Source organism: Streptomyces sp. NPDC030165, from assembly GCF_055573595.1.
Map to the genome: position 1 here is coordinate 26,030 of NZ_JBVIBD010000003.1, position 57,671 is coordinate 83,700.

Annotated in this window: 46 protein-coding genes and 1 tRNA gene (1 of these 47 cut by a window edge); 33 read left to right on the plus strand and 14 right to left on the minus strand. The window is 72.5% G+C overall.

What is annotated here, in order from left to right; genetic code table 11:
- Positions 1-129 precede the first annotated feature (129 nt).
- Both ACZ4Z1_RS06565 and ACZ4Z1_RS06570 read right to left on the minus strand, forming a co-directional pair.
- Entirely contained in the window at positions 130-1,626 is a 1,497-nt protein-coding gene (locus ACZ4Z1_RS06565) for an MFS transporter (protein ID WP_468485462.1), read from the minus strand.
- A 75-nt stretch (positions 1,627-1,701) separates the two neighbouring features.
- Positions 1,702-3,219 (minus strand): M1 family metallopeptidase, encoded by a 1,518-nt coding sequence (locus tag ACZ4Z1_RS06570; protein WP_468485463.1) that lies wholly within the window; start codon positions 3,217-3,219, stop codon positions 1,702-1,704.
- A 245-nt stretch (positions 3,220-3,464) separates the two neighbouring features.
- Here ACZ4Z1_RS06570 and ACZ4Z1_RS06575 point away from each other — a divergent pair, with 245 nt between their 5' ends.
- From ACZ4Z1_RS06575 to ACZ4Z1_RS06585, 3 genes are all read left to right on the plus strand, one after another.
- Entirely contained in the window at positions 3,465-5,429 is a 1,965-nt protein-coding gene (locus ACZ4Z1_RS06575) for a Xaa-Pro dipeptidyl-peptidase (RefSeq protein WP_468485464.1), read from the plus strand.
- 103 nt (positions 5,430-5,532) lie between these two features.
- Positions 5,533-6,846: a M14 family metallopeptidase gene (locus ACZ4Z1_RS06580; protein WP_468485465.1), complete on the plus strand. Its 1,314-nt coding sequence runs from the start codon at positions 5,533-5,535 to the stop codon at positions 6,844-6,846.
- Positions 6,847-6,911: 65 nt separating this feature from the next.
- A complete protein-coding gene (locus tag ACZ4Z1_RS06585; protein ID WP_468485466.1) occupies positions 6,912-8,693 on the plus strand; it encodes a BCCT family transporter in 1,782 nt (593 codons plus the stop codon).
- Positions 8,694-8,750: 57 nt separating this feature from the next.
- On the opposite strand, the gene ACZ4Z1_RS06590 is transcribed toward ACZ4Z1_RS06585, so the two are convergent.
- Positions 8,751-9,719, minus strand: a complete 969-nt coding sequence (locus ACZ4Z1_RS06590) for an FAD-dependent oxidoreductase (protein ID WP_468485467.1) — start codon at positions 9,717-9,719, stop codon at positions 8,751-8,753.
- A 237-nt stretch (positions 9,720-9,956) separates the two neighbouring features.
- On the opposite strand from ACZ4Z1_RS06590, the gene ACZ4Z1_RS06595 reads away from it, so the two are divergent.
- From ACZ4Z1_RS06595 to ACZ4Z1_RS06605, 3 genes are all read left to right on the plus strand, one after another.
- Positions 9,957-10,994, plus strand: a complete 1,038-nt coding sequence (locus ACZ4Z1_RS06595) for an oxidoreductase (protein ID WP_468485468.1) — start codon at positions 9,957-9,959, stop codon at positions 10,992-10,994.
- Between the two features lie 322 nt (positions 10,995-11,316).
- The gene (locus ACZ4Z1_RS06600) at positions 11,317-13,581 is read left to right on the plus strand and encodes an FUSC family protein (protein WP_468485469.1); all 2,265 of its coding nucleotides are present in this window, start codon (positions 11,317-11,319) and stop codon (positions 13,579-13,581) included.
- A 191-nt stretch (positions 13,582-13,772) separates the two neighbouring features.
- Positions 13,773-14,009, plus strand: a complete 237-nt coding sequence (locus tag ACZ4Z1_RS06605) for a hypothetical protein (RefSeq protein ID WP_468485470.1) — start codon at positions 13,773-13,775, stop codon at positions 14,007-14,009.
- A 54-nt stretch (positions 14,010-14,063) separates the two neighbouring features.
- On the opposite strand, the gene ACZ4Z1_RS06610 is transcribed toward ACZ4Z1_RS06605, so the two are convergent.
- The 3 genes from ACZ4Z1_RS06610 to ACZ4Z1_RS06620 form a co-directional block, all read right to left on the minus strand.
- Complete coding sequence (locus ACZ4Z1_RS06610; RefSeq protein WP_468485471.1) at positions 14,064-16,499, minus strand: Tex family protein; 2,436 nt, start codon at positions 16,497-16,499, stop codon at positions 14,064-14,066.
- 254 nt (positions 16,500-16,753) lie between these two features.
- Entirely contained in the window at positions 16,754-17,491 is a 738-nt protein-coding gene (locus ACZ4Z1_RS06615) for an SAM-dependent methyltransferase (RefSeq protein ID WP_468485472.1), read from the minus strand.
- 171 nt (positions 17,492-17,662) lie between these two features.
- Positions 17,663-18,535 (minus strand): SCO6745 family protein, encoded by an 873-nt coding sequence (locus tag ACZ4Z1_RS06620; RefSeq protein WP_468485473.1) that lies wholly within the window; start codon positions 18,533-18,535, stop codon positions 17,663-17,665.
- Between the two features lie 192 nt (positions 18,536-18,727).
- On the opposite strand from ACZ4Z1_RS06620, the gene ACZ4Z1_RS06625 reads away from it, so the two are divergent.
- A complete protein-coding gene (locus ACZ4Z1_RS06625) occupies positions 18,728-19,696 on the plus strand; it encodes a GlxA family transcriptional regulator (RefSeq protein ID WP_468485474.1) in 969 nt (322 codons plus the stop codon).
- 50 nt (positions 19,697-19,746) lie between these two features.
- Complete coding sequence (locus ACZ4Z1_RS06630) at positions 19,747-20,385, plus strand: DJ-1/PfpI family protein (protein WP_468485475.1); 639 nt, start codon at positions 19,747-19,749, stop codon at positions 20,383-20,385.
- Between the two features lie 29 nt (positions 20,386-20,414).
- On the opposite strand, the gene ACZ4Z1_RS06635 is transcribed toward ACZ4Z1_RS06630, so the two are convergent.
- Both ACZ4Z1_RS06635 and ACZ4Z1_RS06640 read right to left on the minus strand, forming a co-directional pair.
- Positions 20,415-22,505, minus strand: coding sequence for a hypothetical protein (locus tag ACZ4Z1_RS06635; protein ID WP_468485476.1), 2,091 nt, complete (start codon positions 22,503-22,505; stop codon positions 20,415-20,417).
- A 510-nt stretch (positions 22,506-23,015) separates the two neighbouring features.
- The gene (locus ACZ4Z1_RS06640; protein ID WP_468485477.1) at positions 23,016-23,768 is read right to left on the minus strand and encodes an enoyl-CoA hydratase/isomerase family protein; all 753 of its coding nucleotides are present in this window, start codon (positions 23,766-23,768) and stop codon (positions 23,016-23,018) included.
- A gap of 93 nt (positions 23,769-23,861) precedes the next feature.
- On the opposite strand from ACZ4Z1_RS06640, the gene ACZ4Z1_RS06645 reads away from it, so the two are divergent.
- From ACZ4Z1_RS06645 to ACZ4Z1_RS06660, 4 genes are all read left to right on the plus strand, one after another.
- Complete coding sequence (locus ACZ4Z1_RS06645) at positions 23,862-25,520, plus strand: ABC-F family ATP-binding cassette domain-containing protein (RefSeq protein ID WP_468485478.1); 1,659 nt, start codon at positions 23,862-23,864, stop codon at positions 25,518-25,520.
- A 198-nt stretch (positions 25,521-25,718) separates the two neighbouring features.
- A tRNA-Met gene (locus ACZ4Z1_RS06650) sits at positions 25,719-25,792 on the plus strand.
- 115 nt (positions 25,793-25,907) lie between these two features.
- Positions 25,908-26,576, plus strand: coding sequence for an HdeD family acid-resistance protein (locus tag ACZ4Z1_RS06655; RefSeq protein WP_468485479.1), 669 nt, complete (start codon positions 25,908-25,910; stop codon positions 26,574-26,576).
- Between the two features lie 131 nt (positions 26,577-26,707).
- Positions 26,708-27,214: an ATP-binding protein gene (locus ACZ4Z1_RS06660; protein ID WP_468485480.1), complete on the plus strand. Its 507-nt coding sequence runs from the start codon at positions 26,708-26,710 to the stop codon at positions 27,212-27,214.
- Here ACZ4Z1_RS06660 and idi read toward each other — a convergent pair.
- Entirely contained in the window at positions 27,189-27,800 is a 612-nt protein-coding gene (gene idi / locus ACZ4Z1_RS06665; protein ID WP_468485481.1) for an isopentenyl-diphosphate Delta-isomerase, read from the minus strand. The genes ACZ4Z1_RS06660 and idi overlap by 26 nt on opposite strands.
- A 56-nt stretch (positions 27,801-27,856) precedes the next feature.
- A complete protein-coding gene (locus ACZ4Z1_RS06670) occupies positions 27,857-28,801 on the minus strand; it encodes a cation diffusion facilitator family transporter (RefSeq protein ID WP_468485482.1) in 945 nt (314 codons plus the stop codon).
- 895 nt (positions 28,802-29,696) lie between these two features.
- Here ACZ4Z1_RS06670 and ACZ4Z1_RS06675 point away from each other — a divergent pair.
- The 17 genes from ACZ4Z1_RS06675 (at position 29,697) to ACZ4Z1_RS06755 (ending at position 50,135) form a co-directional block, all read left to right on the plus strand.
- Entirely contained in the window at positions 29,697-31,487 is a 1,791-nt protein-coding gene (locus ACZ4Z1_RS06675) for a DUF5941 domain-containing protein (RefSeq protein ID WP_468485866.1), read from the plus strand.
- Positions 31,484-32,233, plus strand: a complete 750-nt coding sequence (locus ACZ4Z1_RS06680; protein ID WP_468485483.1) for a phosphocholine cytidylyltransferase family protein — start codon at positions 31,484-31,486, stop codon at positions 32,231-32,233. Before ACZ4Z1_RS06675 ends, ACZ4Z1_RS06680 begins: the two co-directional genes overlap by 4 nt.
- Complete coding sequence (locus tag ACZ4Z1_RS06685) at positions 32,221-33,282, plus strand: iron-containing alcohol dehydrogenase family protein (protein ID WP_468485484.1); 1,062 nt, start codon at positions 32,221-32,223, stop codon at positions 33,280-33,282. The genes ACZ4Z1_RS06680 and ACZ4Z1_RS06685 overlap by 13 nt, the downstream gene beginning before the upstream one ends.
- Entirely contained in the window at positions 33,260-34,039 is a 780-nt protein-coding gene (locus tag ACZ4Z1_RS06690; RefSeq protein WP_468485485.1) for a CDP-alcohol phosphatidyltransferase family protein, read from the plus strand. The genes ACZ4Z1_RS06685 and ACZ4Z1_RS06690 overlap by 23 nt, the downstream gene beginning before the upstream one ends.
- A 14-nt stretch (positions 34,040-34,053) precedes the next feature.
- Positions 34,054-34,926, plus strand: a complete 873-nt coding sequence (locus ACZ4Z1_RS06695) for a glycosyltransferase family 2 protein (protein WP_468485486.1) — start codon at positions 34,054-34,056, stop codon at positions 34,924-34,926.
- A gap of 79 nt (positions 34,927-35,005) precedes the next feature.
- Entirely contained in the window at positions 35,006-35,935 is a 930-nt protein-coding gene (locus ACZ4Z1_RS06700) for an ABC transporter permease (RefSeq protein WP_468485487.1), read from the plus strand.
- The gene (locus tag ACZ4Z1_RS06705) at positions 35,928-36,725 is read left to right on the plus strand and encodes an ABC transporter ATP-binding protein (RefSeq protein WP_468485488.1); all 798 of its coding nucleotides are present in this window, start codon (positions 35,928-35,930) and stop codon (positions 36,723-36,725) included. Before ACZ4Z1_RS06700 ends, ACZ4Z1_RS06705 begins: the two co-directional genes overlap by 8 nt.
- A 424-nt stretch (positions 36,726-37,149) precedes the next feature.
- Complete coding sequence (hpnC, locus tag ACZ4Z1_RS06710; RefSeq protein ID WP_468485489.1) at positions 37,150-38,094, plus strand: squalene synthase HpnC; 945 nt, start codon at positions 37,150-37,152, stop codon at positions 38,092-38,094.
- Entirely contained in the window at positions 38,091-39,068 is a 978-nt protein-coding gene (hpnD, locus tag ACZ4Z1_RS06715) for a presqualene diphosphate synthase HpnD (protein ID WP_468485490.1), read from the plus strand. The genes hpnC and hpnD overlap by 4 nt, the downstream gene beginning before the upstream one ends.
- Positions 39,069-39,099: 31 nt before the next feature.
- Positions 39,100-40,647, plus strand: a complete 1,548-nt coding sequence (gene hpnE, locus ACZ4Z1_RS06720; RefSeq protein WP_468485867.1) for a hydroxysqualene dehydroxylase HpnE — start codon at positions 39,100-39,102, stop codon at positions 40,645-40,647.
- Positions 40,648-40,700: 53 nt separating this feature from the next.
- Complete coding sequence (locus tag ACZ4Z1_RS06725; RefSeq protein ID WP_468485491.1) at positions 40,701-41,765, plus strand: polyprenyl synthetase family protein; 1,065 nt, start codon at positions 40,701-40,703, stop codon at positions 41,763-41,765.
- A 126-nt stretch (positions 41,766-41,891) separates the two neighbouring features.
- Positions 41,892-43,907 (plus strand): squalene--hopene cyclase, encoded by a 2,016-nt coding sequence (gene shc / locus ACZ4Z1_RS06730; RefSeq protein ID WP_468485492.1) that lies wholly within the window; start codon positions 41,892-41,894, stop codon positions 43,905-43,907.
- Positions 43,907-44,596, plus strand: a complete 690-nt coding sequence (locus ACZ4Z1_RS06735) for a 5'-methylthioadenosine/S-adenosylhomocysteine nucleosidase family protein (RefSeq protein ID WP_468485493.1) — start codon at positions 43,907-43,909, stop codon at positions 44,594-44,596. Before shc ends, ACZ4Z1_RS06735 begins: the two co-directional genes overlap by 1 nt.
- Positions 44,597-44,601: 5 nt before the next feature.
- On the plus strand, positions 44,602-45,624 hold the full coding sequence (gene hpnH, locus ACZ4Z1_RS06740; RefSeq protein WP_398346405.1) for an adenosyl-hopene transferase HpnH: 1,023 nt from the start codon (positions 44,602-44,604) through the stop codon (positions 45,622-45,624).
- A gap of 4 nt (positions 45,625-45,628) precedes the next feature.
- Positions 45,629-46,822, plus strand: a complete 1,194-nt coding sequence (gene ispG, locus ACZ4Z1_RS06745; protein ID WP_468485868.1) for a flavodoxin-dependent (E)-4-hydroxy-3-methylbut-2-enyl-diphosphate synthase — start codon at positions 45,629-45,631, stop codon at positions 46,820-46,822.
- Between the two features lie 36 nt (positions 46,823-46,858).
- Positions 46,859-48,739, plus strand: a complete 1,881-nt coding sequence (gene dxs, locus ACZ4Z1_RS06750; RefSeq protein WP_468485494.1) for a 1-deoxy-D-xylulose-5-phosphate synthase — start codon at positions 46,859-46,861, stop codon at positions 48,737-48,739.
- Between the two features lie 13 nt (positions 48,740-48,752).
- Positions 48,753-50,135, plus strand: coding sequence for an aspartate aminotransferase family protein (locus ACZ4Z1_RS06755; protein WP_468485495.1), 1,383 nt, complete (start codon positions 48,753-48,755; stop codon positions 50,133-50,135).
- 69 nt (positions 50,136-50,204) lie between these two features.
- On the opposite strand, the gene ACZ4Z1_RS06760 is transcribed toward ACZ4Z1_RS06755, so the two are convergent.
- Complete coding sequence (locus tag ACZ4Z1_RS06760) at positions 50,205-50,996, minus strand: MerR family transcriptional regulator (protein ID WP_468485496.1); 792 nt, start codon at positions 50,994-50,996, stop codon at positions 50,205-50,207.
- Positions 50,997-51,202: 206 nt separating this feature from the next.
- Here ACZ4Z1_RS06760 and ACZ4Z1_RS06765 point away from each other — a divergent pair, with 206 nt between their 5' ends.
- Complete coding sequence (locus tag ACZ4Z1_RS06765) at positions 51,203-52,366, plus strand: serine hydrolase domain-containing protein (protein WP_468485497.1); 1,164 nt, start codon at positions 51,203-51,205, stop codon at positions 52,364-52,366.
- A 387-nt stretch (positions 52,367-52,753) separates the two neighbouring features.
- Here ACZ4Z1_RS06765 and ACZ4Z1_RS06770 read toward each other — a convergent pair whose 3' ends face one another.
- The gene (locus ACZ4Z1_RS06770; protein WP_468485498.1) at positions 52,754-53,428 is read right to left on the minus strand and encodes a helix-turn-helix domain-containing protein; all 675 of its coding nucleotides are present in this window, start codon (positions 53,426-53,428) and stop codon (positions 52,754-52,756) included.
- Positions 53,429-53,612: 184 nt separating this feature from the next.
- Between ACZ4Z1_RS06770 and ACZ4Z1_RS06775 the strand changes: the two genes are divergently transcribed.
- A complete protein-coding gene (locus ACZ4Z1_RS06775) occupies positions 53,613-54,803 on the plus strand; it encodes a cytochrome P450 (RefSeq protein ID WP_468485499.1) in 1,191 nt (396 codons plus the stop codon).
- 85 nt (positions 54,804-54,888) lie between these two features.
- Positions 54,889-56,115: a serine hydrolase domain-containing protein gene (locus tag ACZ4Z1_RS06780; protein ID WP_468485500.1), complete on the plus strand. Its 1,227-nt coding sequence runs from the start codon at positions 54,889-54,891 to the stop codon at positions 56,113-56,115.
- A 70-nt stretch (positions 56,116-56,185) separates the two neighbouring features.
- Here the strand turns inward: ACZ4Z1_RS06780 and ACZ4Z1_RS06785 are convergent, their stop codons facing one another.
- Positions 56,186-56,770, minus strand: a complete 585-nt coding sequence (locus ACZ4Z1_RS06785) for a winged helix-turn-helix domain-containing protein (RefSeq protein ID WP_468485501.1) — start codon at positions 56,768-56,770, stop codon at positions 56,186-56,188.
- A gap of 108 nt (positions 56,771-56,878) precedes the next feature.
- Here ACZ4Z1_RS06785 and def point away from each other — a divergent pair, with 108 nt between their 5' ends.
- Complete coding sequence (gene def / locus ACZ4Z1_RS06790) at positions 56,879-57,541, plus strand: peptide deformylase (RefSeq protein ID WP_468485502.1); 663 nt, start codon at positions 56,879-56,881, stop codon at positions 57,539-57,541.
- Positions 57,542-57,568: 27 nt separating this feature from the next.
- On the opposite strand, the gene ACZ4Z1_RS06795 is transcribed toward def, so the two are convergent.
- Positions 57,569-57,671 carry the 3' end of a class I SAM-dependent methyltransferase gene (locus ACZ4Z1_RS06795; RefSeq protein WP_468485503.1) on the minus strand. It continues 560 nt past the right edge of the window, so 103 of the gene's 663 nt are visible here — the last part of the coding sequence; its start codon lies off the right edge, out of view; it ends in the stop codon at positions 57,569-57,571.

Here is a 57,671-nt window from a genome sequence, read left to right on the forward strand (position 1 = left end):
AGGGGAAGACCCCATAGAAAGACCGACACGCAAGGGGTTGGAGAGGAAGTCACCCCCCCACAACGGACAAAGGACCCCCCCCCCCCCCCCCCACACCCCCTCCCCCCCCCTTCGCCTGCCGGGCGGCCTTCAGGACGCGTCCGCCGGCTCCTTCTCGCGCTCGGCCCGAGCGGTACGGTCCGCCGCGCGCCGGATGACCGTCGTCAGCACCGTCACCACACAGGTCAGGGCGACCGAGACCACGGTGGTCCACATGGCGGCACGCGCGTACCCGGCGGCGCTCGGCACGCTGCCGGCCAGGGCGAAGAAGGCCGCACCGATGACCGCGACACCGGCGGCGCCGCCGAACTGCTGGGCGGTGGTCAGCACCCCGGCGCCGATCCCGGCCCGCTGCGCCGGCACGCGCACCAGCGAAGCGCCGATGAGCTGCGGGAACATCAGCCCGTTGCCCACCCCGGCCACCGCCATGGTCACCACGACCCAGGGCAGCGCCCCACGGTCCGGCTGGAAGTGCAGCACGAGCGCGACCGCTGTCAGGCCGGTCACCGTGACGGCGCTGCCCAGTTGCAGGATGCGCAGCCCGTAGCGCTGGACCAGCGGCCGGCTCAGCAGCGCGAAGCCGGCGTAGCACACACCGGTCGGCGCGAAGGCCAGCCCCGCCTGGAACGGGCCCAGCCCGAAACCGCCCTGGAGCAGCAGCGTCAGGGTGAACATCACGCTCGCCCAGTACGCCATGAAGGCCGCCCCCGTCACCACACCGGCGAGGTAGGACCCCTCGCGGAACAGCGCCAGGTCCAGTACGGGCTCGCCGCCGCGGGCGGCCAGGGTCCGCTGCCAGAACACCGTGGCCGCGCCCACCGGCACCGAGGCGGCCAGACAGATCCAGGTCCAGGCAGGCCAGCCGGCGGTGCGCCCCATGGCGAGCGGTACGAGCACCAGGCCCAGCGTCAGGGCCACACCGCCCGCGCCGGGCAGGTCCAGCCGGGCCCGGCGGCCGGAGCGTACCGAGGGCAGGAAGCGCAGGGCCAGCAGGGCCGCGACCACGCCGATCGGCACGTTGATCAGGAACAGGATCCGCCAGCCCAGCCCGAGGATGTCGGCGTCCAGCATCAGCCCGCCGAGCACCTGTCCGGCGACCGAGGCCGTACCGCCGGCGACGCCGTACCAGGCCAGCGCCCGGCCCCGCGCGTGCGGCGGGAACGAGGCGGTGATCGTGGCGAGCACCTGCGGCACCATGACGGCCCCGGCGAAGCCCTGGAGCAGCCGGGCGCCGACCAGTTGGGCCGGGTTCACCGCGATGCCGCACAGCAGGGAGGTGACGGCGAAGGCGATCAGCCCGACGATGAACGTACGTCGGTAGCCGAAGAGGTCACCGAGCCGGCCGCCGGTGATCATGCCGCTGGCGTACGCGAAGGCATAGCCGCCGACGATCAGTTCGAGGGCGGCGGGCCCGGTGTGCAGGTCCTTCTCGAACGAGGGGGCGGCGACGTTGACGACGAAGAAGTCGAACTGCGCCATGAACCACGCGGACAGCAGGACGGCGAGCAGCGGTCCCGGGCGCGGGGCGGCGAGGGTGGGGGAGGGCCGCGTGGGCGTGGCCCGTGGATCGGCTGATAACTCGGTCACGCCAGCATCCTGGACCCTCCGTGTCCAGGAAAGCAAGCGGGGCCCGGCGTGGTGTGCGCCGGGCCCCGCTCCAGGTCAGTGCTGGTGGTCGTGCTCGTGATCGTGCACGTTGTTCGTGGCCTGGATGGACTTCCAGGACTTCGGCTGGGCCGGTGCCCCGGACGGGGCGGCCGACCGGGCGCCGAACGTGGCCTTGGCCGCGGCGGCCGCGGGCTTGGACGGCTGGAAGAGCCAGGTGTCGAACAGTTCGGCGAGCGGCTTGCCGGTCTTGCGCTCGGCGTACGTCACGAAATCGTGCACCGAGGCGTTGCCGTACTTCTTGTCGGTGGGCCAGGACTTCAGGAGCCCGAAGAACGCCCGGTCGCCGACCTTGTTGCGCAGCGCCTGGAGGGCGAGCGCGCCCCGGTCGTACACCGCGCCGTGGAACTGGTTGTCCGGGCCCGGGTCACCCGGCTTGACCTTCCAGAACGGGTCGTCGGCCGGGTGCTGGGCGTAGACGTAGTCGGCCAGTTCCTGACCGGTGCCCTCACCCTCCTTCTCCGACCACAGCCACTGGCTGTAGCGGGCGAAGCCCTCGTTGACCCAGATGTCCTTCCAGTCCTTGACCGAGACGCTGTCGCCGTACCACTGGTGCGCGATCTCGTGCACCACCACGGAGACGTTGGTGCCGTTGGCGAACGCCTCCTTGCCGTAGAACGGGCGGGTCTGCGTCTCCAGCGCGTAACTGGCCTTCACGTTCGGGACGTAACCGCCCACGGAGTTGAACGGGTACGGGCCGAAGACCGACTCCAGCCACTCCGTGACCTCGGTGGTGCGCTCGATGCTCGCGCGCGCCGACCCCTCGTAGGAGCCGAGGTCCTTGCTGACGGCGTTGATCACTGGAAGGCCGCTGGCCGTGGTGTCCTTGGTGACGTCGAACTTGCCGACCGCGAGCGTGGCCAGGTACGACGCCTGCGGCTTGTCCGAGCGCCAGTTGTAGCGCGTCCAGCCGAGCTTGGAGGACTGCGAGAGCAGGACGCCGTTGCTGAGCGCCTGGTTGCCGTCCGGCACCGAGACCGAGATGTCGTACGTCGCCTTGTCGGTCGGGTGGTCGTTGCTCGGGAACCACCACACGGCGGCGTCCGGCTCCTGCGCGATCACCCCGCCGTCGGGCGTGCGGTGCCAGGCGGAGTAGCCGTCGATCTTCAGCTCGGACGGCTTGCCCGCGTAGCGCACGACCACGCTGATGTCCTTGCCCTTGGGCAGCGGCGTGGCGGGCGTGACCTCCAGCTCGTGCTTGCCGGAGGTGGCGAAGGACGCCTTCTTGCCGTTGACGCGTATCTCGCTGACCTTCAGGCCGAAGTCGAGGTTGAAGCGGCTCAGGTCCTGCGTCGTCTTGGCGAGCAGCGTCGCCGTGCCCTCCAGCAGGTCCGTCTTCGGCTGGTACTTCAGCCGAAGGTCGTAATGGGAGACGTCATACCCGCCGTTGCCGCTCTCGGGGTAGTAGGAGTCGCCCGCGCCCGGAGCGCCGGGTGTGTAACTGGCCGCGGAAGCCGGGATCGCCAGCAGCAGGCTGAGGGCGGCCGCACCCGGAACGATGAGTCTGTGACGCACGAATTCCTCCAGCTTGTAGGGGAGGTGAGCCCGTTCGGCTCATCAGATCCTCAGTTCTTCAGACCCTATGTACTCGGAACCCGCCCGTCATGTCCATGGCCGCACCTGACACATGACCGACATCAGGACGTCACAAGCCCCCCGGCCGCCGCACGGCACAGCACCCCCGCGGACCGCGTTCCGCGCACGTCCGCCACTCCGCGCACTCTTACGCACAGGAGTTCCCCCGCGCTACCGTCCGCCCCGTGACCAAAAGCGCGCGGTTCCCCCGCATCCCCTGGAAAGCGCTCGTGGCGGCGGTCACCGTCGCCCTGTTGACCACGCTCACCGGACCGGCGACCGCCGCTCAGGCCGCCTCCGGTGAGTCCAGACCCGTGTACTCCTACGACCGCGCGATACGCGAATCGGTCTGGGTGGACACGAGGATCGACGGCGACTCGGACGGGCGGACCGACCGGGTCGCCGTCGACATCGTGCGGCCGCGCGAACCCGCGCAGCAGGGCCGCCGGGTCCCCGTGATCATGGATGCCAGTCCCTACTACTCCTGCTGCGGCCGGGGTAACGAGAGCCAGAAGAAGACCTACGACAGCGCGGGCCGGCCCGTGCAGTTCCCGCTCTTCTACGACAATTACTTTGTACCGCGCGGCTATGCGACGGTCCTGGTCGACCTGGCCGGCACCAGCCGCTCGGACGGCTGCGTGGACGTCGGCGGACGCTCCGACATCCAGTCCGCGCGCGCCGTCGTCGACTGGCTCAACGGCCGGGCGCGCGCCTACGACTCCCGTACGGGCGGCAGACGCGTCACCGCCGGCTGGTCCAACGGCGACACCGGCATGATCGGCAAGAGCTGGGACGGCACCATCGCCAACGGTGTCGCCGCCACCGGCGTGGAGGGCCTGAAGACCATCGTGCCCATCGCCGCCATCTCCTCCTGGTACGACTACTACTTCGCCAAGGGCGCCCCGCTGTACAACTCCGGACCCGACCGGCTGGCCGACCGCGTCAACAGCCCCGAGGCGCGCCTGCGGTGCGACGCGGTGCAGAAGAAGCTCGCCGAGGGCGCACCGCGTACCGGCGACTGGACGCGGCTGTGGACCGAGCGCGACTACGTCAAGGACGCGGAGAACGTCACCGCCAGCGTCTTCGCCGTCCACGGGATGCAGGACCTCAACGTCCGTACCAAGCACTTCGGACAGTGGTGGGACGCACTCGCCGACAACGGCGTCGAGCGCAAGGTCTGGCTCTCCCAGACCGGCCACGTCGACCCGTTCGACTTCCGCCGCTCCGACTGGGTACGCACGCTGCACCGCTGGTTCGACCACTACCTGATGGGCTACGACAACGGCATCGACGACGAGCCGATGGCCGACGTCGAGCGTGCCCCCGACCAGTGGGCCACCGACCGCGTCTGGCCCGCGGCCGGCACGTCGGCCACGACCGTACGGCCGCGCAACGGGAGCACCCCGGGCGTCGGCGGACTCGGCACCCGGCGCGCACCGCACGGCGCCACCGAGACCTTCACCGACGACCCGCGCCTGGACGAGTCCGACTGGGCCGCGCAGATCGACACGCCGACTCCCGCCAAGGCCGGTTTCACCACCAAGCCGCTGGACAGGCCGCTGCGCCTGTCGGGTTCCGGCAAGGTGACCGTCACCGCCACCCCCAGCACCACCACCGCCCACCTCTCCGCCGTCCTGGTGGACCTCGGCCCCGACACCATCCGCAACTACGGTGCCGCGGGCGAGGGCGTCACCACCCTCGCCGACCGCACCTGCTGGGGCGCGAGCACCACCGGTGACAGCGCCTGCTACAAGGAGACGAAGGCCGACACGGTGCACGTCGGCCACACCGTCTTCAGCCGCGGCTGGGCCGACCTGGGCACCTGGGCGGACCCGGGCAAGGGCCGCCCGCTGACCCCCGGCAAGTCCTACACGATCGCCCTCGACCTGGCCGCGAGCGACCACGTCGTACCCGCCGGGCACCGCCTCGCCCTCATCATCGCCGGCACGGACGCCGGTCTGATCGACCCGCCGTCCAGCACCCCGCGCCTGACCCTCGACCTCGCCCGCACCGCCGCCCGCCTGCCCGTCGTCGGCGGCGGCAAGGCGCTGGCCGCGGCCACGGCGGGGACCGGCGGGGCGCGGATCGCACCGGCGCCGCCGACCGGCGTCGAGCCGTCCGTACCGAGCCGGATACCGGACGTGCGCTGACGGTACGGCCGGGGGCCGGGGCACCGCGCCCCGGCCCCCGGCCGTACGCCGCTCCGCTTCCTCCACCGTTCGCCCCACCGTCCGACACCGGAGGCACCCCCTCGTGACGACCTTCTACCGCCGCCTAGCCCTCGGGGCGCTGGCCGCCGCACTCACCACGGCCCTGCTGGCCTCGCCGCCCGCCGGGGCGGCCGGACCGGACCTGCCGCGTACCGGCTTCGAGACCAGCGAGGGCGCCCGCTGGACCACTCAGCCGGAGGAGCAGGACTTCCTCGCGGCCGTGGAACGGGCGAGCGACCGCGTCCGTACGGACCGGATCGGCATCACCGCGCAGGGCCGCCCGCTCCAGCTCGTACGCATCGGCGCACCTGCCCCGAAGAGCGCGGCCGACGTGCGACGCGGCAACGCGGTGCTGCTGATCTGCTCACAGCACGGCGACGAGCCGTCCGGGCGCGAGGCGTGCCTGTCCACCGTCCGCGATCTCGCCTTCGCCGGGGACCGGGCCACCCGGCGCTTCCTGGAACGCACGAGCGTGCTGGTCGTGCCGACCGCCAACCCGGACGGCCGGGCCGCCGACACCCGCGGCAACTCCGGCGGCGTGGACATCAACCGCGACCACCTCGCCCTGAAGACCGCCGAAGCCCGGGCGCTGGCCGCCGTGCAGCGCGACTACCGCCCGGACGTCGTCTACGACCTGCACGAGTACGGGCCCACCGTGCCGTATTACATGAAGGACCTGCTGTCCCTGTGGCCCCGCAACCTCAACACCGCCCGCGCGGTACACCGGGAGTCCACCGTCCTGTCCGAGAAGTATGTCCGCCCGGAAGCCGCCGGCGCCGGTTTCAGCACCGGCATCTACGGCATCTGGACCGACCCGGTGACCGGCGACCCGGTCAAGCAGGTGGCCGGCGACGGTCAGGAACGCATTCTGCGCAACACCGCCGGGGTCAAGAATTCCGTCGGGCTGCTCGTGGAGACCCGGACCGACGCGCTGACCGACGCCGAGAAGGCCGACCCCGCGCTGAACAACCGCCGCCGGGTCACCTCGCACCAGGCCGCACTGAACGGCTTGTTCGATTACGTGGGCGAGCGCAGGGGCCGGATCGAGTCCGCCACGACCCGCGCCCGGCTGGCCGGTTACGCCGACCGGGGCCCTGTCTACCTCGGCGGCGCCGACAACGAACCGCCCGCCGCCGAAAAGGTGCTGACCGACCCGCCGTGCGCCTACCGCCTCGACGCACGGCAGTACACCGAGGTCAAGGACGAACTCGCGCTGCACGGTGTGTCGTCGCACCGGACCGCGCGGGGTGGAGCCGTCGTGCCGCTCCGCCAGCCGCTGCGCGCCCTCGTTCCGCTGCTGCTGGACGGCCGGGCCGAATATCACCTTACGGCCGCGACTCCGCTCAAGGGCTGCTGAACGCGTCCCACCGTGTGGTAGGGGGTAACGGGTAGGGAAAAACTGGCCGATTGAAAGGTCGACACGTGTCGGAAACAGACAAGGACACGGGCGGCGGGGGAGGTGCGCCGGTCGAAGCCGAGCTTCCCGGCGCACCACACCGCACCGGCCCTCCGCAGACCGACCGCGTGGTCTTCGGCGTCACGGCGCTGCTCACCCTCGCCTTCATCGTCTGGGGCGCCACCTCCACCGAGTCGCTCAAGAGCGCCTCGACGACGATGCTGGACTGGATCATCAAGAACGGCGGCTGGGCCTTCGTGCTCTCCGCCTCCGGCTTCGTGGTCTTCGCCATCTGGCTGGCCGTGAGCAAGTACGGACGGATCACGCTGGGGAAGGAGGGGGAGCAGCCGGAGTTCCGTACGGTCTCCTGGGTCGCGATGATGTTCAGCGCGGGCATGGGCATCGGCCTGATGTTCTACGGCGTCAGCGAGCCGCTGGGGCACTTCACCGCGCCGCCCCCGGGCACCGACCCCGAGGACGCCGCGCAGGCCATGGACACCGCGCTGGCCACCACGCTGTTCCACTGGACCCTGCACCCGTGGGCGATCTACGCGGTCGTGGGGCTGGCCATCGCGTACAGCTGCTTCCGGCGGGGGAGAAGGCAGACCATAAGCGCGGTGTTCACCCCGCTGATCGGCGAGCGGCGCGCCAACGGCTGGGGCGGGCAGGTCATCGACATCCTCGCCATCTTCGCCACCCTCTTCGGCTCCGCCGCTTCCCTGGGGCTCGGCGCGCTCCAGATCGGCAGCGGGATCAAGGTGCTCGGCTGGATGGACAGCGTCAGCACCACCCTGCTGGTCGTCGTCATCGCCGTACTGACCGTCGCCTTCGTCCTGTCGGCGGTCTCCGGCATCGCCCGCGGCGTCCAGACGCTGTCCAACATCAACATGGTGCTGGCGCTGATCCTGGCCGTCTTCGTGTTCGTCGTCGGACCGACCATCCTCATCCTGAACATGCTGCCGACCTCCATCGGCACCTTCATCGGCGAGCTGCCGCAGCTGGCCGGCCGGACGGAGGCCGGCAGCGGGGACAAGGTCGGTGAATGGCTGCGCGGCTGGACGGTCTTCTACTGGGCGTGGTGGATCTCCTGGACGCCCTTCGTGGGCATGTTCATCGCCCGGATCAGCCGCGGGCGCACCATCCGGCAGTTCATCGGCGGGGTGATCCTGGTGCCGAGCGTGGTGAGCCTGCTGTGGTTCGCGGTGTTCGGCAGCACGGCGATGCACCTCCAGGACGGCAAGAAGCTCTCCGGCGAGACCACGCCCGAGGGGCAGCTCTTCGACGTGCTGCACCAGTACCCGGTGGCCACCGTCACCAGCCTCCTGGTCATGGTCCTCGTCGGTATCTTCTTCGTCTCCGGCGCGGACGCCGCGTCCATCGTGATGGGCACGCTCTCCCAGAAGGGCTCCTTCGAACCGACCCGGCTCGTGGTGGTCTTCTGGGGCGTGGTCACCGGTGCGGTCGCCGCGATCATGCTGCTGATCGGCGGCGGCTCGGACGACGCGCTCACCGGACTGCGGGACTTGACGATCCTGGTCGCGGCGCCCTTCACCCTGGTGATGCTCGCGATGTGCTGGGCGCTGATGAAGGACCTGCGCCACGACCCGCTGATCGTCCGCGGGCAGAAGGGCGAGGAGGTCGTCGGACTGGCCGTCATCGCGGGCCACGAGCGGTACGACGGCGACTTCGAGATCCGTATCGGGCCGGGCAACGGAAACGACGCCGGCACGCCCGGTACATCTGGTACGTCCGGTACCTCTGCCACGGCCGGTGCGGCCGCCCCGGCCACCGAGGAGGGCAAGCCGTAGCACCGGCCGCGCGGAAGTGAGATCCAGGGGAGGGCCGGCGGGCGACCGGCCCTCCCCTCATGCCGTCCCGCCGCCGCCCGCCAGGCGTACCACCTCGGCCGCGCATCCCCACGCCACCGTCACGCCCGCCCCGCCGTGCCCGTAGTTGTGCACGCACAGCGCACCGCCCGGCAGCCGCTCCACCTCCAGCCGTACGGCGGTACGCGCCGGGCGCAGGCCGACCCGGTGCGCCAGGACGCGCGCGTGCGCCAGTTTCGGGTGGACGCGCGCGCAGCGCTCCACGATCGCCCGGGCGGTCGCCGGGTCCGGCTCCCGCGACCAGGCGCCCTCGCACGCCGTGCCGCCGAGCACCACCCCGTACGGCTGCGGCAGGATGTACGTCGTGGTCTCGGCGTGCCCGTCGGCCGAGCCGAACCACTCCTCGATGCCCGGGTTCTCCGCGATCACCAGCTGCCCCTGCACCGGCTGGACCGCCACGTCCGGGACCAGCTCGCGGGCGCCCAGCCCGGAGCAGTTGACGACCGTGCCGGCCTCCCGCCCCGCCTCCGCGAGTGAGGTGAACGGCCGCCGCTGCACCGTGCCGCCCGCTTTCGCCAACCGCTGCTCCAGGTACCGCAGGTGGGACGGCATGTCCACCAGCGGGGTGCACGCCCGCCAGCCCGCGTCGTAGCCCGGCGGCAGCTCGTCCGGCGCGGCCCGCCGCAGCCCGGGCACCGCCGCGTGCCAGCCGCCCGGCTCCGCGTCCCCGGCGTCGGCCATCGTGCCGGTCACCAGCCGCACGCCGGTCTCCTCCGGACGCGCCGCCAGTTCGGTGAGCACGTCGAGAGAGCGCAGCGACCAGGCCACGGCCCGCTCCTCCGGCCGTACCCGGTAGGGCCAGCACAGGCCGCCCGCGACGGCGGAAGTGGTGTCCCCGGCCGGGTCGCGGCTGACGACCCGCACCTCGCGTCCGCGCTCCGCCAGCCCGACGGCGGCCGTCAGGCCGGTCACCCCGCCGCCGATCACGATCACATCGCTCGTCGTCATGCCAGGACGCTATCCGGTGCGCTGGCCGGGGGCGACGGGTCCGGCGGGGCATCCGACATCCTGCGGACAACCAGCGGAGATCCGGCGGACATCCTGCGGAGTGCCCGGTGACGGCCCCGTGCCGCCGCCCGGCCGCCACGGGGACGGAACGGCGGCCGCGGGATACGGAACGTCCCCCTCCCCGTGAATTGCCCGTCACCCGGCTCTGAGGGCCGGTTGCGTGGGGATACTCATGACATGTCTGCGCACTACGCGACTTTCGGACTGGCGCCCGCCACGCGCGCCGGAGCGGTACTGTCCAACGGCGCGTACGAAGTCCACCGCGACTTCTGGGACTTCATCGTCGACGGCAGACCCCTCCTGCTGCGCCTGGCCGACCTCGACGCGGTCTCCCCGCTCGCCGCCGACCTGGGGCCGTCCCTGTTCACCGCGCACGTGCGGCGGCTGCTCCTGGAGGAGGACGCGCCGCTCGCCGAGGGGCGCTACGTCCTGTACGGCTGCCCGGAGTGCGAGGGGCTGGAGTGCGGCGCGGTCACCGCCGTCATCGAGCGGGACGGCACGGACGTCGTCTGGCGCGACTTCGCCTGGCAGACGGGCCGGACCGCGGACCTGCGGCGGGACGGCTACCCCGGCATCGGCCCGTTCCGTTTCCACGGCGCGCAGTACCGGGCCGCGCTGGAGCACCTGCTGTCCGACGCCGGTCCGGAGCGCAGTGCCGCGGCCGCCCGGCGGGTCCTGCTGGTCGGTCACCGGGTCGCGCTGCCGGCCCGGCTGGCCGCGGCCCTGCGCGGCATCGGCGTCGGCGCGGAGATCACCATGGACGCGGCGGGCGCCTCGCCGGACGAGTTACGGTCGTACGGAGCGGTGGCCTTCGCCGGCGCGGTGGGGGAGGCCGAACGGGACGCGGTGCGGGCCGCGTTCGTGGCGGCGGGGTCCTCGGCGGTCTTCGTGGACCTGCCGGTGCCGGTCGTCCCGCTGCTCGTCGCCCGTATCGAACAGGCCCTGGACCGCTGTCCGCAGGATCAGCGGCGGCTACTGCGGCTGGCCGCGGTCCGCGGCGAGGTCACGGTCGAGACCGCGGTGCCGTGCCGGCTCGCCGTCACCGCGTACCGCGTGGACCGCCTGTCGCGCACGAGGACGGCGGAACTGTTCGCCGGACAGGTCGAGGCGGGCACGCACCGGCTGGCGGTGGACGCGCGGTCGACGAAGGGGACGGCGTACGTCGTCGCCCGGACGGGCGGGAGCGTGCTGGTCGCGGAGGTGGCGGGGGAGTAGGCGGAAGAGCGGGAAGAGGGAGCAGACCGGGCGGGCGGGGCCGGGTGCGGGCGGCGGGTCTTCGGTACGGGGGCCGGGCGCGCGTTCGCCACGGCTGAATGTGATCTTGACATCCCCGTAACCCGCACGTCCCGATGCGTACCAACGGGACCTTAAGCTGGGTGTCAGCACCGTCGGCCGATGACGCCCCTCGGACACCTTGCGCCGTGCACCCGTCCCGGGCACTCCGCGTGCCCATCCCTTTGCCAGGCAGTACGTCCCGCTCCGTACGGGTACGTACCCATATGCCCGCCCCGCCGTCATCCGTCGAACAAGGAGGCCCATGCCCCGCGCGCCGCGCGCCGTGCCCACCTGGCTCGCCCACCCCCTGCGCTGGCAGCGGCTGCCCGTCCCCTGGGCCGCCGTGGTACGCGGCGCGCTGTGCGCGGGCCCGCTGCTCGCCGCGGGCGTGGCCACCGGCCACCCGGCGGCCGGTGTGCTGGCCGGCCTCGGCTCCATGCTCGCGGGCGTCAACGACCGCCCCGGCACCCGCCGCCGCGGCATCGTGCACATCGGCCTGCCCGCCCTCGCGTCGTCGTTCGGCATGCTGATGGGCGCCACGCTGCAGACCGTCGGCGCGGGCTGGTGGGTGGTCCCCGCACTGTTCGCCGTGGGCTTCGTCTCGGGCGCGGGCAGCGTCGCCGGGCCGGTGCGGTCCAACGCGGGCATGCAGATGCTGGCCAGCACCATCCTCGGCGCGGGCATGCCGCTGGCCGGCGCGCCCTGGCTCAAGGCCCTCTACCTCCTGGCCGGCTGCCTGTGGCTGCTCCTGCTGCGCCTGGTGTTCCACCCGCCCCGCCCGGCCGGCGGAGCGCTCAGCGGCGAGCGGGCGGCCGTCGCCACCGTCTTCGACGCGCTCGCGGACGCGCTGGAAGCCGTCGGCGGGCCGGGCGCAGAAGCGGCCCGGCGCCGCCTCACCGCCGCCCTCGACCGCGCCGACGAGGCGCTGCGGCTGCGCCGTCTGCTGCGCCGCCGCTCCCGCGCGGACGAACGGCTGCTCGCCGAGCGGCTGGCCGCCGGCACCGCGCTGTGCGAGGCCAGCGTCGCGCTGCTCTGGGAGGCCCAGCCACTGCCCGACCGGGTCGCCGAAGGCCCGCGCCGGTTCGCCGAAGCGCTGCGCACCGGCCGCCCGCCGGGCCGGCTCTCCGCCCCGGAGACCAGCTCCCCGGCGCGCGGCGCCTTCGACCGCGCGCTCCTGGACGCCGCGGTGGTCTTCGACCGTACGGAACCGGTGGACGCCGCCGGGGCCGACGGCGGACCCGCGGCGATCTCCGGAGCCGTACCGGTCCGTACGGTGGCGGGGGACGAACGCGGGACGGCTGCTGCGGAACCGGCCGCTTCCGGTACGGCCCGTTCAGGGCACGACACCTCCGGGACGGATGCCTCCGGGATGGTCCGTTCGGAATCGGCCACCTTCGAGGCGGCCCGCTCGGAACCGGCCGCTTCCGGTACGGCCCGTCCGGAATCTTCCGGGACTGCCCATACGGGGCCTGACGCCTCCGGACCTCCCGCGGCAACCACCCGGGGCCCCGGGGCCACATCCCACCGCCCGCCGCCCGGCCGCCGCCCCTCCCCGCTCAGCCGGCTGATCGCGCTGATCGCCCCGCCCGCCCGGCGCGGCCGGGGGCTTCTCGGCCCGGCGGGCCGAGACTACGGTCTGCGGGTCGGCCTGTGCATCGCCGTGAGCGCGGCGGTGGCCCTCGCGCTGCGGGCCGAGCACTGGTACTGGCTGCCCGCCACCGTCACCTTCCTCGTCAAGCCCGACCTGGGTCCGCTCTTCTCCCGTACGGTGAACCGTTTCGCCGGCACCGTCGCGGGCGTCCTGGTCTTCGCGGCGGCGGGCGCGCTGCTGCACGGCTGGTGGTGGCCCGCGCTCATCGCCGGCGCGGGCGGCGCGCTGCTGCCGTTCGCCACCCGCCACTTCGCGTTGCAAACCGTCGCGATCACCCTGATGGTGCTGTCGTTCGTGCACGTCAGCGGTGATCCGCAGGCCGCGCTGGAGCGGATCGTGGACACCTCGGCCGCCTGCGGCATCGTGCTCGTCGTCGGCCACCTGCCGCGGCTGGCCGACCCGCGCCGCCGTGTCGGCCACCGGGTCACCGCCGCGCTGCGCGCCACCGGCGCATACCTGGCCGAGGTGCTCAGGACCGAGCCGGGGCACGACCGGGGCGAGCGGCTGGTGCTGCGCCGAGAGGCCTACCGGGCGCTGGGCGAGGCCCGCGCGGCGGCCGAGACCGCGGCCGCCGAACTCGTCGCGGCGCGCGGCCGCAACCCCGACTGGCTCACGGTCGTCACCACCGCCGAACGCATCGTCGACGCGGCGACGGCCTGTGCCGTACGGCTCGACCACGGCGCCCGCCGCCCCACCCCGCAGGAGGCGCGCCGGCTGTCCGAGGCGCTCACCGCGATGGCGGACGCACTGGAGGACCCGGGCCGGCCGGGGCCGCCCGCGCTCGCGGCGCAGATCCCGCCCGTACCGGGCTGCGCGACGCTCACGGACGTGGCCGCCGAGCTGGAACGGATGCGCGGCTTCGCGGGCGCGGCCTGACCCGGCCCGCGGCGGGTAGGCGGAGCCTGAGCACACACCCGCCGGTGCGGCCGCCGCCGGCCGCCACCCGCTTGGCACACCGGGCAGGACGACGGCGCCGGGCCGGTGCGGTACTGGAGGAGCCGGGCGGCACCGCCACGGCGCCACCGAACGACCGATTCCAGCGTGAGCCGGGAGCCAGCATGGGTGACATGTCCGAGAACCGCCCCGAACGGGAACGCAGGGCGCAGCGCGCGGCGCGGGAGAGTGCCCCCGCCGCCCCGGACCGCAGTGCCGGGGAGGCCGCCGGCGTCGGGGAGAGTTACGTATCGCAGGAAGACGGCCGCTGGGTCAGCCATGTAGGACGAGGTGCCGACCGCAGCAGCCCGGGGACCGGAAAGCGCCGCAAGGGCCCGGGCCCGGTACCGCGCGAGGACGCGCCCGAGTGACCTGGGCACCCGTGGGACCGGGGCCGGCCTGAGCCGGCCCCGGCCGCCTTCGGGTCAGCGCCCGCCGCTCTCCTTGCCCAGCAGGCCCGCGCGGCGCAGCGCGTCGGCCATGGCGCCGTTCGCCGGGGCAGCGTCGCGGGAGCCGCCACGGCGGTCACCGCCCTGGCGCTGCCTCGGGGTGCCGCCGCGCCGCTGGTCACCGCGGCCGTCCCGGTCGCCGCGCCGGCCCTCGCGCGGCCCGCTCGCGCGCTGTCCGCCGTCGGCCGGGCCGCCGCCCTTGCCGGGCTCGTCGTCCAGGCGCAGCGTCAGCGAGATCCGCTTGCGCGGGATGTCGACGTCCAGCACCTTCACGCGCACGATGTCGCCCGGCTTGACGACGTCGCGCGGGTCCTTGACGAAGGTCTTGGACATGGCGGAGACGTGCACCAGGCCGTCCTGGTGGACACCGATGTCGACGAATGCCCCGAAGGCGGCGACGTTGGTGACCACGCCCTCCAGGAGCATCCCGGCCTGCAGGTCGCCGATCTTCTCCACGCCCTCCTTGAAGGTGGCCGTCCTGAAGACCGGACGCGGGTCGCGGCCCGGCTTCTCCAGTTCCTGGAGGATGTCGGTGACGGTCGGCAGGCCGAAGGAGTCGTCGACGAAGTCGGCCGGCTTCAGGGAGCGCAGCACCACCGTGTTGCCGATCAGCGACGACACCTCGCCGCCCGCCGTCTTCACCATCCGGCGCACCACCGGGTACGCCTCCGGGTGCACGCTGGAGGCGTCCAGCGGGTCCTCGCCGTCGCGGATGCGCAGGAAGCCCGCGCACTGCTCGTACGCCTTCGGGCCGAGGCGTGCCACGTCCTTGAGGGCCTTGCGGGCGCGGAAGGGGCCGTTGGCGTCGCGGTGCGCGACGATGTTCTCGGCCAGCCCGGAGCTGATGCCGGACACCCGTGACAGCAGTGGTGCGGACGCGGTGTTGACGTCCACGCCGACGCCGTTGACGCAGTCCTCGACCACTGCGTCCAGCGAACGCGACAGCTTCACCTCGGACAGGTCGTGCTGGTACTGGCCGACCCCGATCGACTTCGGATCGATCTTGACCAGTTCGGCCAGTGGGTCCTGGAGGCGGCGTGCGATCGAGACGGCCCCGCGCAGCGACACGTCCAGCTCCGGCAGCTCCTGCGAGGCGAAGGCGGAGGCGGAGTACACCGACGCGCCCGCCTCGGAGACCATCACCTTGGTCAGCTTCAGCTCGGGCTGCGCCGCGATCAGGTCGGCGGCCAGCTTGTCCGTCTCGCGGGACGCGGTGCCGTTGCCGATGGCGATCAGCTCGACGCCGTGCTCCTTGGCCAGCCGCGCCAGCGTGGCCAGCGACTGGTCCCACTTCTGCTGCGGCACGTGCGGGTAGATCGTCTCCGTGGCGGCCACCTTGCCGGTCGCGTCCACGACGGCGACCTTCACGCCCGTACGGAAGCCGGGGTCCAGGCCCATCGTCGCGCGGGTGCCGGCCGGCGCCGCCAGCAGCAGATCGCGCAGGTTGGACGCGAAGACCCGTACCGCCTCGTCCTCGGCGGACTGCCGCAGCCGCAGCCGCAGGTCGATGCCGAGGTGGACCAGGACGCGGGTGCGCCAGGCCCAGCGGACGGTGTCCTTGAGCCACTTGTCGGCCGGCCGGCCGCGGTCGGCGATCCCGAACTTCGCGGCGATGGACTGCTCGTACGACGTGGTGCCCTCGACCGGCTCGGTCTCCGGCTCCAGCGCGAGGTCGAGGATCTCCTCCTTCTCGCCGCGCAGCATCGCCAGGATCCGGTGCGACGGCAGCGCGGTGAACGGCTCCGCGAAGTCGAAGTAGTCGGCGAACTTCGCGCCCGCCTCCTCCTTGCCCGCGCGGACCTTCGCGGCCACCCGGCCCCGCGACCACATGCGCTCGCGCAACTCGCCGATCAGGTCGGCGTCCTCGCTGAACCGCTCGGTCAGGATGGCCCGCGCGCCCTCCAGGGCGGCGGCCGGATCGGCGATGCCCTTGTCCGCGTCCACGAACGCCGCCGCGGCCGCCGCGGGCTCCACCGACGGGTCGCTCAGCAGCCCGTCCGCCAGCGGTTCCAGGCCCGCCTCGCGCGCGATCTGCGCCTTGGTACGCCGCTTGGGCTTGTACGGCAGGTAGATGTCCTCCAAGCGGGCCTTGGACTCCGCGCCGCGGATCTGCGCCTCCAGCGCGGCGTCCAGCTTGCCCTGCGACCGGACGGATTCCAGGATCGCGGTACGCCGCTCCTCCAGCTCCCGCAGGTAGCGCAGCCGCTCCTCCAACGCGCGCAACTGCGCGTCGTCGAGCATCTCGGTCGCTTCCTTGCGGTACCGGGCGATGAAGGGCACGGTCGAGCCGCCGTCGAGCAGTTCGACCGCGGCCTTCACCTGCCGCTCCTTGACGCCGAGCTCGTCGGCGATCCTCGCTTCGATGGATCCGATGGTCCCGGACGCCCCGTTGGCCTCGGTGGATGCCGTCACGTTGTTTCCTGCCCCGCCTTCCAGCGTTTGCTTGAGCCTGCATTGTGCAGGTTGGCGGGCCGCACTGTCGCGCGACCCGGGCGGCTGCGGCCAGGTGTGAGAAGCCGCACGCGCGAGGGAGCGTTCCGTACGGGGCAGGTGCGGGCGCGTGGGGCGGGCGGGGTGGGAGGTGCCGGGCGCCGGGGGCGGTGGGCCGCCCGGAAGGGGTCGGCGGCCGGGCGTGTCAGCGGGCCCGCTCCGGTCCGCTCCGGCCCTCAGCCGTCGGTACGGCGCAGTACCAGACTGACGAATCCCCAGCTGTCCCGGTAGTCGCGCAGCCACTCCGTACGGTGGGTGTCGGCCGCCGCGAGCGCTTCGGTACGGTCGGGTCCGTCGGGCTGGTCCAGGGCCCACGAGGCCAGCGATCCCGTCCAGGACCACTCGTAGTCGTCCAGTTCGCGGCGGGTGCTGATATGCCCGTGGACGGGGGTCCACCCGTCGGCGGCGACGCGTTCCAGGGTGGTCGGCAGGTCGGCGAAGTCCCCGAGCATCCCGACGGCTTCCCCGGACGGCGTGCGCTCCCAGAACCCGTCGCCGACCAGGACCCGTCCGCCGGGGGACAGGTGCCCGCGCGCCGCGGCCAGCGTGGGCAGCAGGCCGCCGAAGGCGTGCGCGGCCCCGACGCTGAGCACCAGCCCGAACGGGTGCGGGGAACGGAAGTCCGTGACGTCCTCCCGGTGCAGGACGAGACGGTCCGCGACACCCTGCCCGGCGGCGGCCGTACGGGCGCGCGCCAGGGACTCCGCGCAGACGTCCACACCTTCGGCCCGCACCCCCGGACACCGGGCCAGCGCGCGCAGCAGCCATTCCCCGCCCCCGCAGCCGAGGTCGAGCACGCGCTCGTCGCCGCACGGCAGGGCGTGTTCCAGGAGCCGCCGCACCGAGCCGTCGTCGAGCGGCGCCGCGATCGGGTGGCCGGTGTGGGCGATCCGGGAGATCCGTCGACGGTCCATCGGCGCAGCCTGGCAGCGGCGGCCCGTCCCGCGCACCTGCATTTCTCCGTACGCGGGAGGCCGCACGGGCGTACGGCGGGGCGGGTCAACTGCCGCGCCGTTCCCGCGAGTCCGGGCCTCCCGTGCCGGTCCTGCGGGCCGGGCCGAACGGATCGGCGCGCGCCCGACGGCTCAGCGCTTGCCGAGCAGCTCCTTGGGGAACGCGCCCGCCGCCACCGCGGCCTGCGTGAAGCCGGTGGCCAGTTCGGTGAGCCGGGCCACGTCCGCCGCGCCCAGGTGCTCGTACGGCGCCAGGTCCAGCCGGTCCGTGGTGTCCTCCACGTCCGCGCGCAGCTTGGTGCCCGCCTCGGTCAGGGCGCCCGCCGCGTCCAGGATGCCGCGTTCGCGCAGCCCCTCCTCGGCGGCCTCCCACTCCTCCAGGGACCAGCCGCGGGTCGCCAGGATCCACGAGCGGTCCGCGCCGCGGTCGGTGGCGGTGTGGGTGACCAGCGCCTCCAGGCCGTTCAGCCCGGCGTCCAGCAGCGCCACCAGGTGGCCGTCGCCGCGGTGCTCGCGCAGCAGCGTCGCCGCGTGCCAGTAGGCCAGGTGCGGGGCCTCGGGGACCGGCAGGTCGGCGTGCGAGGCGTACAGCGGCCGGGCGTGCCGGGTGCAGCCCTCGGTGGCGCGCAGCGCCAGCCGGGCCGCCTCGGCCATCTCCGGCGACTCCACCGCGGCGTCGCCGAGCAGCCGCCGCAGGGTGCTGTCGACCGCCCGCAGCCGCGCGGCCAGCACGTCCTCGGGCGAGACGACGGACCAGACCTGCGGTATGTGCCGGGCGACCAGGTCGTACTTGAAGTTGTAGAAGGCCGCGGTGACGGTGCCGGGGCCCACCGCGCCCATGGCCGCGGCGCGGCCGGCGAAGTAGGCGGCGCTGCGGTCCTCGACGCCGAGTGCGGCGAGTTCGGCCGGGAGGTCCGGGGAGAAGTAGACGGTCGAGTGCAGCGGGTTGACGACGTGGTGACAACGTCGGCCGGCGCGCTCCGGGAGCGAGGTCGTGGAGGTCATGCCCGCAGGTTACCGACCCGTTGGTATGGAGGGGAGGGCAGGCCCGCGGCGAGCCGGTCCCCGGCCGTATGCGGCGACGGTCGGGGCGTGCCCGGCGCCCCGCCGATGACCGTGTCCGTCGCCCGCCGATGGCCGTAAAGGTGGGTTATTCGTCATTGCCGCCATCGGGCGCGCCCGCCCAGGATGGTCGCCATGGAACAGCGCGACGTGCTGGTCGTCCTCTTCGAGGGCGTGCAGAGCCTCGATGTCACCGGCCCCCTGGAGGTTTTCACGGGAGCCGCCCTGCGTGCCCCCGGCGCGTACCCGGTCCGTACCGCCTCGCTCGACGGCGCCCCGGTCCGTACGTCCAGCGGGCTGACCGTCACCCCCGACCTCCGGCTGGCCGACGCCGGGCCGCCGCACACCATCCTCGTGCCCGGCGGACGGGGCACCCGGACACCCGACCCGCGCCTCGTCGACTGGCTGCGCGCGAACGCGCCGCGGGCCCGGCGCAAGGTCGCGGTCTGCACCGGGGCGTTCCTGCTCGCCGCCGCCGGGCTGCTCGACGGGCGCCGGGCGACCACCCACTGGACCCGCTGCGACGCGCTCGCCGCGGCGTTCCCCGCCGTACGGGTCGACCCGGAGCCGATCTACGTACGGGACGGCGACGTGGCGACCTCGGCGGGCGTCACGGCGGGCATCGACCTCGCGCTGGCACTGGTGGAGGAGGACCTCGGCCGCGACCTCGCGCTGGACATCGCCCGCCACCTGGTCGTCTTCCTGCGCAGGCCCGGTAACCAGACGCAGTTCAGCGCCCAGCTCGCCGCCCAGACGGCGGACCGGCGCCCGCTGCGCGACGTCCAGCAGTGGATCACCGAGAACCCGGCGGCCGACCTGTCCGTCGAGACGCTCGCCGACCGCGCGGGCCTGTCACCCCGGCACTTCGCCCGCGCGTTCCGCGCCGAGGTCGGCATGACGCCCGGCCGCTACGTCGACCGGATCCGGCTGGAGGCCGCCCGCCGCCTCCTGGAGGACACCACCGACGGCATCGAGGGCATCTCCCGCCGCTGCGGCTACGGCACCCCGGAAGCGATGCGCCGCGCCTTCACCCGCACGCTGGGCGCCGCCCCCGCCGAATACCGCCGCCGCTTCCGGCCCGCCTCCCCGCCGCCGTTCTCCTGACCGGCCGCCCACCCTGCCCGTCACCGCGCCGCACCACCGAAAGGCACACCATGCAGATCGCCATCCTCCTTTACGACCGCTTCACCGCCCTGGACGCCGTCGGCCCGTACGACACCCTCAGCCGCCTCCCGGGCGCCGAGACCGTCTTCGTCGCCGGGCGCACCGGAGAACACCGCAACGACAACGGCACCCTCGCCCTGACCGCCGACGCCGTCCTGTCCGAGGTCACCGCCCCGGACGTGCTCGTCGTACCCGGCGGCCCCGGCCAGGCCGCGCTGATGGACGACGGCCCGCTGCACGACTGGATCCGCGCCGTGGACACCCGCACCATCTGGACGACCTCCGTCTGCACCGGCTCGCTGATCCTCGCCGCCGCCGGGCTCCTCAAGGGCCGCCGCGCCACCTCGCACTGGCTCGCCCTGGAACAGCTCCCGTCCCACGGCGCCGAACCGACCGGCGAGCGCGTCGTCTTCGACGGCAAGTACGTGACCGCCGCCGGTGTGTCCTCCGGCATCGACATGGGTCTCGCGCTGGCGGGCCGGATCGCCGGCGACATCCGAGCGCAGACCATCCAGCTCGGCATCGAGTACGACCCGCAGCCGCCGTACGACGCGGGATCGCCGGAGAAGGCCCCGGCCGGGATCACGGCGGCGATGCGGGCCCGGAGCCGGTTCGTCCTGGAGGGGTGATACCTGGCGGCGACCGAGCCGTACAGCCGCTACGTCGGCTCCGGCCCGCCGCCCTCCAGCTCCTCCTGCCACAGCAGCTCCGTCAACCGGGCGACCCCGGCGGCCAGATGACGCCGGTACGTCGTCATCGGCAGGCGCAGCAGCTCCGCGGCGCGCGCCTGGGTGCCGGCCGGGCGCAGATACGTGTGGTGCAGCACCCGGAAGGCCCAGCGGTCCTGCGGTGACGCCTCCAGTGCCGCCGCGGCCGCGCGGACCGCTTCCCGCAGCGCCGCCACCCGCTCCTTCGGAGCCGTCCCGCCCGCCGGGTCCGCCGCGCACCGCCCGGCCACCAGACGCGTCTCCAGCAGCGGTGAGTCCCGCAGCCCGTCCGGCCGTACGAGCTGCCGCAGCGCGTCCCGCACGGCCGCCGCGAAGGCCTCCCGGTCCAGCACTCGCAAGGGGACCGACATGACGGGCGGGCCCACGGTGAACGGGTCCTCGGCCCGTTCCCGCTCGGTCAGCATTGCCAGCCACGCCAGCCCCGGCACCCGCCGCCAGTCGTGCACGAACATCCCGAACCGGCGCCCGCCGGAGGTGAAGTCCGCCGCGGGCAGCCGGGCGAAGTCCACGTACGCGCAGCACGGCTCCCAGAACTCCGGGTCGGCGAACGGCAGCAGCGTCACGGCGGGCCGGTGACCGGTGAGGCAGTGGTGCGTCAGACGCAGTGTGATCAGCCTCTGCACGGGGGAGACGGTCTGGTACTCGTCGCGGCTCATCCAGAACCGGACCAGCAACGCCGTCTCCCCGCCCCGCAGTTCACCGTGCGCGTCCAGCCAGCGGCAGGCCGCCCGTACCGCCGGATCGTCCGGCGCGCCCGGCGGGGGAGCGCCGCCCAGCTCGATCAGTGTGTAGAAGCCGGCCGTCACCCCGTCCGGTCCGCGCACGGTGTACGTCGCCGCCTCCGGGCACCGCGACCAGTCGTGCACCAGCCGCGCCGCCTCGATCCCCTCGTGGATCGCGGCGACCGTGCACGCTTCCACCAGCTCGCCGCCGGTCACCGGCCCCGGCGAGACGGTCAGCCGGTCCAGCCGGGCCGCGCCCGCCGCACCGCGCGCCACCGGCTCCAGCAGCGGCCCGACCACCGGACTGTCCCGGTGCAGGTACGCGAAGTCCGCGAGCACCGCCCGCTGCCGCCCCCGGTCGTCCTCCTGGGTGAACAGCCGCTGGTAGTACGCGCTCGCCCGGCGGTGCAGTGCCACCCTGCGCTCCGGGTCGCGCCGGCGCAGCTCCGCGTCCAGCGCGTCCCGCACCAGGTCGTGCGGGCACACCCCGCGGGCCCCGCTCTCCATGGCGGACAGCCCGCACAGCCAGTCGAAGTACGGCCCGGCGTCGGCCACGTCCAGCAGCGCGGCCAGCAGCGGCTCCGTCGTCGAGAGCACCTGCGAGGACGCCTCCAGCGCGGTCCGGTGCAGCGGCGTGGGCACCGCTTCCAGCAGGCTGGCCAGCAAACCCCGTACGACCTGCGGCGACGGCTCGGGCCCGGCCGCCTCCCCGCCGAGCGCGGCGACGTCCGCCACCAGCGCGAGCGCCAGCGGATACCCGCGGGTGAAGGCCAGTCCCTGCTCCTGCACGGCGGGCGGCACGCCGCGCCGGGTGAGCAGCTCCCGGCTGTCCGCCTCGTCCAGCGGGCCGAGCGGCAGCAGGCGCAGCAGCCCCTGCCAGGCCGGATCCAGGCGCCAGGACAGCGGCGGCGCCGTACGGCAGGCCAGCGCGACCACCGCGTCGGCGGGCAGCCGGGGCAGCAGCTCGCGGTGCACGGCCTCGCCCGCCGCCCGCGCGTCGTCCAGGCCGTCGATGAGCAGCACCAGGTCCGGCCGGTCCGGGATGCGCTCCGCCAGCTCCTCCTCGCAGGAGCGCACTCCGGACGCCTCCAGCCGTACGGCGGGCCGCCCGGCGCGCCCGGCGAGCTGCGCGAAGTGGTGCAGCAGGGTGGTCTTCCCGATGCCGCCGGGACCGTGCACGTACACCACCGCGCCGCGGCCGGCGGCCAGCAGCTCGCGGAAGACGGCCGCCTCACCGCGGCGGCCGACGAAGTCCTCTTCGCGCGCCGTCGCGAGCCGGTCGCCCAACCGGTCGGTCACCCGTCAAGTATGTCGCCGAGGCGGCCGGAACGGACCCGCATCGGACGGGAAACGGACACCCGCCGGTCTGCTTTCCGGGCGGCGGCCGCCCGTAGCTTTCCGGTGTCGGTCCATCCGGCGACTCAAGGGGGGCAGAACGGATGAACCGCAGGATCACCACCGCCGTGGGCACCGTGTGCGCAGGGGCCGCGGCCGCGCAGTTCCACTGCGGCACGCTGCACCCGGAGGCCGGCGCTGCGTGCAGCAGTCCGCCCAGCACACGGTGCGGGCGGACGGCAAGGCCACCGGCCAAGGTGCCAAGTTCAAGCTCCAGTACCAGGACGCGACCGTACCGGGCACCGGCTCGCCCGGCCTGGCCACCGCGTACGGCGCGGAACTGCGCGACACCTGGGCCGGCCGGCCCGGCGCGGGCGACTGCACCGCCTGCGCCACCGACAACGGCACGGTCGGCACGAACGTGCGTCCGACGCTGAAGGCGGGGTGGGACGACCCGTCTGCCCGTGGCCCGTATCACCGGGCCGTCCAGGTGAAACGCGGCGTCCGGCGTTCGAGGAAAGCGGCGACACCCTCCGCGGTGTCGCCGCTCTCTCCCGCCTGCGCCTCCCAGTGGGCCACCCGCTCCGCGTCGGCGGGACCGTCCGCGAACTCCTTCGCCGCGGCCTGCGTCAGCTGCGACCGGCTCGCCAGTACGGCCGTGAAGGCCGCCACCCGCTTGTCCAGCTCGCCCTCGGGCAGCACCTCGTCCAGCAGTCCGGTCCGCAGCGCCCGCGCACAGTCGATCAACTCGCCCGAGAACAGCAGGTACTTGGCGGCCGAGGGGCCCACCAGGCGCACCAGCCGCCGGGTGGCGGAGGCCGGGTAGACGATCCCCAGCTTCGCGGGCGTCACCCCGAACAGGGCGCCCTCCTCCGCGAACCGCAGGTCGCACGCCGCCGCCAGCTGGCAGCCGCCGCCCACGCAGTACCCGCGTACCGCCGCGAGCGTCGGCTTCGGGAACGCCGCGAGCGCCTCCTCGGCAGCCGTCGCCAGCCCCTTCTCCGCCCCCGCCGACCCGCGCAGTGACCCGATGTCCGCACCGGCGCAGAAGGTGTCGCCCGCCCCGGTCAGCACCAGCACCCGTACGGCACGGTCCGCCGCCAGCCGTTCCAGCAGCGGCGGCAGTTGCCCCCACATCCCCGTCGTCATGGCGTTGCGCTTGGCGGGGTGGCTGAGGGTGACGGTCGCTGTGCTGCCGCTGACGTGCGTGACGATGCCCGGTTCCATGCCCCGGATGGTAGGACGGCCGGCGTCCGGACCGCCGGGCGGCCGATATCGGGAAGACCGCTCCACGGCGGTCCGGCTACGATCGGCGGCCTGATGTCTTCCTCCGCCGCCACCCTCGTAGTCAAGTCCCTCGCCGCCGGCCACGGCGAGCGCGTCCTGTTCTCCGGCCTCGACCTCGTGGTCGCGCCAGGGGACGTCGTCGGCCTGGTCGGTGCCAACGGCGCCGGCAAGTCCACGCTGCTGCGCCTGCTGGCCGGGCTGGACACCCCGGAGGAGGGCCGGCTGGCCCTCAGCCCGCCCACCGCCACCGTCGGCCACCTCCCGCAGGAGCCCGACCGCCGCCCCGGAGAGTCGGTACGCGCCTTCCTGGCCCGCCGCACCGGCGTCACCGCCGCCCAGGCCGCCCTGGACGCCGCCACCGAGGCCCTGGTCGAGGAACGGCCCGGCGCCGACGACGCGTACGCCACCGCCCTGGAGCGCTGGCTCTCCCTCGGCGCCGCCGACCTCGACGAACGCGCCGAGGAGACGGCCGGCCAGCTCGGCCTCGCGATCGGCCTCGACCAGCCGATGACCTCCCTGTCCGGCGGCCAGGCCGCCCGCGCCTCCCTCGCCTCGCTGCTGCTCTCCCGTTACGACGTCTTCCTGCTGGACGAGCCCACCAACGACCTCGACCTGGACGGCCTGGCCCGGCTGGAGGAGTTCGTCACCGGCCTGCGCGCCGGCACGGTCCTGGTCAGCCACGACCGCGAGTTCCTGACCCGCACGGTCAGCCGCGTCGTCGAACTGGACCTCGCCCAGCAGCAGGTCAACACCTTCGGCGGCGGCTACACCGCGTATCTGGAGGAGCGCGAGCGGGCCCGGCGCCACGCCCGCGAGGAGTACGAGGAGTACGCGGACACCAGGGCGGCCCTCGAAACGCGCGCCCGCACCCAGCGCAACTGGATGGAGAAGGGCGTCAAGAACGCCCGGCGCAAGGCCACCGACAACGACAAGATCGGCCGCAAGTTCCGCACGGAGTCCACCGAGAAGCAGGCGGCCAAGGCCAAGCAGACCCAGCGCATGATCGAGCGCCTGGACGCCGGCGCCGTCGAGGAACCGCGCAAGGAGTGGGAACTGCGCATGGAGATCGCCGCCGCGCCCCGTGCCGGCGCGGTCGTGGCCACCCTGCGCGGCGCCGAGGTACGGCGCGGCGGCTTCCGCTTCGGCCCGGTGGACCTCCAGATCGACTGGGCGGACCGGGTCGCCGTCACCGGCCCCAACGGCTCCGGCAAGTCCACCCTGCTCGCCGCCCTGCTGGGCCGGCTGCCGCTGGACGCCGGACACGCCTCCCTGGGGCCCGGCGTCGTCGTCGGCGAGGTCGACCAGGCCCGCGGCGCCTTCCTCGGCGACGAGCCGCTGGCGGACGCCTTCCGTACGGCCGTACCGGATCTGACCCCGGCCGACGTACGGACCCTCCTCGCCAAGTTCGGCCTCAAGGCGGCCCACGTGCTGCGGCCCGCCTCGACCCTCTCCCCGGGCGAGCGCACCCGCGCCGCCCTCGCCCTCCTCCAGGGCCGCGGCGTCAACCTCCTGGTCCTGGACGAGCCGACCAACCACCTCGACCTGCCGGCGATCGAACAACTGGAATCCGCCCTCGCGTCCTACCAGGGCACGCTGCTCCTGGTGACGCACGACCGGCGGATGCTGGAGGCGGTGCACACCGACCGGCGCATCGAGGTCGAGGAGGGGCGGATCGCGGAGCGCGTTCTCTGAGGGCTCTGCCCGACGCGTACGGGGGCGGGCTCGGCCGCCCGGGACGGACGCGCCTGACGGCAGGCGGTGGCAGCGCGCCCCGGCGGCGGGGCCGTGCCACTGGGCCGCTGTCTCAGGCGCCCGGCGCGGCCCGCAGCTCCCGCCCGGCCCCGCGATTTGGCGTACGGCCCCGGTGCCCCGTAAGGTGGTGAAAACCGACGCGGGGTGGAGCAGCTCGGTAGCTCGCTGGGCTCATAACCCAGAGGTCGCAGGTTCAAATCCTGTCCCCGCTACTTCCGCAGCAGGCCCGGCGCTCTTCGTGAGCACCGGGCCTGCTGTCGTGCGCGCGCTGCCGTCCGGTCCCGAAAGAGGTATACCGGGACAAAGGCGTCCGTGAGGAGGGCCGTGATGCTCGGCAGAAGCAGATCCTCGAAGCCTTCGGCGGGTACGACGCCGCCGGGGACGCAGGCGGCGGGTGAGCTGAGACGCAGCTTCGGCCTGCTGGCCGTGCTCGGGGCGATCCTGGTGATCTCCGGTCTGGTGGGCCTCGTGTACGTCGGTTTCGCGACGCTCACCTCGATGCTGCTCTTCGGATGGCTGCTGCTGATCGGCGGCGTGGTCGGGCTGCTGCACGCGATCCAGTCGCGCGGATCCAGTTTCTTCTGGCTCGCGGTGATCGTGGCGGCGCTGAACATCGCCGCGGGGGTGGTCGTCGTCCGCCAGCCGGAGGTGGCCGCGGCGGGGCTGACGATGTTCGCGGCGCTGCTGTTCCTCACCGGCGGTGTGTTCCGGCTGGTCGGCGGCGTGGTCGTACGGGGGCCGCAGTTCGGCTGGACGCTGGTGCAGGGAGCCTTCGGCATCCTGCTGGGGGTGCTGGTGCTCGGCGACTGGCCGCACAGCAGCCGGTACGTGATCGGCTGTTTCTTCTCCCTGGCGCTGCTCTTCGACGGGCTCGGGCTGATCGCGATGGGCGTCGGAGGCCGGCGGATCGTCGGTATGGTGACGGGCGGGCAGGGTCCGCGGACGGGCGCACCGGACGCCACCGGGCGCCCACCGGCCTCGTCCGGCAATCCTTGAACACGAAACAAAAAAGCCAGGATCAGTCGAAGGTCTGATGGCCGATTGCGGAATCGGTCAGAAGGCGTCGATAGAAGCTGACTTGTGTTCAGCGGGTCGGTCCTGACCAGCTCACAACCAACACTCGGAGGGTGAGGACGCCTTCCGGCCCCCCGGCCGACCCCCCCGAGGAGCTGACTGCCGCGCGCGCGTACGAAGGTGTCTGGCGCTTCACCGCACCGGCACTGGAGTCGTCGGTGCCCCAGGCACGCCACGCGGTCCGGGACCTGCTCGCACGGCAGCACGTACCCGCGGCCGCCGAGATCCTGGACGCCCTGATGCTGATCGTCTCCGAACTGGTCACCAACGCCGTGCAGCACGCCGCACTGCTCTCCCCCGAGATCACCGTCGAGATCACGGTCGGCGCCGACTGGGTCCGGGTCGCCGTGGAGGACGACCACCCGTACCGCCCCAAGGCCGTCGAGGCGGGCGAGGGCGACATCGGCGGGCGCGGCCTGTGGCTGGTCAAGATGCTCACGGCCGAGGCAGGCGGCAAGTGCGACGTCGAGCACACGGCGAGCGGCGGTAAGGCGGTCTGGGCCGAACTGCCGCTCGCCCCGCCGGCGAGCGGACCTACCAGCCCGCCGCGGGCCCGGTGAGCTCCCGCACCGCGGGCCTGGCCGCGTCCAGCACGGTCATGAACCACGCCGAGAACGGCGCCTGCTCATGCCGCTCGGCCAGCTCCTGAGGCGTCACGAACGCGATCTCGCCGACCTCCTCGGGGTCCGGCTCCGGCGCGGCCTGCACGAGCCCCACGAACAGGTGGTTGTACTCCTGCTCGACCAGCCCCGACTCCGGGTCCGGGTGGTTGTAGCGGACCGTACCGGCCTCGCCGAGCAGCGCCGGGGCGACGCCCAGCTCCTCGGCGGTGCGCCGCGCCGCCGCGGCGAACGGCGTCTCACCCGGGTACGGATGGCCGCAGCAGGTGTTGGACCAGACACCGGGGGAGTGGTACTTGCCCAGCGCCCGCCGCTGGAGCAGCAGCCGCCCTCTGTCGTCGAAGAGGAAGACCGAGAACGCCCGGTGCAGCAGACCGGGCGGCTGGTGGGCGGCGAGCTTCTCCTCGGTGCCGATCGTCGTGCCGTTCTCGTCGACAAGCTCCAGCAAGATCGGTTCGGCGGTGCCGCCCGGTGGGTTCACCGCCGTGGTTCCGGCGGTCTGTCCATTGGCAGGTGTGATCGGCATGCCCATCCTTGTCGTCGGTCTCCTCGCCGCTCAAGTCTGCCCTAGCCGCGCCCGCATCATGGGCACAGCTGCGCCTCGTGCGCCGCGTGGCCGCCCGGTTCGAGCTGGAAGGTGCAGTGTCCGACGTCGAAGTGCCCGGCCAGGCAGCCGCGCAGGGTGTGCAGCAGCTTCTCGTGCCCCACCGCGTCCAGTACGTCCGGTGCGACGACCACATGGGCCGAGAGCACCGGCATTCCGGACGTGATCGTCCAGGCGTGCAGGTCGTGGACGTCCTCGACGCCCGGAAGCGCCAGCAGGTGCGCCCGCACCTCTGTCATGTCCACTCCCTTGGGGGCGGCCTCCAGCAGCACGTCCAGGGACTCGCGGAACAGCTTCCAGGTACGCGGCACGATCATCAGCCCGATCACGATGGACGCGATCGGGTCGGCCGCCGACCACCCCGTGAGGGTGACCAGCAGCGCCGCCACGACGACCGCCACCGACCCCAGCGCGTCCGCCATCACCTCCAGGAACGCGCCCCGCACGTTGAGGCTGTCGCGCTGCCCGCGCATCAGCAGAAACAGCGACACCAGGTTCGCCACCAGACCGACGGCGCCGAAGGCCATGGTCGTACCGCCCTCGATCCCGACCGGCTCGAAGAACCGCGGCACCGCCGTGACCAGCACGTATCCGCCGACGCCGAACAGCAGCAAGGCATTGGCCACCGCCGCGAGGATCTCGGCACGGGCGAGCCCGAACGTGCGCTGCGGCGACGGCGGCCGGTTCGCGAAGCGGATCGCGACCAGCGCCATCGTCAGCCCCACCACGTCGGTGGCCATGTGCCCCGCGTCGGCGAGCAGGGCCAGTGAGCCGGTGACGGCACTGCCGATGATCTCGGCGACCATCACGGCCGACGTCAGCGCCAGCGCTCCCCGCAGCCGCCCGCGGTACGCCGCGGCTGCCGTACCGGTCCCCGCACCACCCGCCGGCCCGCCGGTTCCGTGGTCGTGTCCTGCGCCCATGCCGTACGCCTCCCGTCCGAGACACCACGCCCGCGCCGTCCGGCCGATGCCGCCGACCCTTGCAGTGAACTACGGGTGGGGGGTATGTGGCAACGCGGGGCTGAACACCGTTGTCATGTCGCTGACCTGCGGCAATGCGGAGCGCTGGTTTGTCGGTGACTGCCCCGCCTGTCGCCGACCGCCCGGCGTGGTGACCGTCCGGTCTCGCGCCTGCCGGCGGTCCGCCACCCCTCGCGCCTGCCGTTCGTCCCCCCGTCCGCCGGCCGTCCCCCCCGCTCGCCCGCCGTCCGTCTCCTGTCTGCTTCGCCTGTCGGCGTCCGTTCGCCCCGCCTGCCGACGTTCCCCGTCGGCAGTACGCCTCCCTGTCCGCGGCGCGACTCTTCACCCGCAGTGCGCCTCCCTGCCTGCCTGCCGACCACTGCCTTGCGCTTCCCGCCCGCTCCGCTTGGGTAGACCCCCGGTGGGGGAATGTGGCGTTCGATTTGACCTGTAGGGGCGCTGCGGGCCGCCAGGAATCCGAAGAGCTGCCAGGGACGCGAGCGCCCCCGCCCCCCGGAGTCGACCACCGTGGCCCCACCCACGCCAGCCCGCCAGCCAGCCATGCGGCAATCCGCCCACACGTGACCAGCCGGCCCATAACCGGCACGGTGTCCGGGCGTCAGTTGTTCCCGGGTGCGTTGATCGACCATGATGATCGCGGCAGGCGCAGCCCGCGGTCACTCGATCGTGCGGTGAATGCGCGGTGAACGGCCGCATCCGGCGATCCGATAGCCTCTGCCGACGTGCCCACCCACCCTCTCGGGGGCGCCGGTGTGCCACGCCCGCTGCCCGGGTAGCCCGTATCGAATGCGGACCGACCGGCGCGGCCTCGCCAGTTTCCAAGGAGTGAGTTCGTCTGTCGACCGCCATCCTCACCGGTCCGCCGGTCGCCGGGTCGCCGCTCGAAGCCGCCCTGCGCTCGCTGGGTTTCGACGTCCGTACGGCGGACGGGGCCGCGGCCGTGGCCGACGCGCTCGCCACGGTCCCGGCCGATGAACGCGTTGCCGTCGTCGACCCCCGTTTCGTGGGTCACCTGCACAGCCTCCGGCTGGCGCTGACCGACCCGCGCTTCCCGGCCGCCGCCGTACCGGGCGCCGTCACCGCGCAGCCCGAGGCGCGTGCCGCGCTCCAGCGCGCCGCCACCGCGGTCCCCGCCGGGCCCGGCACCCGCTACCGCGTGGACGTTCTCCCGGACGCGCTCGCCGAGACGATGGAGGCGGAGGACGCCGCGCCGCAGCGCGTCGAGCTGGGCAGCCTGGTCGCGACCGTGCCGCTGACGCCCGCCGAGCGCGCCACGGCCGAGGAGGCCGTCGCCGCCGTCGATGACGAGGCCGTACGGCTGCGTACCGCCGTGAAGGCCCGCGACGGCTTCTTCACCACCTTCTGCATCAGCCCGTACTCCCGCTACCTCGCCCGCTGGTGCGCGCGCCGCGGCCTGACCCCGAACCAGGTCACCACGGCGTCGCTGCTCACCGCGGTGATCGCGGCGGGCTGCGCGGCCACCGGCAGCCGCGGCGGCTTCATCGCCGCCGGCCTGCTGCTGATCTTCTCCTTCGTCCTGGACTGCACCGACGGGCAGCTCGCCCGCTACTCGCTGCAGTACTCGACGATGGGCGCCTGGCTCGACGCGACCTTCGACCGCGCGAAGGAGTACGCGTATTACGCGGGCCTCGCGCTCGGCGCGGCGCGCGGCGGTGACGACGTGTGGGCGCTGGCCCTGGGGGCCATGGTGCTCCAGACCTGCCGGCATGTCGTCGACTTCTCCTTCAACGAGGCGAACCACGACGCCACGGGCAACACGAGTCCCACCGCGGCCCTGTCCGACCGGCTCGACAGCGTCGGCTGGACGGTCTGGGTACGCCGGATGATCGTGCTGCCCATCGGCGAGCGCTGGGCCATGATCGCCGTACTGACCGCCTGCACCACCCCGCGCATCGTCTTCTACGCGCTGCTCGTCGGCTGCGCCCTGGCCGCCTGCTACACCACGGCGGGCCGGGTGCTGCGTTCGCTTACCCGGCGCGCCCGCCGCACCGACCGCGCCGCGGCCGCGCTCGCCGACCTGGCCGATTCCGGCCCGCTCGCGCTGCTGTCCAAGGGGCCGGCCGCCGGCGGTCCGGTCACCGCGCCCGTCATGGCCTTCGCGGGCGTGGCGTTCCTCATGGCGCAGCTGACGTGGAGCGACGCCGGCAGCTGGTGGCCGGTGGTGGGCGCGGCCGTGTACGCGGCGTTCGCCGGCGCCGCCGTCGCCCGCCCGCTCAAGGGCCCGCTCGACTGGCTGGTGCCGCCGCTGTTCCGCGTGGGCGAATACGTCGCCATCCTGGTGGTGGCGGCCCGCTCGGACGCCGACCAGGCGCTGCCCGCGGCGTTCGGGCTGGTCGCGGCGGTCGCCTACCATCACTACGACACCGTCTACCGCATCCGCGTCGGCACGGGGGCCCCGCCGCGATGGCTGGTGCGGGCGGCCGGCGGGCACGAGGGGCGCACGCTGCTCGTCGTCCTGCTCGCGGCCCTGCTGCACGGCTCAGGTTTCACAATCGCGCTGACGGTCCTGGCACTGGTCCTGGCGCTGCTGGTGCTCGTGGAGAGCATCCGCTTCTGGGTGTCCTCCCAAGCACCCGCCGTACACGATGAAGGAGAACCCGCATGATCGGCCTCGTGCTGGCCGCCGGCGCCGGACGGCGTCTGCGTCCCTACACCGACACCCTGCCCAAGGCCCTGGTGCCGGTGGACCCCGCGGGAGAAGGGTCCACGACCATCCTGGACCTCACCCTCGGCAACTTCGCCGAGATCGGCCTGACCGAGGTCGCGATCATCGTCGGCTACCGCAAGGAGGCCGTGTACGAGCGCAAGGCGGAGCTGGAGGCCAAGTACGGGCTCAAGCTCACCCTCATCGACAACGACAAGGCCGAGGAGTGGAACAACGCCTACTCCCTGTGGTGCGGCCGGGACGCGATCAAGCACGACGTGATCCTCGCCAACGGTGACACCGTGCACCCGGTCTCCGTCGAGCGGACCCTGCTCGCCGCGCGCGGCGACGGCAAGAAGATCATCCTGGCGCTGGACACGGTCAAGCAGCTCGCCGACGAGGAGATGAAGGTCGTCGTCGACCCCGACAAGGGCGTCCAGAAGATCACGAAGCTGATGGACCCCGCCGAGGCCACCGGCGAGTACATCGGCGTCACCCTCATCGAGGGCTCGGCCGCCGAGGAGCTGGCGGACGCGCTGAAGACCACCTTCGAGCGCGACCCCGACCTGTACTACGAGGACGGCTACCAGGAGCTGGTCAACCGCGGCTTCAAGGTGGACGTGGCGCCGATCGGCGAGGTCGCGTGGGTCGAGATCGACAACCACGACGACCTCGCGAAGGGCCGTGAGATCGCATGCCGGTACTGACCCGCCTGATTCCGTCCCCGGTCGTCGTCGACATCAGCGCCGGCGCACTGGACGACCTGGCGGGCCTGCTGGCCGATCAGCGCATCTCCGCGTCCGGGAAGCTGGCCGTCGCCATCAGCGGCGGCTCCGGCGCCCGGCTGCGGGAGCGGCTGGCTCCCGCGCTGCCCGGCGCCGACTGGTACGAGGTCGGCGGCGGCACGCTGGACGACGCGATCAAGCTCGGCGACGCCATGAAGAAGGGCCGCTACGACGCGGTCGTGGGCCTGGGCGGCGGCAAGATCATCGACTGTGCGAAGTACGCGGCGGCCCGGATCGGCCTGCCGCTGGTCGCCGTCGCGACGAACCTGTCGCACGACGGCCTGTGCTCGCCGGTGGCGACCCTCGACAACGACGCGGGCCGCGGCTCCTACGGTGTGCCCAACCCGATCGCCGTGGTGATCGACCTGGACGTCATCCGCGAGGCCCCGGTCCGCTTCGTACGGTCCGGGATCGGCGACGCCATCTCCAACATCTCCGCCGTCGCGGACTGGGAGCTGTCGCACCGCGAGACCGGCGAGGACATCGACGGGCTGGCCGCCGCCATGGCGCGCCAGGCCGGCGAGGCCGTGCTGCGCCACCCCGGCGGCGTCGGCGACGACGGCTTCCTCCAGGTGCTGGCCGAGGGCCTGGTCCTCACCGGCATCTCGATGTCCGTGGCCGGCGACAGCCGCCCGGCCTCCGGCGCCTGCCACGAGATCAACCACGCCTTCGACCTCCTGTACCCCAAGCGGGCGGCGAGCCACGGCGAGCAGTGCGGCCTCGGCGCCGCCTTCGCCACGCACCTGCGCGGGGACAAGGAGACCTGCAGGCTGATGATCGAGGTGCTGCGGCGGCACGGCCTGCCGGTGACGCCCGGCGAGATCGGCTTCAGCGACGAGGAGTTCGTCGAGGCCGTCGCCTACGCGCCGCAGACCCGCCCCGGCCGCTACACGATCCTCGAACACCTCGACCTGTCCACCGACCAGATCAGGGACGCATACGCCGACTATGCACAAGCCGTCCGTAGCTGAACTCCGCCCGGTCGTGCACCCCGAGGGTGTCAAGGACCGGCGCAGCGGTGAGCACTGGGCCGGTCGCCTGTACATGCGGGAAATCTCGCTGCGCTGCGACCGGTACCTGGTGAACACCAGGATCACGCCCAACCAGCTGACCTATGTGATGACCCTCTTCGGTGTCCTCGCGGCACCGGCCCTGCTGGTGCCGGGCGTCTGGGGGGCCGTGCTCGGGGTGCTGATGGTCCAGCTCTACCTGCTGCTCGACTGCGTCGACGGCGAGGTGGCCCGCTGGAAGAAGCAGTTCTCGCTCGGCGGGGTGTACCTGGACCGGGTCGGCGCCTACCTCACCGACGCCGCCGTACTGGTCGGCTTCGGCCTGCGCGCCGCCGACCTGTGGGGCTCCGGGCGGATCGACTGGCTGTGGGCCTTCCTGGGTACCCTCGCCGCCCTCGGCGCGATCCTGATCAAGGCCGAGACCGACCTGGTCGGTGTCGCCCGCCACCAGGGCGGGCTGCCGCCGGTCAAGGAGGCGGCGTCCGAGCCGCGCTCGTCCGGCATGGCGCTGGCCCGCAAGGCCGCCGCGGCGCTCAAGTTCCACCGGCTGATCCTCGGCATCGAGGCGTCGCTGGTGATCCTGCTCCTGGCGGTCGTGGACGCGGTCCGGGGCGACCTGTTCTTCTCGCGGCTCGGCGTCGCGGTGATGGCCGGCATCGCGCTCCTGCAGACCGTGCTCCACCTGGTGTCCATCCTCGCCTCCAGCAGGCTCAAGTGACGGGGGCGCGAGAAATGAAGGTCGGCGCCGTCGTCCTGACCATGGGCAACCGCCCCGAGGAGCTGCGCGCGCTGCTCGACTCGGTCGCCAAGCAGCACGGCGACCCCGTCGAGGTGGTGGTCGTCGGCAACGGCTCGCCGCTGCCGCCGCTGCCCGAGGGCGTACGGACCGTGGAGCTGCCGGAGAACGTCGGCATCCCCGCCGGGCGCAACGTCGGCATCGAGGCGTTCGGACCGGGCGGCAGCGAGGTGGACGTGCTGCTGTTCCTGGACGACGACGGGCTGCTGGACCGGGCGGACACGGCCGAGCTGTGCCGCGAGGCGTTCGCCCGCGACGAGAAGCTGGGCATCATCAGCTTCCGCATCGCGGACCCGGACACCGGCGAGACCCAGCGCCGGCACGTGCCGCGGCTGCGCGCCTCCGACCCGATGCGGTCCTCCCGCGTCACCACCTTCCTCGGTGGCGCGAACGCGGTCCGTACCAAGGTCTTCGAGGAGGTCGGCGGGCTGCCCGGCGACTTCTTCTACGCCCACGAGGAGACCGACCTGGCCTGGCGGGCCCTGGACGCGGGCTGGCTGATCGACTACCGGTCGGACATGGTGCTGCTGCACCCCACGCACGCCCCCAGCCGCCACGCGGTCTACCACCGCATGGTGGCCCGCAACCGCGTCTGGCTGGCCCGCCGTAACCTTCCGGCCCCGCTGGTTCCGGTCTATCTCGGTGTCTGGTTCCTGCTCACCCTGGCCCGGCGGCCCTCGCGGCCCGCGCTGCGTGCCTGGCTGGGCGGCTTCAAGGAGGGCTGGGCCACGTCCTGTGGTCCCCGGCGCCCCATGAAGTGGCGTACCGTGTGGCGCCTGACCCGGCTGGGCCGCCCACCCGTCATCTGACAAGCTCGTATCTGAGAGCATCAGGCGCGAGCCCGGGGCACGGCCCCGGCAGCGCACCTTGAGGACGAAAGTGTCAACAGTGAGCGAGACTACGCACGACAGTGCGGTCGCCATGAGTGCCCCGCCATCATCCGACAACGGGTTGTCCCGTGCCGAGCTGGCCCGCAAGTACGGGCTGACGCAGAGCGGGGCCCGGCCCAGCCTGCCGGAGTACGTGCGGCAGCTGTGGGACCGGCGGCACTTCATTTCCGCCTTCTCCAGCGCGAAGCTGACCGCTCAGTACAGCCAGGCGAAGCTGGGCCAGGTGTGGCAGGTGGTGACGCCCCTGCTGAACGCGCTCGTCTACTACCTCATCTTCGGCCTGCTGATCGGCACCAGCCGCGGTGTGGCGGACTACGTGCCCTTCCTGGTCACCGGCGTCTTCATCTTCACCTTCACGCAGAGCTCGGTGATGGCCGGCACCCGTGCGATCTCCGGCAACCTGGGCCTGGTGCGCGCCCTGCACTTCCCGCGCGCCTGCCTGCCCATCTCGTTCTGCCTGATGCAGCTCCAGCAGCTGCTGTTCTCGATGGGCGTGCTGGTCCTCATCCTGCTGGGCTACGGGCAGGTGCCCACCTGGTCCTGGCTGCTGGCGATCCCGGCCCTGGTGCTGCAGTTCGTCTTCAACACCGGGCTGGCGATGGTCATGGCCCGCCTGGGCAGCAAGACCCCCGACCTGGCGCAGCTGATGCCGTTCATCATGCGGACGTGGATGTACGCGTCCGGCGTGATGTTCAGCATCGACGTGATCCTCAAGGAGAAGGCGGTCCCCGCCTTCGTGCACGTCCTGCTGGACTGCAACCCGGCCGTGGTCTACATCGACCTGATGCGTTTCGCGCTGATCGACAGCTTCACCTCGGACAAGCTGCCCCCGCACGTGTGGCCGCTGGCCGTCGGCTGGGCGCTGGTGATGGGCGTCGTCGGCTTCGTGTACTTCTGGAAGGCTGAGGAGCGGTACGGCCGTGGCTGAGCAAGAGGACGCCGTGCAGACGGCGGACGGGAACCGCGTCCCCACGGTGATCGCGGACGACCTGCACATCGTGTACCGGGTCTACGGCACCGGGGCGGGCAAGGGCAGCGCCACCGCGGCCCTGAACCGCATCATCCGCCGCAAGCCCTCCAGCGGGGTGCGCGAGGTGCACGCGGTCAAGGGCGTCAGCTTCACCGCGTACCGCGGCGAGTCGATCGGGCTGATCGGCTCGAACGGCTCGGGCAAGTCGACGCTGCTCAAGGCCGTCGCCGGGCTGCTGCCCGCGGAGCGCGGCAAGGTCTACTCGCACGGCCAGCCGTCGCTGCTGGGCGTGAACGCGGCCCTGATGAACGACCTGACCGGCGAGAAGAACGTCATCCTCGGTGGTCTGGCGATGGGTATGTCCCGCGAGCAGGTGCACGAGCGCTACCAGAGCATCGTCGACTTCTCCGGCATCAACGAGAAGGGCGACTTCATCTCGCTGCCGATGCGTACGTACTCCTCCGGCATGGGGGCGCGCCTGCGCTTTTCCATCGCGGCGGCCAAGGACCACGACGTCCTGATGATCGACGAGGCGCTGGCGACGGGTGACCGGGCGTTCCAGAAGCGCTCCGAGGCCCGCATCCGCGAGCTGCGCAAGGAAGCCGGTACGGTCTTCCTGGTCAGCCACAACAACAAGTCGATCAGGGACACCTGCGACCGGGTGCTGTGGCTGGAGAAGGGCGAGCTGCTGATGGACGGCCCGACCGACGAGGTGATCAAGGCGTACGAGAAGGAGACGGGCAAGTAGCCCGCAGCGCGCCGTACGGCCCCCGCGAGTCCGGCTCGCGGGGGCCGTTGATCGTCGCGGACCGGCCGCGGAAGGTTGTGCGCCGGTCTGCGGATCGTTAACAGATGGTCAACTCGGCCGGATGCGGGAACAGTTCACGGCGAATGGATGTTGACCGGATCGTTGCTTCGAGGTTCGGTACCCCCTCGGACGCAGGAGAGATGTACGGCGTAAGCTGTACGGGTACTGAACAGCACAAGTGGCACAAGTCGGGCAGTGCGTACCCGTCCTGGCGACCGGGAGTCCGATCGGGCGGGTCGCGTCATGCGGCGTGTCCGAAATGGGATGTTTTGGCTTGGCGGTGTAGAACGGGAGGCGTGACGGCAATGGCTACTGGAACTCTCCGGCTCCGAAACGCGCCGGGCAGCCTCCGGTGAGCCGAGGGATGGCACGGGCACGCGACGTCCTGGCCCGGCCCCGGACGCCGGGCGGCGGCCGGGACGACGCGCAGTCGCGCACCGTCCTGGACCAGGCCGCGCACGAGAACTTTCCGGTGGCGCCGTTCTTCCTGCCCCGCGCCTGGCGCCGGGACCTGATGGCGGTCTACGGCTTCGCCCGTCTCGTGGACGACATCGGCGACGGCGATCTGGCGCCCGGCGGGGGCGACGCCGCCCGGCTCGGGCTGGACCCCGGGCAGGATCCGGACGACCCCCTCGCCCTGCTCGACGCGCTGGAGGCGGATCTGTACCGCGTCTTCAGCGACCGGGCCCCCGGGCCGCTGCACCCCCTGATGCGCCGTCTCGGCCCCACCGTGCGCCGCTGCGGTCTGACCCCCGAACCCTTCCTCGGCCTGATCGAGGCCAACCGGCAGGACCAGCGGGTCGCCCGCTATCCGGCGTACGGGGACCTGCTCGCCTACTGCGAGCTGTCCGCCAACCCCGTCGGCCGGCTCGTCCTGGGCATCACCGGCACCGCCAGCCCGGAGCGCGTCCGGCGCTCGGACGCGGTCTGCACCGCGCTGCAGATCGTCGAGCACCTCCAGGACGTCGCCGAGGACCTGGGCCGGGACCGCGTCTACCTCCCCGGCGAGGACATGGCACGGTTTGGTGTCACCGAGGCGGACCTCGCCGCGCCGACCGGGGGCACGCCGGTGCGCGCACTGATCGAGTACGAGGCGGAACGCGCCCGCGAACTGCTGAATGAAGGCACCCCGCTGGTGGGTAGCGTCCACGGCAGGCTCAAGCTGCTGCTCGCCGGCTTCGTCGGCGGCGGACGCGCCGCACTCCAGGCGGTCGCGGCCGCCGACCACGACGTACTCCCTGGACCGCCCAAGCCGACCAAGCTCAGCCTGCTGCGCGAGGTGGGGGCGACATTGCGAAGAGAGGGGTGAGTCGGACCGTGGAGGACATCGCACACGCGTCCGCGCCGGTGCTCGCTGCATACCGCTACTGCGAGGCCGTGACCGGGCAGCAGGCACGTAACTTCGCCTACGGCATCCGGCTGTTGCCGGCCGACAAGCGGCAGGCCATGTCGGCGCTCTACGCCTTCTCGCGCCGGGTCGACGACATCGGCGACGGCTCGCTGGGCGACGACGCCAAGCAGCAGCGGCTGGAGGAGACCCGGGCCCTGCTCGGCCGCATCAAGGACGGCGCGGTCGACGAGGACGACACCGACCCGGTGGCGGTCGCGCTGGCCGACGCCGCCCGGCGCTTCCCGATCCCGCTCGGCGGACTCGACGAGCTGATCGACGGCGTCCTGATGGACGTGCGCGGCGAGACGTACGAGACCTGGGACGACCTGAAGGTCTACTGCCGCTGTGTCGCGGGGGCGATCGGACGGCTCTCACTGGGCGTGTTCGGCACAGTACCCGGCGCGCCGGACGCCCCGCGCGCCGCCGAGTACGCCGATACGCTCGGGCTGGCCCTGCAACTGACCAATATCCTGAGAGACGTTCGCGAGGACGCGGGAAACGGCCGTACGTATCTCCCTTCCGACGACCTCGCCAAGTTCGGCTGCTCGGTGGGCTTCCACAGTCCGGTCCCGCCGCCCGGCGCGGACTTCACCGGACTCATCCACTTCGAAGTCAGGCGGGCCCGCGCCCTGTTCGACGAGGGTTTCCGTCTGCTGCCGATGCTCGACCGGCGCAGCGGGGCCTGCGTCGCCGCCATGGCCGGCATCTACCACCGCCTCCTCGCACGGATCGCGGCGGACCCGGAGGCCGTACTGCGGGGCCGGGTCTCGCTGCCCGGGCGGGAGAAGGCGTTCGTGGCGGTGCGCGGCCTGTCGGGTTTCGACGCGCGGGCGATCGGCCGCCGGCAGGCGGCCCGGGCGGCGGGCCGGCCGCCCGCGAGGAGGCGCGGATGACGGGCCAGGGCACGCGCGAGGCCGACGAGCCCTGCTCAGGGCCACGGCGACGGTCCGAGCGGCGGGCAACCCTCCGCCGGACCCCTGCGTCCCTGACGACAGTAATCAGGGAGGGCGAATGACATCGGAACCGATGGGGCCCGACCGGCACGATGCACATGAGGCAGGCCGTCCCGATGGGGCGGCTGCGGTGGTCATTGGGGGCGGTCTCGCCGGCATCACGGCAGCTCTGGCGCTGGCCGACGCGGGACTGCGCGTCACCCTCGTCGAGGGCCGGCCCAGGCTGGGCGGCCTGGTCTTCTCCTTCCGCCGCGAGTCCGCGGCGGGGGAGCTGACCGTCGACAACGGACAGCATGTCCACCTGCGCTGCTGCACCGCGTACGACTGGTTCCTCGGCCGGGTGGGGGCCCGAGACCTGGTGCCTCTCCAGGACCGGATGGACGTCCCCGTACTGGACGCCGACGGACTGCGGCTGGGGCGGCTGCGGCGTACCGCCCTGCCCGTACCCCTGCACCTGGCGAAGAGCCTGGCCATGTACCCGCACCTGTCGCTCGCCGAGCGGGCGAACGTCGGCCGCGCGGCGCTGGCCCTGCAGAAGCTCGACCCCGAGGACCCCGCGCTGGACGGTGTCGACTTCGCCTCGTGGCTGGCCCGGCACGGCCAGTCGCCGCGCGCCGTCGAGGCGCTGTGGGACCTGGTCGGCGTCGCGACGCTCAACGCGCGGGCCGGTGACGCGTCGCTGGGCCTGGCCGCCAAGGTCTTCAGGACCGGCCTGCTCTCCGACAACGGCGCTGCCGACATCGGCTGGTCCCGGGTGCCGCTCGGCGAGGTGCACGACACGCTCGCCCGCGAGGCACTGGAGAAGGCGGGTGTCCGCGTCCTGCTGCGCACCCGCGCGAGCGCCCTGGCCCGCGCCGAGGACGGCACCTGGCAGGTCACGGTGGAGAACGGGCCGCACGGCCGCGAGCAGCTGACCGCCGGAACGGTCGTGCCGGCCCTGCCGCAGCGCGAGACGCACGGCCTGCTGCCCGAGGGCAGTCTCGACGGCCAGGACCGGCTGCTGGACATCGGCACGGCTCCGATCCTGAACCTGCACGTCGTGTACGACCGCCCCGTGCTCAGACAGCCGTTCTTCGCGGCGCTCGGCTCGCCCGTCCAGTGGGTCTTCGACCGTACGGAGGCCTCCGGCCTCGCCGCGCTGCCCGGCGGCGCCCGCAGCCAGTACCTGGCCGTGTCGCAGTCCGCCGCGCAGGACGAGATCGACCGGCCGGTGGCCGAGCTGCGCGAGCGGTACCTGCCGGAGCTGGAGCGGCTGTTGCCCGCCGCGCGCGGCGCCGGCGTGCGGGACTTCTTCGTCACCCGCGAACGCACCGCGACGTTCGCCCCCACCCCGGGCGTCGGCCGGCTGCGGCCCGGCGCCCGCACCAAGACCCCCGGCCTGTACCTGGCCGGTGCGTGGACCGCCACCGGGTGGCCCGCGACCATGGAAAGCGCTGTTCGCAGCGGCCTCGGCGCCGTTCGCGAGGCACTCACCGAACTCGGCTTCCCTGCGGGCCAGTTGCCCCAGGAGGTGGCATGACCACGAGTACGAGCGCTCGCACGAGCACGAGCACCGGAAACAGAGGAGAAACCGTGAATCCGGCTTCCCCAGCTATCGACACCGAGAGCGTCACCGCGCTGCTGGAGCGCGGGCGGCAGCTCGCCACTCCCGTGCTGCGTGCCGCCGTGGACCGGCTCGCCCCTCCCATGGACACCGTCGCCGCGTACCACTTCGGCTGGATCGACGCCGCGGGACGGCCCGCGTCCGGGGACGGCGGCAAGGCCGTACGCCCCGCGCTCGCACTGCTGTCGGCGCAGGCCGCCGGGCAGTCCCCGGAGGTCGGCGTGCCGGGCGCCGTCGCCGTGGAGCTGGTCCACAACTTCTCGCTGCTGCACGACGACCTGATGGACGGCGACGAGCAGCGCCGCCACCGCGACACGGTGTGGAAGGTGCACGGCCCCGCCCAGGCCATCCTGGTCGGCGACGCGCTGTTCGCCCTCGCCAACGAAATACTGCTGGAGCTGGGCACCGTCGAGGCCGGCCGGGCCACCCGCCGCCTGACCGTGGCCACCCGCAAGCTCATCGACGGCCAGGCCCAGGACATCTCCTACGAGCACCGCGAGCGGGTCACCGTCGCGGAGTGCCTGGAGATGGAAGGCAACAAGACGGGCGCGCTGCTCGCCTGCGCCGTCTCCATCGGCGCCGTCCTCGGCGGCGCCGACGACCGTACCGCCGACATCCTGGAGCGCTACGGCTACCACCTCGGCCTCGCCTTCCAGGCCGTCGACGACCTGCTCGGCATCTGGGGCGACCCGGAGGCCACCGGCAAGCAGACCTGGAGCGACCTGCGGCAGCGCAAGAAGTCGCTGCCGGTCGTCGCCGCCCTGGCGGCCGACAACCCCGCCGCCGAGCGGCTCGCCCGCATCCTCGCGGCGGACGCGAAGAAGAGCGAGGACGAGATCGCCGACTTCACCGAGGAGGAGTTCGCCTCGCGCGCGGCCCTCATCGAGGAGGCCGGCGGCCGCGAGTGGACCTCCCAGGAGGCCCGCCGCCAGCACACCACCGCCATCGCCGCACTGGACGAGGTGGACATGCCCGAAGAGGTCCGCGCGCAGTTCGTCGCGCTCGCGGACTTCGTCGTCGTACGAGAGAGATGATCACTATCGAACCGATCTAGTTCGCAGTCGCCGGCCGGTGCCTTCCCCACTCTCCGGTGGGGGCCGGGCGCCGGCCGACGGAATCCCTGAGCACGCTTCACAGAGTTCACTGCAGAAGGGGAAGCCATGACAGCGACGACCGACGGAAGCACCGGGGCGCTGCCGTCCCGTGCCCCCTCGGCCGGCGACGCCACCGCCGAGAGCACCGAGAACGACCCGGCCGCCCCCACGAGCACGGCCGCCGCCGCCCGCCGCGCCGCGGCCCGCGCCACCGACTACCTGCTGTCCGTGCAGGACGACGCGGGCTGGTGGAAGGGCGACCTGGAGACCAACGTCACCATGGACGCCGAGGACCTGCTGCTGCGGCAGTTCCTGGGGATCGGCGACCGGAGCACCACCGAGGCCGCCGCCCGGCACATCCGTGGCGAGCAGCGCGCCGACGGCACCTGGGCCACCTTCCACGGAGGGCCGGGCGAGCTGTCCACCACCATCGAGGCGTACGTCGCCCTGCGGCTGGCCGGCGACGAGCCGGACGCCGCCCACATGGCCCGGGCCGCCGCCTGGATCCGCGAGCACGGCGGCGTCGCCGCCTCCCGCGTCTTCACCCGCATCTGGCTGGCGCTGTTCGGCTGGTGGAAGTGGGAGGACCTGCCGGAACTGCCGCCCGAGCTGATCTACTTCCCGAAGTGGTTCCCGCTCAACATCTACGACTTCGCGTGCTGGGCGCGGCAGACGATCGTGGCACTGACGATCGTCTCGGCCGTACGTCCGGTACGGCCCGCGCCGTTCGCCCTGGACGAACTGCACGCCGATCCGGCTCGCCCGAACCCGCCGCGCCCGCTCGCCCCCGTCACCACCTGGGACGGCATCTTCCAGCGGCTGGACAAGGGCCTGCACGGCTACCGCAAGGTGGCCGTCCGCGGACTCCGCCGCTCGGCCATGAAGGCCGCGGCGAGCTGGATCGTCGAGCGCCAGGAGAACGACGGCTGCTGGGGCGGCATCCAGCCGCCGGCCGTCTACTCGATCATCGCGCTGCACCTGCTCGGGTACGACCTGAAGCACCCCGTGCTGCGCGAGGGCCTGAAGTCGCTGGACCGTTTCGCCGTGTGGCGCGAGGATGCGGACGGCGCGCCCGTCCGCATGATCGAGGCGTGCCAGTCCCCGGTCTGGGACACCTGCCTCGCCGCCATCGCGCTCGCCGACGCCGGGCTGCCCGCCGACCATCCGCAGCTGGTCAAGGCGGCCGAGTGGATGCTCGCCGAACAGATCCGCCGGCCGGGCGACTGGAGCGTCCGCAGGCCGCAACTCCCCTCCGGGGGCTGGGCGTTCGAGTTCGAGAACGACAATTACCCGGACATCGACGACACCGCCGAGGTCGTCCTCGCGCTGCGCCGTATCCAGTACCCGGACCCGGAGCGGGCCGACGCCGCCGTCCGGCGTGCGGTGCGCTGGAACCTGGGCATGCAGTCCAGGAACGGGGCCTGGGGCGCCTTCGACGCCGACAACACCAGCCCGTTCCCCAACCGGCTGCCGTTCTGCGACTTCGGCGAGGTCATCGACCCGCCGTCGTCCGACGTCACCGCGCACGTCGTGGAGATGGCCGCCGATCTCGGCATGACGCACGACGCTCGGGTACGGCGCGGCATCCGCTGGCTGCTGGCCGAACAGGAGCCGGACGGCTCGTGGTTCGGGCGCTGGGGCACCAACTACATCTACGGAACCGGCTCGGTGCTCCCGGCGCTGGCCGCCGCCGGCATCCCCGCCTCACACCCCGCGGTCCGCCGTGCCGTGCGCTGGCTGGAGCGCGTCCAGAACGAGGGCGGGGGCTGGGGCGAGGACCAGCGTTCGTACCAGGACAAGGCGTGGGCCGGCCGCGGTGAGTCGACCGCCTCGCAGACCGCGTGGGCGCTGATGGCGCTGCTCGCGGCGGGCGAGCGGGAGAGCGCGGCGGTCGAGCGGGGGGTGCGCTGGCTCGCAAAGACGCAGCGCGCCGACGGGTCCTGGGACGAGCCGTACTTCACCGGTACGGGCTTTCCCTGGGACTTCTCGATCAATTACCACCTGTACCGGCAGGTCTTCCCGCTGACGGCCCTCGGCCGTTACGTCAACGGCGGACCGGCCGGCGCGTCCCAGGGGGCCTGATGCCCACGTCGCGCAGCGCGGCCGCCGCCCGGGACGGCCGGCCGGACCGGCCGCCGGGACCGCCGCCACTGCTGCTCGCCTGTGCGCTCGGCATCGAGCGGTTCGCGCTGCGCGGCGGCGACCGCAGCGGCGCGGGCGCGCCCGTGGTCACGCTCCGTACGGGCATGGGCCCGCGGGCGGCGTCGGACGCCGTCACGCACGCGCTGCGCGACGGCTCGGTCACCGCGCGGGCGCCGGTCGTCGCCACCGGCTTCTGCGCCGGTCTGGTCCCCGGGATGCGTCCGGGGGACGTGGTGGTCGCCGAGGCGGCCCGGGGGCACCTGCCCGGTGCGCCGGACGTGGTCTGCTCCGACAACGGTCCGCTGCTGCGGGCCCTGAAGGAGCGCGGCGTGACGGTGCACACCGGCCTGCTGCGCGGCTCCGACCACGTCGTACGCGGCGCGGAGCGGGCCGGGCTGCGGGCCGCGGGCGCCGTCGCGGTGGACATGGAGTCCGCCGCGACGCTGGCGGCCGCGACGCGGGACGGCGTGCGTCCGGTTGCGGCCGTCCGGGTGATCGTGGACGCTCCAGAACATGAACTTGTCCGAATCAGCACTTTGCGCGGTGGAATGTCAGCCTTTCGTGTGCTGCGCTCCATCCTTCCTGTCTTTTTCGAATGGCACCGTTCTTTGCTGCTCCCCAGGAGGTGAGCCAGATGGCCATGCCGCTCCGTCAGTCCATCAGGGTCGGTACGTATCTCTTTGAACAGAAAGTGCGCAAGCGGGAGAAATTCCCGCTCATCGTGGAGCTGGAACCCCTCTTCGCGTGCAACCTCAAGTGCGAGGGCTGCGGAAAGATCCAGCACCCGGCCGGTGTGCTCAAACAGCGGATGCCGGTCGCGCAGGCCGTCGGCGCCGTACTGGAGTCCGGCGCGCCGATGGTCTCCATCGCGGGCGGCGAGCCCCTGATGCACCCGCAGATCGACGAGATCGTGCGGCAGTTGGTGGCCAGGCGCAAGTACGTCTTCCTGTGCACCAACGCCATGCTGCTGCGCAAGAAGATGGACAAGTTCACCCCCTCGCGGTACTTCGCCTTCGCGGTGCACATCGACGGGATGCGTGAGCGGCACGACGAGTCCGTGGCCAAGGAGGGCGTCTTCGACGAGGCGGTGGAGGCCATCAAGGAGGCCAAGCGGCGCGGCTTCCGGGTCACCACCAACTCCACCTTCTTCAACACCGACACCCCGCAGACCATCATCGAGGTGCTCAACTTCCTCAACGACGACCTCCAGGTCGACGAGATGATGCTCTCGCCCGCCTACGCCTACGAGAAGGCCCCCGACCAGGAGCACTTCCTCGGCGTCGAGCAGACCAGGGAACTGTTCAAGAAGGCCTTCGCGGGCGGCAACCGGCGCCGCTGGCGGCTCAACCACAGCCCGCTGTTCCTGGACTTCCTGGAGGGCAAGGCGGACTTCCCCTGCACGGCCTGGGCGATCCCCAACTACTCGCTGTTCGGCTGGCAGCGCCCCTGCTACCTGATGAGCGACGGCTACGTTCCCACGTACCGGCAGCTGATCGAGGAGACCGACTGGGACAAGTACGGCCGCGGCAAGGACCCGCGCTGCGCCAACTGCATGGCGCACTGCGGCTACGAGCCCACCGCCGTCCTCGCGACCATGGGCTCCCTCAAGGAGTCCCTGCGCGCCGCCCGTGAGACCGTCGCAGGAAACCGCGGGTGACGTGATGGGTACGGGAGAGCCTCCCGGAGGCGGCGCCTCCGGGACCACCGTCGCACTGGGCCTGCCCGGGGTACCGGCCCGGCCGCTCGCACAGCGGCGCGCCTCGCGCCGTATCCAGGTCGGGCCGGTGCCGGTGGGCGGCGGCGCCCCCGTGTCGGTGCAGTCGATGACCACGACGAACACGGCCGACATCGGGGCGACGCTCCAGCAGATCGCCGAGCTGACCGCCTCCGGCTGCCAGATCGTCCGGGTCGCCTGTCCGACCCAGGACGACGCGGACGCGCTGCCGGTCATCGCGAAGAAGTCGCAGATCCCGGTCATCGCCGACATCCACTTCCAGCCGAAGTACGTGTTCGCCGCGATCGACGCGGGCTGCGCGGCGGTCCGCGTCAACCCGGGCAACATCAAGCAGTTCGACAACCGGGTGAAGGAGATCGCCAAGGCGGCGTCCGACGCCGGGGTGCCGATCCGTATCGGGGTCAACGCCGGGTCGCTGGACAAGCGGCTGCTGGAGAAGTACGGCAAGGCCACGCCCGAGGCGCTGGTGGAGTCGGCGCTGTGGGAGTGCTCGCTGTTCGAGGAGCACGGTTTCCGGGACATCAAGATCTCGGTCAAGCACAACGACCCGGTCGTGATGGTCAACGCGTACCGGCAGCTGGCGGCGCGGTGCGACTACCCGCTGCACCTCGGTGTGACCGAGGCCGGTCCGGCCTTCCAGGGCACGATCAAGTCCGCCGTCGCCTTCGGCGCGCTGCTCTCCGAGGGCATCGGCGACACCATCCGCGTCTCCCTGTCGGCGCCGCCGGCCGAGGAGGTCAAGGTCGGTCTGCAGATCCTGGAGTCGCTGAACCTGCGTCCGCGGCGTCTGGAGATCGTCTCGTGCCCGTCCTGCGGCCGTGCCCAGGTGGACGTCTACAAGCTCGCCGACGAGGTCACCGCGGGCCTGGAGGGCATGGAGGTGCCGCTGCGCGTCGCCGTCATGGGCTGCGTCGTCAACGGTCCCGGAGAGGCTCGCGAGGCGGACCTGGGCGTGGCCTCCGGCAACGGCAAGGGCCAGATCTTCGTCAAGGGCGAGGTCATCAAGACGGTGCCCGAGTCGAAGATCGTCGAGACGCTCATCGAAGAGGCCATGAAGATCGCGGCGGGTATGGAGGCCGAGGGAGTGGTGCCCGGCGCCCCCGACGTCACCGTCGGCTGAACGTGTCACAGCTGTACCCATGGAGGGGGACCGAGCATGTCGATGCTGGAACAGATCCGCGAACCGCGCGACCTCAAGGAGATTCCCGGCGAAGCCCTCGGCGCACTCGCCGAGGAGATCAGGCAGTTCCTCGTGCACGCGGTGGCGCGGACCGGCGGCCACCTCGGGCCCAACCTGGGCGTCGTCGAGCTGACCATCGCCCTGCACCGGGTCTTCGACTCACCCTCCGACCGCATCCTCTGGGACACCGGCCACCAGTCGTACGTGCACAAACTCCTGACCGGGCGCCAGGACTTCTCCAAGCTGCGCGGCAAGGGCGGACTGTCCGGCTACCCGTCCCGGGAGGAATCCCAGCACGACGTCATCGAGAACTCCCACGCCTCCACCGTCCTGGGCTGGGCCGACGGCCTGGCCAAGGCCAACGAGGTGCTGCGCAAAAACGATCATGTCGTGGCGGTCATCGGGGACGGCGCGCTGACCGGCGGCATGGCGTGGGAGGCGCTCAACAACATCGCCGCCGCCAAGGACCGCCCCCTCATCATCGTCGTCAACGACAACGAGCGCTCCTACGCGCCCACCATCGGCGGCCTCGCCGACCACCTCGCCACCCTGCGCACCACCGACGGCTACGAGCGTTTCCTCGCCTGGGGCAAAGACATCGTGCAGCGCGCCCCCGTGGTCGGCCGCCCGCTGTACGAGTCGCTGCACGGCGCCAAGAAGGGCTTCAAGGACGCCTTCGCGCCGCAGGGCATGTTCGAGGACCTGGGCCTGAAGTACGTCGGCCCGATCGACGGCCACGACATCGCCGCCGTCGAGTCCGCGCTGCGCCGCGCCGCTCGCTTCCACGGGCCCGTCCTGGTGCACTGCCGTACGGAGAAGGGCCGCGGCTACCGGCCCGCGCTGGAGGACGAGGCGGACCGGTTCCACACCGTCGGCGCCATGGACCCGCTGACCTGCGCGCCCGTCGCGCCGCCCGGCCCGCCGTCGTGGACCTCGGTCTTCGGCGACGAGATGGTCAAGATCGGCGAGGAGCGCCCGGACGTCGTCGCGATCACCGCGGCGATGCTCCAGCCCGTCGGCCTCGGCACGTTCGCGGCCGCCTTCCCCGACCGTACGTGGGACGTGGGCATCGCCGAGCAGCACGCGGCGGTCTCGGCGGCCGGTCTGGCCACCGGCGGCCTGCACCCGGTCTTCGCGGTGTACGCCACCTTCCTCAACCGTGCCTTCGACCAGGTCCTGATGGATGTCGCACTGCACAAGTGCGGCGTCACCTTCGTCCTCGACCGGGCCGGGGTGACCGGCACCGACGGGCCCAGCCACAACGGCATGTGGGACATGTCGATCCTCGGCGTCGTCCCGGGCCTGCGGATCGCCGCGCCGCGCGACGCCGACCAGCTGCGCGCCGAACTGCGCGAGGCCGTCGACGTGGACGACGCGCCGACCGTGCTGCGCTTCCCGAAGGAGTCGGTGGGCGAGCCCGTACCGGCGCTGGAGCGGATCGGCGGCGTGGACGTACTTGGCCGCGGCGAGCGGGAGGACGTGCTGCTGGTCTCGGTGGGTGTGATGGCCCCGGTCTGCCTGGAGGCGGCGGACCTGCTCGCGGAGCGCGGCATCGGCGTCACCGTCGTCGATCCGCGGTGGGTCAAGCCCGTCGCCCCCGCGCTCGTCACGCTCGCCGCGCGGCACACCCGCGTGGCCGTCGTGGAGGACAACAGCCGCAACGGGGGAGTGGGGGCGGCGGTCGGCCAGGCGCTGCGCGACGCGGACGTGGACGTACCGCTGCGGACCTTCGGCATCCCCGAACAGTTCCTGGCGCACGCCAAGCGCGGCGAGGTGCTCGCCGACATCGGGCTCACCCCGGCCGAGATCGCCGGCCGCATCAGCGCCTCCCTGGCCCGTAAGGAGAACGACTCGTGACGGAGAACGGCTCGTGACCGGATTCGACCTGACCAAGCTGCTCGCCGAACGCGGCGCCGAGCGCTACGACCTGCACGCCAGGTACGTCAACCACCAGCTGCCGCGGATGCTGCACACCATCGGCTTCGACAAGGTCTACGAGCGGGCCGAGGGCGCCTACTTCTGGGACGCCGACGGCCAGGACTACCTCGACATGCTGGCCGGGTTCGGTGTGATGGGCCTCGGCCGGCACCACCCGGTCGTGCGGCAGGCCCTGCACGACGTCCTCGACGCCCAGCTCGCCGACCTCACCCGCTTCGACTGCCAGCCGCTGCCCGGACTGCTGGCCGAGAAGCTGGTGTCCCACACGCCCCACCTGGACCGCGTCTTCTTCGGCAACAGCGGTACGGAAGCCGTCGAGACGGCCCTGAAGTTCGCCCGCTACGCCACCGGGAAACCCCGCGTCCTGTACTGCACCCACGCCTTCCACGGCCTGACCACCGGCTCCCTGTCGGTCAACGGCGAGGACGGCTTCCGTAACGGCTTCGCGCCGCTGCTGCCGGACACCGGCATCGAGATGGGCGACCTGGACGCGCTGGAGCGGGAGCTGCGGCGCGGCGATGTGGCGGCCCTGATCGTCGAGCCGATCCAGGGCAAGGGCGTGCACCCCACGCCGCCCGGATACCTGCGCGCCGCGCAGGAGTTGCTGCACCGGCACAAGGCGCTGCTGATCGCCGACGAGGTGCAGACCGGTCTGGGCCGTACCGGAGACTTCTTCGCCTACCAGCACGAGGACGGTGTGGAACCGGACCTGGTGTGCGTGGCCAAGGCCCTCTCCGGCGGCTACGTCCCGGTCGGCGCGACACTCGGCAAGGACTGGATCTTCAAGAAGGTCTACTCGTCCATGGACCGGGTCCTCGTGCACTCCGCCAGCTTCGGCGCCAACGCCCAGGCGATGGCCGCCGGCCTGGCGGTCCTCTCGGTCATGGAGGACGAGCAGATCGTCGCCAACGCCCGCCACACCGGCGATCTGCTCCGCACCAGACTCGCCGCCCTCACCGACCGGTACGAGCTGCTGCACGACGTCCGCGGCCGCGGCCTGATGATCGGCATCGAGTTCGGCCGCCCCCGCTCCCTGAAACTGCGCGGCCACTGGACCATGCTCCAGGCGGCCCGCAAGGGCCTGTTCGCCCAGATGGTCGTGGTCCCCCTCCTCCAGCGCCACCGCATCCTCACCCAGGTCTCCGGCGACCACCTGGAGGTCATCAAACTGATCCCGCCCCTGACGATCGGGGAGCCGGAGGTGGAACGGTTCGTGACGGCGTTCACGGAGGTGATGGACGACGCGCACCAGGGCGGCGGTCTGATGTGGGACTTCGGCCGGACCCTGATGAAGCAGGCCCTGCAAACACGTTAGCGGCCGTCCGGGGGCTTCGGGCACGGGCCGGTGCGGTGCGTGGCGCGGCACCGGTCCGCCGGGCGGTCGTCACTGGCGCGGGACGTCGATGCCGGCCGCGCGCAGGTGCGCCTCGACCAGCGCGTTCAACCGGGCGAGGGACGGTGCCTCGTCCTCCCGGTGGTGATTGACCACTGCGTACCGGGAGGCGGCGTCGGACCGCTTCCGGAACCCGGCCGGCATCGCCAGCAGCGCGCGGTCGGCCAGCACCTTGCCGGCCAGCGCGGCCGCCAGCTCCTCGATCCGCGGGTCGTCCGGGTCCCAGGATCTCGCGTCCCAGCCGCGCTGGGTCAGCTCGACGTGCTCGGGATCGTCCAGGAGACGTTCGAGCCGGGTCAGGAAGCTGTCGAGGATCTCCGGAACCAGCGCCCGGGCCAGCACCAGGGCCTCCCGTTGAGCGGCCAGGTAGTCGGGACCGAAACCGGCACCGGCGAGCCGGTCCAGGACCGCGCAGGCCCGGTCGGGCAGCAGGGCCCGGTCGCCGTGGGTGAGCCGGTGCACTGTGTCGCGGCGCGCTGTCAGTTCCTCGATCTGTTCGGTGAGCCGGCGATGGACGTCGTCCAGGGCGGCGGCGAACCGCTCGGGACCGGCGTCCAGCAGCTCACCGATCTCGGCCAGCGGCACGCCGGCCCCGGCCAGAGTGCGGACCTGGACCAGCCGGTGCAGGTCGGCCGACCGGTAACGCCGGTAGCCGGAACCGTCCCGGTCCGGCTCGGCGACCAGGCCGAGCCGGTGGTAGTGCCGCACCGTCTTGACCGTGACGCCGACGAACGCCGCCGCCTGGCCGATCGTGAGCCCGTTCGCCGGGTTGCGGGTGATCACAGGGGTGAGGGTAGCGCGCATCTGTTCCCGCTCAGCACCCTTTTCGCCGAGGCCGGAAGCGCCTGGCCGCGACAGGGTTGACCTTGACCTCGGGTCAGGGTGAACGCTCATCACATCGCCGCCTCGAAGGGGCCGGTGGCTCCAGAGCCACCGTCGCGCTTCCGAGCTGTACGGCACACCCGCTGATCGCGAGAGAAGGAATGACCATGAACGCGTCCCTCCACACCACAAAGAACCCCGCTGTCGGGCCGGACCGCCCGGAGCTGCGGAAGGCCATCGGGGAGATCGTCGATTCCGGTGTCACCGGGGTGTCGCTGCGCGTGCACGATGAGCGGGGCGAGTGGGTCGGCGGCGCCGGGGTGGCCGAGCTGGGCGGGACCGCCGAGCCGCCGGTCGACGGACACGTCCGGATCGGCAGCAACACCAAGACCTTCACCGCGACCCTGGTGCTGCAACTGGTGGCCGAGGGCAAGGTCGCACTGGACACCCCGGCGGCCGGCTACCTGCCCGGGTTCGGGCTGGACGAGCGCATCACCGTGCGGATGCTGTTGCAGCACACCAGCGGGGTGTTCAACTTCACCGGCGAGTACTTCGAGGACGGGACGGTGGTGCCGGGGATCCCCTCCACGATCGCGGGCAAGGAGTGGGTGGACAACCGGTTCAGGACCTACCGGCCCGAGGAGCTGGTACGGCTGGCGCTGTCCAAGCCGGCCCGCTTCGAGCCGGGGACGGGCTGGAGCTACTCCAACACCAACTACGTGCTGGCCAGGCTGCTGATCGAGAAGGTCACCGGCCGCTCGTGCGCCGAGGTGACACAGGAGCGGATCGTGCGGCCGCTCGGCCTGACGGGCACCGTCGTGCCGGGCACCTCGCCGGAGATCCCCGCGCCGCACGCCCGCGCGTACTACCGCTACGAGGACGCCGGCCGGCAGAAGACGGTCGACGTCACCCGCCACAACCCCTCCTGGGTCTCCGCCGGCGGTGACATGATCTCCACCACCCAGGACCTGCACACGTTCATCTCCGCGCTGGCGGGCGGCGAGCTCCTGCCGGCCCCGCTGCTGGCCGAGATGCGCACGCCGCACCCCAAGAGCGGCTTCGGCCTGGGGCTGCGCGTCCAGGAGACGGGCCCCGACGGCGGCACCGTCCTCTTCCACAACGGCGGCGCCGGCGGCCACGCGGCGCTGATGTACAGCACGCCCGACGGCAGCAAGACCCTGACCGCCGCGCTGAATTATGTGGACGACGCCGCACTGTCCCTGGCCGGGGCGTTCCAGAAGGCGCAGGACAGACTCGTCGCGGAGGTCTTCGGCGGCGGGCAGGCCGGACCGGCTGACGAGGCGGCCGAGCCGACACAGCCGACCGGCTGAACACCTCGGCCCCGTCATCTCGTGCGCGTCCGTGTCCCGGGCCCCGCAGGGTGAACGCCTGGGCGTCACGGGGTGACAGGGGCGCGTACTCTCCGCGCGGTGGGCAGCACGGGGCCGTCGGGCAGGACGGAGAGGTGCGGGAGCCCCACCGCCCACGTCTCCGGCGCCGCCGCGTTCCCGCGTGCCACCTTCCCGGGCTGAGCGCCGGTCAGGCCGGGAACCGCCTGGTGAAGAGCGTGGGCATGGCACCCGGCAGGCAGTGTCTCCCGCTTCCCGACCCGCACTACGGCTTCGGGGTCATCCGGCCGTCGCGGGTCCTGACCGCCGACATCCCCGCACGTGTGTGGGGGCCTCTCACGTGCTGAAGTCCCCACACGCTGAGGCATGTCACTCCAGGAGATCGCGCCAGCGTTCGGCTGACTCCAGCATGTCCTGGATGACGCGCTCCAGGAATGTTCCGCCCCTGGCCAGCCGTTGCCCCACGGGGTTGTCGAGTCCCAGCGTCTCCCCGGCCGCTCTCGCGGCCTGTGCCGACTCCAGTGTCTGCCGCGTGCTGATCACGATCGAGTGGTACCAGGCGTGGTCGTCGACCACGTAGATGTCGCGACGCCGCTGCGGATCGCGCTCCCGCCGGACATAGCCGTGCTGGACCAGGTAGTTCACGGCCACGGACACGGAGGCCGGGCTGACGCCGAGCCGGCGGGTCAGCTCGGCCGCGGTACGCCTGCCCTCCTCGGACAGCAGCAGGTCGATGTGGACGCGCGCCGTCGTCCTCGGCAGCCCCGCCCGGACCGCCAGTTCGATGACCTTCTCTTCCGCCGGGTTCTCCGGTGCGCTGTCGCCACGTGGGGGCGCGGGTGTGCCGCGCCGCGCCCGCTGGGCCGTCGCCTGGTGTGCCTGCTGCGGCCGGTAGCCGCTGGGGCCCCCGTTGCGCGCGATCTCCCGGCTGATCGTCGAGGTCGGCCGGTCGAGCCGCCGGGCGATCTCGGCGTAGGAGAGCCCGTCGGCGAGTCCGGCCGCGACGCGCTGGCGGTCCTGCTGGGTCAGTCGTCCTCCTGGCATGGACGTCAGTATTGCTTTCGCCGTCATTCATTGCAACGCAGCATTGCATTTGAGCGCAGCGTCATTGCATCAAAATTCCTGCAACTACGTGTGCATATAGCTTTTTGGCGATTGACCCGGCCCTGAATGCAACGTAGCTTTCAGCGTGTTCCGAACGCGCACTATCGCGAGATGAGGAAGGGTCATGGGGGAATCCCTGCACACCGTCACGGCACTGCCGGCGTCACGTCGGCCCGGCTGCCCGTTCGCCCCGCCGGCTGAGCTGCTCGACGCCCGCCGGCACGGCCCCATCAGCCGCTACACCCACCCCGGCGGGAAACCCGGCTGGCTGATCACCGGATACGACCTGGTCAGGTCGGTCCTGGCCGACCCGCGGTTCAGCTCGCGCAAGGAGCTGATGAACGTGATCGACTACGAGCTGCCCCCGGCGCCGCCCGGCGAATTCCTCCTCATGGACGACCCCCGGCACCGGCGCTACCGCAAGCCGCTGATGGGCAGGTTCACCGTACGGCGGATGCGCATGCTCACCGAGCGCATCGAGCAGATCACCGCCGACTGCCTGGACGCCATGGAGAAGACCGGACCGCCGACGGACCTGGTGACCGCGTTCGCCAAGCCCATCCCCGCCATCGTCATCTGTGAGCTGCTGGGAGTGCCGTACGAGGAGCGGGGCCTCTTCCAGAAGCAGGTCGAGTCGTTCATGAACGGGGAGACGAGCGACGAGGACCTGACAGCGGCCTACACCGCGACCCAGGAGTACCTCGCGCAGCTGGTGGCCGCCAAGCGCGCGCACCCCACCGACGACGTGCTCAGCGAACTCACCGGCGGCGACCTGACCGACGAGGAGCTGACGGGAGTCAGCCTGATCCTGCTGGCGGCCGGGCTCGACACCACCGCGAACATGCTGGCACTGGGCACCTTCGCGCTGCTGCGGAACCCGGCTCAACTGGCCGCGCTGCGCGGCGATCCCGCGCTCGTCGGCCCGGCCGTCGAGGAGCTGCTGCGCTATCTGAGCGTCGCCAAGCAGTTCTGGCGGACGGCGCTGGAGGACGTCGAACTGGGCGGTCAGCTCATCAAGGCCGGTACGACGGTGGTCCTGTCGTACAACACCGCCAACCGCGACCCCGAGCGCTTCGCCGACCCCCACGTGCTCGACCTCCGGCGGAAGGAAGGCGGACACCTGGCTTTCGGGCACGGCATCCACCAGTGCCTGGGCCAGCAGCTGGCCCGCACCGAGATGGGCGTCGCGTTCGCCGCGCTGTTCGACCGCTTCCCCACGCTGCGCCTGGCCGTACCGGCCGAAGAGGTCGCCCTGCGCCCGGAGACCGCGGACATCTCCGGGGTGAAGAGCCTCCCTGTCACCTGGGACGTGTGACCGCGGGCCGGCCCCACTCGCCGAGGCCATGGGGTTCATGCCGGACAGGCTGCACAGGCCGAACACTTGCACAAGGAGATACATCATGGGGAACGGCAACAGCGGCTTCTCGGGAAGAGGGCTGCGCAGACTGCACGACGTGCTGGCACGGCATGTCGAGTCCGGAAAGATTCCCGGGCTCGTCGCCCTGGTCGACCGGGGCGGTCGGACCCACGTCGAAGCGCTCGGCACGATGCGCCATGACGGTGGCGCGCCGATGCGCCGGGACACGATCTTCCGGATGGCGTCGACGACCAAACCGGTCGCGATGGCGCCGGTGATGATCCTGCTCGACGAGTGCAGGCTGCGGCTGGACGAGCCGGTGGAGCCGTGGCTGCCCGAACTCGCCGACCGCCGGGTGCTCCAACGGGCCGACGGCCCGCTGGACGACACCGTCCCGGCGCGGCGGCCGATCACCGTACGGGACCTGCTGACCTCCACGTTCGGGATCGGCATGGACCTGACGATGGCGGGTTCGCCGATCCAGACCGCGCTCCGGGAACAGGCGATCTTCACCCAGGGAGCGGCGCCGGCGCCCGAGCCGGACGAGTGGATGCGCCGCCTCGGCACGCTCCCGCTGATGTACCAGCCCGGCGAGCGGTGGCAGTACCACATCAGCCACGATGTGCTCGGCGTACTGGTCGCCAGGGTCACGGGCCGCCCGTTCGAGACGTTCCTGCGCGAACGGGTCCTCGAACCGCTGGGGATGAAGGACACCGGTTTCCACGTGCCCGGCGACCAGCTCGACCGGCTGCCGCCCAGCTACGCCCCCGACCCGCAGACCGGCGAGTTCATCGTGTGGGACGAGGCGGCCGACGGACAGTACAGCAAGCCCCCCGCGTTCCAGGCAGGCGGCGGTGGGCTGGTCTCGACCGTCGACGATTTCCACGCGTACTTCCGGATGCTGCTGCATCACGGGACGCACGGGACCGAACGGATACTCTCGCGGCCCGCCGTACAGCTCATGACCACCAACCACCTCACCCCCGAACAGCAGGCCGTCCGGGAAGCCCTGGCCAACAACAGCCAGGTGTCGAACGGGCTCGGGCGGCACGGCGGCTGGGGTTTCGGAATGGCGGTGCGCACCTATCGCGGTGACTACGCGTCCGTGGGGCAGTTCGGCTGGGACGGCGGCACCGGCACCTCCACGTACGCCGACCCGGCCGAGCAGCTCACCGGAATCCTGCTCACCCAGGTCGGGATGAGCACGGCGGATTCGGCGCGGCTCATCCACGACTTCTGGACCACGGTCTACCAGGCGATCGACGACTGACACACCGGGCCCGTGTCCGGTGTGGCCCGCCCCCGCCCCCGCCGTCGCGAGGCCGGCCGACGCCGTGGTGTCACCCGGTTTCCTCGGTCGGCAAGGGGAACAGCGCGGTGACCGCGGCCACCGGAACCGTGCCCGCCGGGCGGGCGGCGGGCTGCTGGTCACGTTCGAGGTAGGGGGCCAGCAGGGCGCGGAAGGCGGCGGCGAGTCCGGTCAGCTCGGCCGGCGTCAGGTGCACCACGGCGCTGCACGACTCGTCGCGCCGCCACTCGCCCGGCGCCCGGTCCCGATGGGACAGCCGGCGCTGGTGACTCTCGTCCTCCAGGCCGCGCGCGAGCACGTCGGAACGCTCCGGCGCTTCGGGCCCGTGCGTGGGAGCGGGGGAGGACGCGGACTCCCAGCGGAGCCGCCACGGCCGCGCCCGCCCGCCGGTGTGCGGCACCTCTTCGACGAGGCCGTGCCGGGCGAGCTGGCGCAGGTGGAAGGAGCAGAGGCCGGAGCTGTGGCCGAGACGGGCGGCGGCCTGCGTGGACGTGACGGTGCCGGCCTCGGCGAGCAGGTCCAGCAGGGCGATGCGTACGGGATGGTCAGGGAGCGGCTGCCGGGCGCGGGGCGGCGGTGGTCCGGTGGCGGCTGTTCGACGGTTTTCCTCGCTCACTTTGCAAAGGGTGCTACTTTGCAAAGCATTCGGTCAAGCCGGCCTGCCGCCGGCCGGGGATCCGCCCCGGCCGACGGCAGGCATGCGCGGAAAGAAGTGTGGGGACTCATGGCTGTTCGGTTCGGTGACACCTCCCGGGAGGACCGCCGCGTACGCGTGCAGGGCGAGCCGGTGGACTCCTGTCCGCGGCTCCTGCCGGAGGTCGACCGGGGGGCGGTACGCCGTATCACCGTGGTCGGGGAGGAGGTGCTGCACCGCCCGTGCCGGGAGGTCACCCGGTTCGGCACGCCGGAACTCGCGCGGCTGATCGACGACATGTTCGCCACCAACCACGTGGCGGAGGGCGCGGGGCTCGCCGCCAACCAGGTGGACGTGGACCTGCGGGTGTTCGTGTGGGACATGACGGACGACTGGGGCGTGCGGCATGTCGGGCACATCGTCAACCCGGTGCTGGACGAGGTGCCGGCCGAGCAGCGCAGGCTGGTCGAGGAGTCCGAGGGGTGTCTGTCCGTCCCGGGCCCCTACCGCGTCGTGCCCCGCCTCGACCGCGCCGTCGTGCGGGGCGTGGACAAGGACGGCAAACCCCTGGTGATCGAGGGCAGGGGCTACTTCGCCCGCTGCCTGCAACACGAGACGGACCACCTCCGCGGCCACCTCTACCTGGACCGGCTCGCCCACCGGGAGCGCAGGACGGCGCTCCGTGAGATGGCGGAGTCCAAGGAGGAGAAGTTCGCCCGGCGTGCCGAACTGGCGGCGAAACTGGGCAAGTGACGGCGCACGGCAGCGAGTGACGCGGCGTCAGCACCGCCCGTGGAAGGCGTTCACCAGCGCCTCCATGCTCTTGCGGAACGAGCAGCTGAGCGCGATCCACGACCCGTCGACGAAGACCAGGTCGAAACGG

Excerpts from the sequence above, each read along its gene's own strand:
- idi (WP_468485481.1), bottom strand. The coding sequence starts at position 27,800 with ATGCCGATCACACCTGCCAATGGACAGACCGCCGGAACCACGGCGGTG.
- def (WP_468485502.1), top strand. The coding sequence starts at position 56,879 with ATGGCTGTTCGGTTCGGTGACACCTCCCGGGAGGACCGCCGCGTACGC.
- ACZ4Z1_RS06590 (WP_468485467.1), bottom strand. The coding sequence starts at position 9,719 with ATGACGACGAGCGATGTGATCGTGATCGGCGGCGGGGTGACCGGCCTG.
- ACZ4Z1_RS06690 (WP_468485485.1), top strand. The coding sequence starts at position 33,260 with ATGCACAAGCCGTCCGTAGCTGAACTCCGCCCGGTCGTGCACCCCGAG.
- ACZ4Z1_RS06620 (WP_468485473.1), bottom strand. The coding sequence starts at position 18,535 with ATGACCTCCACGACCTCGCTCCCGGAGCGCGCCGGCCGACGTTGTCAC.
- ACZ4Z1_RS06695 (WP_468485486.1), top strand. The coding sequence starts at position 34,054 with ATGAAGGTCGGCGCCGTCGTCCTGACCATGGGCAACCGCCCCGAGGAG.
- ACZ4Z1_RS06680 (WP_468485483.1), top strand. The coding sequence starts at position 31,484 with ATGATCGGCCTCGTGCTGGCCGCCGGCGCCGGACGGCGTCTGCGTCCC.
- ACZ4Z1_RS06770 (WP_468485498.1), bottom strand. The coding sequence starts at position 53,428 with ATGCCAGGAGGACGACTGACCCAGCAGGACCGCCAGCGCGTCGCGGCC.
- hpnC (WP_468485489.1), top strand. The coding sequence starts at position 37,150 with ATGGCACGGGCACGCGACGTCCTGGCCCGGCCCCGGACGCCGGGCGGC.
- ACZ4Z1_RS06645 (WP_468485478.1), top strand. The coding sequence starts at position 23,862 with ATGTCTTCCTCCGCCGCCACCCTCGTAGTCAAGTCCCTCGCCGCCGGC.
- hpnH (WP_398346405.1), top strand. The coding sequence starts at position 44,602 with ATGGCCATGCCGCTCCGTCAGTCCATCAGGGTCGGTACGTATCTCTTT.
- ACZ4Z1_RS06625 (WP_468485474.1), top strand. The coding sequence starts at position 18,728 with ATGGAACAGCGCGACGTGCTGGTCGTCCTCTTCGAGGGCGTGCAGAGC.
- ispG (WP_468485868.1), top strand. The coding sequence starts at position 45,629 with ATGGGTACGGGAGAGCCTCCCGGAGGCGGCGCCTCCGGGACCACCGTC.
- ACZ4Z1_RS06685 (WP_468485484.1), top strand. The coding sequence starts at position 32,221 with ATGCCGGTACTGACCCGCCTGATTCCGTCCCCGGTCGTCGTCGACATC.
- ACZ4Z1_RS06775 (WP_468485499.1), top strand. The coding sequence starts at position 53,613 with ATGGGGGAATCCCTGCACACCGTCACGGCACTGCCGGCGTCACGTCGG.
- ACZ4Z1_RS06780 (WP_468485500.1), top strand. The coding sequence starts at position 54,889 with ATGGGGAACGGCAACAGCGGCTTCTCGGGAAGAGGGCTGCGCAGACTG.
- ACZ4Z1_RS06655 (WP_468485479.1), top strand. The coding sequence starts at position 25,908 with ATGCTCGGCAGAAGCAGATCCTCGAAGCCTTCGGCGGGTACGACGCCG.
- ACZ4Z1_RS06735 (WP_468485493.1), top strand. The coding sequence starts at position 43,907 with ATGCCCACGTCGCGCAGCGCGGCCGCCGCCCGGGACGGCCGGCCGGAC.
- ACZ4Z1_RS06615 (WP_468485472.1), bottom strand. The coding sequence starts at position 17,491 with ATGGACCGTCGACGGATCTCCCGGATCGCCCACACCGGCCACCCGATC.
- ACZ4Z1_RS06670 (WP_468485482.1), bottom strand. The coding sequence starts at position 28,801 with ATGGGCGCAGGACACGACCACGGAACCGGCGGGCCGGCGGGTGGTGCG.
- ACZ4Z1_RS06605 (WP_468485470.1), top strand. The coding sequence starts at position 13,773 with ATGTCCGAGAACCGCCCCGAACGGGAACGCAGGGCGCAGCGCGCGGCG.
- shc (WP_468485492.1), top strand. The coding sequence starts at position 41,892 with ATGACAGCGACGACCGACGGAAGCACCGGGGCGCTGCCGTCCCGTGCC.
- ACZ4Z1_RS06765 (WP_468485497.1), top strand. The coding sequence starts at position 51,203 with ATGAACGCGTCCCTCCACACCACAAAGAACCCCGCTGTCGGGCCGGAC.
- ACZ4Z1_RS06640 (WP_468485477.1), bottom strand. The coding sequence starts at position 23,768 with ATGGAACCGGGCATCGTCACGCACGTCAGCGGCAGCACAGCGACCGTC.
- ACZ4Z1_RS06600 (WP_468485469.1), top strand. The coding sequence starts at position 11,317 with ATGCCCCGCGCGCCGCGCGCCGTGCCCACCTGGCTCGCCCACCCCCTG.
- ACZ4Z1_RS06630 (WP_468485475.1), top strand. The coding sequence starts at position 19,747 with ATGCAGATCGCCATCCTCCTTTACGACCGCTTCACCGCCCTGGACGCC.
- dxs (WP_468485494.1), top strand. The coding sequence starts at position 46,859 with ATGTCGATGCTGGAACAGATCCGCGAACCGCGCGACCTCAAGGAGATT.
- ACZ4Z1_RS06595 (WP_468485468.1), top strand. The coding sequence starts at position 9,957 with ATGTCTGCGCACTACGCGACTTTCGGACTGGCGCCCGCCACGCGCGCC.